The sequence below is a fragment of the Rhodococcus aetherivorans genome (assembly GCF_011058165.1).
GTDB lineage: Bacteria > Actinomycetota > Actinomycetes > Mycobacteriales > Mycobacteriaceae > Rhodococcus > Rhodococcus aetherivorans.
In genome coordinates this window covers 1-53,725 of record NZ_JAALEG010000034.1, presented here as the reverse complement: position 1 = coordinate 53,725, position 53,725 = coordinate 1, and the positions used below count along the sequence as shown (strand labels likewise).

The 53,725-nt window shown below is 70.2% G+C and carries 56 protein-coding genes and 2 pseudogenes; 39 read left to right on the top strand and 19 right to left on the bottom strand.

The window, feature by feature from the left end; genetic code table 11:
* Positions 1 to 126 (bottom strand): annotated as a pseudogene (locus tag G6039_RS30620) (3-hydroxybutyrate dehydrogenase); the annotation flags it as partial.
* Positions 127 to 186: 60 nt separating this feature from the next.
* Positions 187 to 1,287 (bottom strand): NAD(P)-binding domain-containing protein, encoded by a 1,101-nt coding sequence (locus tag G6039_RS15265; protein ID WP_029541881.1) that lies wholly within the window; start codon positions 1,285 to 1,287, stop codon positions 187 to 189.
* A gap of 229 nt (positions 1,288 to 1,516) precedes the next feature.
* On the opposite strand from G6039_RS15265, the gene G6039_RS15260 reads away from it, so the two are divergent.
* The 5 genes from G6039_RS15260 (at position 1,517) to G6039_RS15240 (ending at position 5,426) form a co-directional block, all read left to right on the top strand.
* A complete protein-coding gene (locus G6039_RS15260; RefSeq protein WP_029541883.1) occupies positions 1,517 to 2,404 on the top strand; it encodes an SPFH domain-containing protein in 888 nt (295 codons plus the stop codon).
* Positions 2,405 to 2,419: 15 nt separating this feature from the next.
* Complete coding sequence (locus G6039_RS15255; RefSeq protein ID WP_006941096.1) at positions 2,420 to 2,620, top strand: type II toxin-antitoxin system antitoxin; 201 nt, start codon at positions 2,420 to 2,422, stop codon at positions 2,618 to 2,620.
* A 70-nt stretch (positions 2,621 to 2,690) separates the two neighbouring features.
* Positions 2,691 to 3,422: an enoyl-CoA hydratase gene (locus G6039_RS15250; RefSeq protein WP_029541887.1), complete on the top strand. Its 732-nt coding sequence runs from the start codon at positions 2,691 to 2,693 to the stop codon at positions 3,420 to 3,422.
* A gap of 29 nt (positions 3,423 to 3,451) precedes the next feature.
* Positions 3,452 to 4,567, top strand: coding sequence for an MBL fold metallo-hydrolase (locus G6039_RS15245; RefSeq protein WP_006941094.1), 1,116 nt, complete (start codon positions 3,452 to 3,454; stop codon positions 4,565 to 4,567).
* A gap of 94 nt (positions 4,568 to 4,661) precedes the next feature.
* Positions 4,662 to 5,426 carry a ZIP family metal transporter gene (locus G6039_RS15240; protein ID WP_006941093.1) on the top strand — a complete coding sequence of 255 codons (765 nt, stop codon included), beginning with the start codon at positions 4,662 to 4,664 and terminating at the stop codon, positions 5,424 to 5,426.
* Between the two features lie 6 nt (positions 5,427 to 5,432).
* Here the strand turns inward: G6039_RS15240 and G6039_RS15235 are convergent, their stop codons facing one another.
* Both G6039_RS15235 and G6039_RS15230 read right to left on the bottom strand, forming a co-directional pair.
* Positions 5,433 to 5,777: a hypothetical protein gene (locus G6039_RS15235; protein WP_006941091.1), complete on the bottom strand. Its 345-nt coding sequence runs from the start codon at positions 5,775 to 5,777 to the stop codon at positions 5,433 to 5,435.
* An 88-nt stretch (positions 5,778 to 5,865) separates the two neighbouring features.
* Positions 5,866 to 6,753 carry a LysR family transcriptional regulator gene (locus G6039_RS15230; protein WP_043797769.1) on the bottom strand — a complete coding sequence of 296 codons (888 nt, stop codon included), beginning with the start codon at positions 6,751 to 6,753 and terminating at the stop codon, positions 5,866 to 5,868.
* 100 nt (positions 6,754 to 6,853) lie between these two features.
* Here G6039_RS15230 and G6039_RS15225 point away from each other — a divergent pair, with 100 nt between their 5' ends.
* The 6 genes from G6039_RS15225 (at position 6,854) to G6039_RS15200 (ending at position 11,716) form a co-directional block, all read left to right on the top strand.
* Positions 6,854 to 7,219 (top strand): YybH family protein, encoded by a 366-nt coding sequence (locus G6039_RS15225; RefSeq protein WP_006941088.1) that lies wholly within the window; start codon positions 6,854 to 6,856, stop codon positions 7,217 to 7,219.
* A gap of 63 nt (positions 7,220 to 7,282) precedes the next feature.
* Positions 7,283 to 9,760: an HAD-IC family P-type ATPase gene (locus G6039_RS15220; RefSeq protein WP_043797766.1), complete on the top strand. Its 2,478-nt coding sequence runs from the start codon at positions 7,283 to 7,285 to the stop codon at positions 9,758 to 9,760.
* Between the two features lie 123 nt (positions 9,761 to 9,883).
* Positions 9,884 to 10,168 carry an antitoxin gene (locus G6039_RS15215; protein ID WP_029541908.1) on the top strand — a complete coding sequence of 95 codons (285 nt, stop codon included), beginning with the start codon at positions 9,884 to 9,886 and terminating at the stop codon, positions 10,166 to 10,168.
* A gap of 106 nt (positions 10,169 to 10,274) precedes the next feature.
* A complete protein-coding gene (locus G6039_RS15210; protein WP_006941082.1) occupies positions 10,275 to 10,520 on the top strand; it encodes an antitoxin in 246 nt (81 codons plus the stop codon).
* Positions 10,521 to 10,615: 95 nt separating this feature from the next.
* The gene (locus tag G6039_RS15205; protein WP_202917671.1) at positions 10,616 to 10,795 is read left to right on the top strand and encodes an antitoxin; all 180 of its coding nucleotides are present in this window, start codon (positions 10,616 to 10,618) and stop codon (positions 10,793 to 10,795) included.
* Between the two features lie 252 nt (positions 10,796 to 11,047).
* Positions 11,048 to 11,716 (top strand): ScbR family autoregulator-binding transcription factor, encoded by a 669-nt coding sequence (locus G6039_RS15200; RefSeq protein ID WP_006941080.1) that lies wholly within the window; start codon positions 11,048 to 11,050, stop codon positions 11,714 to 11,716.
* Here G6039_RS15200 and G6039_RS15195 read toward each other — a convergent pair.
* The 8 genes from G6039_RS15195 to G6039_RS15160 form a co-directional block, all read right to left on the bottom strand.
* Positions 11,709 to 12,371: a TetR/AcrR family transcriptional regulator gene (locus G6039_RS15195; RefSeq protein WP_043797764.1), complete on the bottom strand. Its 663-nt coding sequence runs from the start codon at positions 12,369 to 12,371 to the stop codon at positions 11,709 to 11,711. The genes G6039_RS15200 and G6039_RS15195 overlap by 8 nt on opposite strands.
* Positions 12,372 to 12,481: 110 nt before the next feature.
* Positions 12,482 to 13,234: an enoyl-CoA hydratase/isomerase family protein gene (locus G6039_RS15190; RefSeq protein ID WP_043797763.1), complete on the bottom strand. Its 753-nt coding sequence runs from the start codon at positions 13,232 to 13,234 to the stop codon at positions 12,482 to 12,484.
* Between the two features lie 2 nt (positions 13,235 to 13,236).
* On the bottom strand, positions 13,237 to 13,899 hold the full coding sequence (locus G6039_RS15185) for a TetR/AcrR family transcriptional regulator (RefSeq protein ID WP_006941076.1): 663 nt from the start codon (positions 13,897 to 13,899) through the stop codon (positions 13,237 to 13,239).
* Between the two features lie 31 nt (positions 13,900 to 13,930).
* Positions 13,931 to 15,079 (bottom strand): acyl-CoA dehydrogenase family protein, encoded by a 1,149-nt coding sequence (locus tag G6039_RS15180; RefSeq protein WP_006941064.1) that lies wholly within the window; start codon positions 15,077 to 15,079, stop codon positions 13,931 to 13,933.
* A gap of 13 nt (positions 15,080 to 15,092) precedes the next feature.
* The gene (locus tag G6039_RS15175; protein WP_043797761.1) at positions 15,093 to 16,283 is read right to left on the bottom strand and encodes an acyl-CoA dehydrogenase family protein; all 1,191 of its coding nucleotides are present in this window, start codon (positions 16,281 to 16,283) and stop codon (positions 15,093 to 15,095) included.
* Positions 16,280 to 17,950, bottom strand: a complete 1,671-nt coding sequence (locus G6039_RS15170) for a class I adenylate-forming enzyme family protein (RefSeq protein WP_043797759.1) — start codon at positions 17,948 to 17,950, stop codon at positions 16,280 to 16,282. The genes G6039_RS15175 and G6039_RS15170 overlap by 4 nt, the downstream gene beginning before the upstream one ends.
* Before the next feature lie 29 nt (positions 17,951 to 17,979).
* A complete protein-coding gene (locus G6039_RS15165; protein ID WP_006941061.1) occupies positions 17,980 to 18,711 on the bottom strand; it encodes an SDR family NAD(P)-dependent oxidoreductase in 732 nt (243 codons plus the stop codon).
* Positions 18,712 to 18,747: 36 nt separating this feature from the next.
* Entirely contained in the window at positions 18,748 to 19,542 is a 795-nt protein-coding gene (locus tag G6039_RS15160) for an enoyl-CoA hydratase-related protein (RefSeq protein ID WP_006941059.1), read from the bottom strand.
* 147 nt (positions 19,543 to 19,689) lie between these two features.
* Between G6039_RS15160 and G6039_RS15155 the strand changes: the two genes are divergently transcribed.
* Both G6039_RS15155 and G6039_RS15150 read left to right on the top strand, forming a co-directional pair.
* The gene (locus G6039_RS15155) at positions 19,690 to 20,868 is read left to right on the top strand and encodes a thiolase family protein (protein ID WP_043797757.1); all 1,179 of its coding nucleotides are present in this window, start codon (positions 19,690 to 19,692) and stop codon (positions 20,866 to 20,868) included.
* Between the two features lie 99 nt (positions 20,869 to 20,967).
* Positions 20,968 to 21,816 carry a 3-hydroxyacyl-CoA dehydrogenase family protein gene (locus G6039_RS15150; protein ID WP_029541920.1) on the top strand — a complete coding sequence of 283 codons (849 nt, stop codon included), beginning with the start codon at positions 20,968 to 20,970 and terminating at the stop codon, positions 21,814 to 21,816.
* 76 nt (positions 21,817 to 21,892) lie between these two features.
* On the opposite strand, the gene G6039_RS15145 is transcribed toward G6039_RS15150, so the two are convergent.
* Positions 21,893 to 23,257: an MFS transporter gene (locus G6039_RS15145; RefSeq protein WP_029541921.1), complete on the bottom strand. Its 1,365-nt coding sequence runs from the start codon at positions 23,255 to 23,257 to the stop codon at positions 21,893 to 21,895.
* A 339-nt stretch (positions 23,258 to 23,596) separates the two neighbouring features.
* Positions 23,597 to 24,748, bottom strand: coding sequence for an acyl-CoA dehydrogenase family protein (locus tag G6039_RS15140; protein WP_043797755.1), 1,152 nt, complete (start codon positions 24,746 to 24,748; stop codon positions 23,597 to 23,599).
* 232 nt (positions 24,749 to 24,980) lie between these two features.
* Between G6039_RS15140 and G6039_RS15135 the strand changes: the two genes are divergently transcribed.
* The 14 genes from G6039_RS15135 to G6039_RS15070 all read left to right on the top strand — a co-directional run bounded on the left by G6039_RS15135 (position 24,981) and on the right by G6039_RS15070 (position 40,558).
* On the top strand, positions 24,981 to 26,618 hold the full coding sequence (locus G6039_RS15135) for a Na+/H+ antiporter (protein ID WP_029541922.1): 1,638 nt from the start codon (positions 24,981 to 24,983) through the stop codon (positions 26,616 to 26,618).
* A gap of 68 nt (positions 26,619 to 26,686) precedes the next feature.
* Positions 26,687 to 29,014 (top strand): carbon starvation CstA family protein, encoded by a 2,328-nt coding sequence (locus tag G6039_RS15130; RefSeq protein ID WP_006946367.1) that lies wholly within the window; start codon positions 26,687 to 26,689, stop codon positions 29,012 to 29,014.
* Entirely contained in the window at positions 29,007 to 29,210 is a 204-nt protein-coding gene (locus G6039_RS15125) for a YbdD/YjiX family protein (RefSeq protein ID WP_044476511.1), read from the top strand. Before G6039_RS15130 ends, G6039_RS15125 begins: the two co-directional genes overlap by 8 nt.
* A gap of 97 nt (positions 29,211 to 29,307) precedes the next feature.
* On the top strand, positions 29,308 to 29,700 hold the full coding sequence (locus G6039_RS15120) for an MmcQ/YjbR family DNA-binding protein (RefSeq protein WP_006946363.1): 393 nt from the start codon (positions 29,308 to 29,310) through the stop codon (positions 29,698 to 29,700).
* Positions 29,697 to 30,914, top strand: coding sequence for a sensor histidine kinase (locus tag G6039_RS15115; protein ID WP_006946362.1), 1,218 nt, complete (start codon positions 29,697 to 29,699; stop codon positions 30,912 to 30,914). Before G6039_RS15120 ends, G6039_RS15115 begins: the two co-directional genes overlap by 4 nt.
* Positions 30,915 to 31,002: 88 nt before the next feature.
* The gene (locus G6039_RS15110) at positions 31,003 to 31,791 is read left to right on the top strand and encodes a LytR/AlgR family response regulator transcription factor (RefSeq protein WP_006946359.1); all 789 of its coding nucleotides are present in this window, start codon (positions 31,003 to 31,005) and stop codon (positions 31,789 to 31,791) included.
* A 134-nt stretch (positions 31,792 to 31,925) separates the two neighbouring features.
* Positions 31,926 to 32,231, top strand: a complete 306-nt coding sequence (locus G6039_RS15105) for a hypothetical protein (RefSeq protein WP_202917667.1) — start codon at positions 31,926 to 31,928, stop codon at positions 32,229 to 32,231.
* A 7-nt stretch (positions 32,232 to 32,238) separates the two neighbouring features.
* Positions 32,239 to 34,050 (top strand): sodium/solute symporter, encoded by a 1,812-nt coding sequence (locus G6039_RS15100; protein ID WP_029541923.1) that lies wholly within the window; start codon positions 32,239 to 32,241, stop codon positions 34,048 to 34,050.
* A gap of 160 nt (positions 34,051 to 34,210) precedes the next feature.
* A complete protein-coding gene (locus G6039_RS15095; protein ID WP_006930250.1) occupies positions 34,211 to 34,573 on the top strand; it encodes a DUF485 domain-containing protein in 363 nt (120 codons plus the stop codon).
* On the top strand, positions 34,570 to 36,204 hold the full coding sequence (locus G6039_RS15090) for a solute symporter family protein (protein WP_006930252.1): 1,635 nt from the start codon (positions 34,570 to 34,572) through the stop codon (positions 36,202 to 36,204). The genes G6039_RS15095 and G6039_RS15090 overlap by 4 nt, the downstream gene beginning before the upstream one ends.
* Before the next feature lie 71 nt (positions 36,205 to 36,275).
* Positions 36,276 to 36,707, top strand: a complete 432-nt coding sequence (locus G6039_RS15085; RefSeq protein ID WP_006930253.1) for a type II toxin-antitoxin system Rv0910 family toxin — start codon at positions 36,276 to 36,278, stop codon at positions 36,705 to 36,707.
* A 290-nt stretch (positions 36,708 to 36,997) separates the two neighbouring features.
* Positions 36,998 to 39,259 (top strand): ATP-dependent DNA ligase, encoded by a 2,262-nt coding sequence (locus tag G6039_RS15080; protein WP_043797749.1) that lies wholly within the window; start codon positions 36,998 to 37,000, stop codon positions 39,257 to 39,259.
* A 134-nt stretch (positions 39,260 to 39,393) separates the two neighbouring features.
* Positions 39,394 to 40,161: a methanethiol S-methyltransferase gene (gene mddA / locus G6039_RS15075; protein WP_006930258.1), complete on the top strand. Its 768-nt coding sequence runs from the start codon at positions 39,394 to 39,396 to the stop codon at positions 40,159 to 40,161.
* 67 nt (positions 40,162 to 40,228) lie between these two features.
* Complete coding sequence (locus tag G6039_RS15070; protein ID WP_029541928.1) at positions 40,229 to 40,558, top strand: YnfA family protein; 330 nt, start codon at positions 40,229 to 40,231, stop codon at positions 40,556 to 40,558.
* 12 nt (positions 40,559 to 40,570) lie between these two features.
* Here G6039_RS15070 and G6039_RS15065 read toward each other — a convergent pair whose 3' ends face one another.
* The 3 genes from G6039_RS15065 to G6039_RS15055 all read right to left on the bottom strand — a co-directional run bounded on the left by G6039_RS15065 (position 40,571) and on the right by G6039_RS15055 (position 43,238).
* A complete protein-coding gene (locus G6039_RS15065; protein WP_043797747.1) occupies positions 40,571 to 41,029 on the bottom strand; it encodes a hypothetical protein in 459 nt (152 codons plus the stop codon).
* 149 nt (positions 41,030 to 41,178) lie between these two features.
* A complete protein-coding gene (locus tag G6039_RS15060) occupies positions 41,179 to 41,925 on the bottom strand; it encodes an amidohydrolase family protein (RefSeq protein WP_037201466.1) in 747 nt (248 codons plus the stop codon).
* A gap of 17 nt (positions 41,926 to 41,942) precedes the next feature.
* A complete protein-coding gene (locus G6039_RS15055) occupies positions 41,943 to 43,238 on the bottom strand; it encodes a lactate 2-monooxygenase (protein ID WP_006930265.1) in 1,296 nt (431 codons plus the stop codon).
* 199 nt (positions 43,239 to 43,437) lie between these two features.
* Between G6039_RS15055 and G6039_RS15050 the strand changes: the two genes are divergently transcribed.
* The 4 genes from G6039_RS15050 to G6039_RS15035 all read left to right on the top strand — a co-directional run bounded on the left by G6039_RS15050 (position 43,438) and on the right by G6039_RS15035 (position 44,932).
* Complete coding sequence (locus G6039_RS15050; RefSeq protein WP_006930266.1) at positions 43,438 to 43,752, top strand: rhodanese-like domain-containing protein; 315 nt, start codon at positions 43,438 to 43,440, stop codon at positions 43,750 to 43,752.
* On the top strand, positions 43,749 to 44,108 hold the full coding sequence (locus G6039_RS15045) for a rhodanese-like domain-containing protein (RefSeq protein ID WP_006930269.1): 360 nt from the start codon (positions 43,749 to 43,751) through the stop codon (positions 44,106 to 44,108). The genes G6039_RS15050 and G6039_RS15045 overlap by 4 nt, the downstream gene beginning before the upstream one ends.
* A gap of 115 nt (positions 44,109 to 44,223) precedes the next feature.
* Positions 44,224 to 44,508, top strand: coding sequence for a metal-sensitive transcriptional regulator (locus G6039_RS15040; RefSeq protein WP_037201469.1), 285 nt, complete (start codon positions 44,224 to 44,226; stop codon positions 44,506 to 44,508).
* Between the two features lie 25 nt (positions 44,509 to 44,533).
* Entirely contained in the window at positions 44,534 to 44,932 is a 399-nt protein-coding gene (locus tag G6039_RS15035) for a DUF302 domain-containing protein (RefSeq protein WP_006930271.1), read from the top strand.
* 87 nt (positions 44,933 to 45,019) lie between these two features.
* Here the strand turns inward: G6039_RS15035 and rpe are convergent, their stop codons facing one another.
* Positions 45,020 to 45,751 carry a ribulose-phosphate 3-epimerase gene (rpe, locus tag G6039_RS15030; protein ID WP_006930272.1) on the bottom strand — a complete coding sequence of 244 codons (732 nt, stop codon included), beginning with the start codon at positions 45,749 to 45,751 and terminating at the stop codon, positions 45,020 to 45,022.
* A gap of 98 nt (positions 45,752 to 45,849) precedes the next feature.
* Here rpe and G6039_RS15025 point away from each other — a divergent pair, with 98 nt between their 5' ends.
* From G6039_RS15025 to G6039_RS14990, 8 genes are all read left to right on the top strand, one after another.
* The gene (locus G6039_RS15025) at positions 45,850 to 46,593 is read left to right on the top strand and encodes a Clp protease N-terminal domain-containing protein (RefSeq protein WP_080688464.1); all 744 of its coding nucleotides are present in this window, start codon (positions 45,850 to 45,852) and stop codon (positions 46,591 to 46,593) included.
* Between the two features lie 423 nt (positions 46,594 to 47,016).
* Positions 47,017 to 47,472 (top strand): hypothetical protein, encoded by a 456-nt coding sequence (locus G6039_RS30615; protein WP_231385869.1) that lies wholly within the window; start codon positions 47,017 to 47,019, stop codon positions 47,470 to 47,472.
* Positions 47,473 to 47,488: 16 nt separating this feature from the next.
* Positions 47,489 to 47,995 (top strand): PNPOx family protein, encoded by a 507-nt coding sequence (locus tag G6039_RS15015; RefSeq protein WP_043797736.1) that lies wholly within the window; start codon positions 47,489 to 47,491, stop codon positions 47,993 to 47,995.
* 277 nt (positions 47,996 to 48,272) lie between these two features.
* Positions 48,273 to 49,367, top strand: a complete 1,095-nt coding sequence (locus G6039_RS15010; protein ID WP_043797733.1) for a tyrosine-type recombinase/integrase — start codon at positions 48,273 to 48,275, stop codon at positions 49,365 to 49,367.
* 586 nt (positions 49,368 to 49,953) lie between these two features.
* Positions 49,954 to 50,145, top strand: a complete 192-nt coding sequence (locus tag G6039_RS31420; RefSeq protein WP_080688463.1) for a helix-turn-helix domain-containing protein — start codon at positions 49,954 to 49,956, stop codon at positions 50,143 to 50,145.
* Positions 50,146 to 50,166: 21 nt separating this feature from the next.
* Positions 50,167 to 51,162, top strand: a complete 996-nt coding sequence (locus G6039_RS15000) for a bifunctional DNA primase/polymerase (RefSeq protein WP_080688462.1) — start codon at positions 50,167 to 50,169, stop codon at positions 51,160 to 51,162.
* Positions 51,159 to 52,607: a hypothetical protein gene (locus G6039_RS14995; RefSeq protein ID WP_206531063.1), complete on the top strand. Its 1,449-nt coding sequence runs from the start codon at positions 51,159 to 51,161 to the stop codon at positions 52,605 to 52,607. The genes G6039_RS15000 and G6039_RS14995 overlap by 4 nt, the downstream gene beginning before the upstream one ends.
* Positions 52,608 to 53,055: 448 nt before the next feature.
* Entirely contained in the window at positions 53,056 to 53,499 is a 444-nt protein-coding gene (locus G6039_RS14990; RefSeq protein WP_043797731.1) for a hypothetical protein, read from the top strand.
* 89 nt (positions 53,500 to 53,588) lie between these two features.
* On the opposite strand, the pseudogene G6039_RS14985 reads toward G6039_RS14990, so the two are convergent.
* Positions 53,589 to 53,725, bottom strand: a pseudogene (locus G6039_RS14985) (aldehyde dehydrogenase family protein); the annotation flags it as partial.

Genomic DNA, 53,725 nt, shown 5'->3' with positions numbered 1-53,725 from the left:
CTCCCCGGGTTCGACGAGCCGCTTGATCGCCGGCTCGGTGAGCAGCACGTCGGCGAGCACTCGCTCCTCGTCGATGCCGTGCAGCCGGGCCTGGTCGCTGATCTGCTTCTCCACCAACGGCGTTCGCCGGCGCGGTGAGCACCAGTCCGGCGGACACCATCGCCAGGACGGCGCCGATGCGGCGGATCACGGCCCCGGCGCGGTGGCCGCGAGATGGTCGACGAGTTCGCGGGCGGCGGCGCGACCGGCGCGGTTCGCGCCGATGGTCGACGCCGACGGCCCGTACCCGACGAGGTGGACCCGCGGGTCCGCGGAGACCTGCGTCGCCAGCTTCCCCGTCATGGTGATGCCGCCGCCGGGATTGCGCAGGCCGAGGGGCGCGAGATGGTCGAGGGAACTGCGGAAACCGGTGCACCACAGGATGACATCGACATCGAGCGTGGTGCCGTCGGGCCACCGGACGCCGGTCTCGGTGATCTCGTCGAACATCGGGAGGCGGTCGAGTGCGCCGCGTTCGCGGGCCGCACGGATAGCGGGCGTGACCGGCAGTCCGGTCACCGACACCACCGACCCGGGCGGCAGGCCCCGCCGTACCCGGTCCTCGACCAGCGCGACGGCGGCCCGGCCGAGTTCCGGGGTGAAATCCTCGTCGCGCCAGGCGGGTTCGCGGCGGGTCACCCAGGTGGTTTCGGTGACGCGGGAGATCTCGTCGAGCAGCTGCACCGCCGAGATGCCGCCGCCGACGACGAGGACGTGGCGGCCGGTGAACTCGTCGGCGCTGCGGTAGTCCCGGGTGTGCAGCTGGCGTCCGCGGAAGCGGGTGGCGCCCGGGTACCAGGGCACGAAGGGGTGTTCCCACGTGCCGGTGGCGTTGACCAGTCCGCGGGCGGAATACACGCCGCGGTCGGTCTCCACGCGCAGTCGCTCGCCGCGGGCGCACACCACGCCGACCTGGACGGGGCGGTGCACCGGCAGGTGGAAGCGGGCCTCGTAGGCGCGGTAGTACTCGGGAACCGCGGCGGCCGCCGGCACCTGCCCGGCGGTGGTGTCGACCGCTTCGGAGAACGGCCACCCCGGCAGGTCGTGTACTCCGTTGACGGTGCTCAGCGTCAACGACGGCCACCGCTCCTGCCAGGCGCCGCCGGGGCCGAACGACCGGTCCAGCACGACGAACCCGGACTCCGGTTCGACGCCGAACCGCTGCAGGAAGTAGGCGGTGGACAGCCCGGCCTGGCCCGCGCCGATCACCACGACGTCGACGGGGGTCGCCGGTGCGTCCGTCGTCATCACCGCCCTCCCTTCCGTGGGTCCGCACCCATGATGCACCGGCGTCCCCGTCGCCGCCGTGCCGTCGGCACGATCGGGGCCGTGCCGTCGGCACGATCGGGGCCGTGCCGTCGGCACGATCGGGGCCGGCGCGACCACCGGCGGAGGGACTCACGGGCTTTTCCGCACGACCAAAAATGTGATATCACTTTAATATCGCATTGCAATGACCGGGAAGGGAGTCACCGCCATGTCCGCCACGCCCTCCGTAACCATCGAGCGGCCCGGACGATCCGCGAGCGGCTGGTCCGTCCTCGCGATCGCGCTCGCCGTGGACGTCGTGGCAGCGGCGCTCGCCGTGTTCGGCGCGGTGAACCACAACGTCGCGCTCGTCGTGGCCGGCGCGGTGCTGTTCGTCCCCGCCACCGTGGCGCTCGCCGGCCTGGTCCTCGTCGAACCCAACGAGGCCCGCGTGCTGCAGTTGCTCGGCAGCTCGTACTCGGGCACCCTCCGGCAGGACGGGCTGCGCTGGATGAATCCGCTCAACACCCGGCGCAAGATCTCCACCCGCATCCGCAACCACGAGACCGGGATCGCCAAGGTCAACGACGCCGACGGCAACCCCATCGAGATCTCCGCCGTCATCGTGTGGCAGGTCGAGGACACCGCCCGGGCCGTGTTCGACGTCGACGACTTCGAGGAGTTCGTCGCCGTGCAGACCGAGGCGGCCGTCCGCCACATCGCCGGCAGCTACCCGTACGACGCGGGCCCGGAGACGTTGTCGCTGCGGCAGAACGCCGACGAGATCACCTCGAGGCTCTCCGCGGAAGTCGACGAGCGGGTCGGATCCGCCGGCGTGCGCGTTGTCGAATCCCGGATCAACCGGCTCGCGTACGCGCCCGAGATCGCGCAGGCCATGCTGCGTCGCCAGCAGGCGGGTGCCGTCATCGCCGCGCGCGAGCAGATCGTCAGGGGTGCGGTCGGCATGGTCGGAACCGCCCTCGAACAGCTCGAGAAGGAGCACACCATCGAGCTCGACGAGGAGCGCAGGGCCGCGATGGTGAGCAATCTGCTGGTGGTCCTGTGTGGTGACCAGAGCGCGCAACCGGTGCTCAACACCGGATCGCTCTACGCCTGAGGGCTCGTCGACGCCATGGCGGAACGCAAGAAGCTCCTGCTTCGGCTCGACCCGGCGGTCCACGACGCGCTCGCGCGGTGGGCCGCCGACGAGTTGCGCAGCACCAACGCGCAGATCGAGTTCCTGCTCCGGCGCGCGCTGAGCGAGGCGGGACGCATGCCGTGCGACGCCGGGCGCATCCGCAAGCCCGGCCGGCCGCGCGCGGACGAGGGCTGACGCGGAGCGACGTCGCGCCCGTGCGCGGCGGGTGCGATGATGCGTGCCGGCGACGAAAGGTGAAGCACACATGATGGGGATCAGCCGCGACGGCGACGTGGTCACGCTCGAACTGCGGCGCGAGGAGCGCCGCAACGCGCTCAACACCGAGCTGTGCGTCCAGGTCCGGGAGGGGCTCGAGGAGGCACTCGACGGGGGTGCGCGTGCGGTCGTGATCACCGGCCGGGGCTCGAGCTTCTGCGCCGGCGCCGACCTGTCGGGGGACGTCTACGCGGAGGGATTCCTCGACAGCCTGGGCGAGATGCTGCGTGCCATCCAGGAGGCGCCCGTGCCGGTGATCGCCGCGATCAACGGCCCCGCCATCGGCGCGGGCACCCAGCTTGCTCTCGCCGCGGACCTGCGGGTCGTCGCGCCGGGTGCTCGCTTTGCGATTCCCGCGGCGCGCCTTGGTATCTCGGTGGACCGGTGGACGGTACGACGGCTGGCCTCCCTGCTCGGCGGCGGCCCGTCGCGGGCCGTGCTGCTCGCCGCCGAGCCGGTCGACGCCCACGAGGCCGTGGACCGCGGCCTGGCCAACCGGATCGGCGACCTCGTCGCCGCGCAGTCCTGGGCACACGAGATCGCCAAGCTCGCACCGCTGTCGCTGCACGCGATGAAGCTGTTCCTCAACGACGACGGCACCCGCGACGAGCCGTCGCCCGAACAGACGGCCGCGCTGGCCGCGGCGTGGCTCAGCGAGGACGTCCAGGAGGCCCGGCTCGCCCGCGCGGAACGCCGGGAGCCGGTCTTCCGCGGCCGCTGAGCGCGCCCGCGCCCCTCTACAGTGGTGGGGTGAGCGTCAAGCAGACCGCCTCGTCCGCCCTCGCCGGCGCCGGCTTGCTGTGGGTGGCGCGCGCCGCCCGCGGCGTCCCCGGCTCGATCGGCGCGACTCCGGCGGACATCCGCCCGTACGCCGCCGGCTCACCCCGGTATCGGAACGGCCGGTTCCACAACTCGGAGCCGAGCAGCACGGTGCTGCCCGAGGCCGGCGGCAGCCTCGTCAAGGACATGCTCACCCGACGGTCTTCCGGCACGCCGCGCGACGCGGTGCCGCTCGCGCCGCAGCTCGCGCCGGTGCAGGCCGCGGAACTGGCGGTCACCTGGTACGGGCACTCGAGCGTCCTCCTCGAGATCGACGGCCACCGGATCCTCGCCGACCCGGTGTGGAGCGAGCGGGTCTCGCCGTCGCCGGCCGTGGGTCCGGCCCGGTTGCACCCGTCGCCGGTCGAACTGGCGGAACTGCCGCCGATCGACGCCGTCGTGATTTCCCACGACCACTACGACCACCTGGACCGCGAGACCGTGGAGGCGCTCGCGGCCACGCAGCGCGAGGCCCGGTTCCTGGTGCCGCTCGGCGTGGGCGCGCACCTGCGCCGGTGGCGGATCCCGGCCGACCGGATCGTCGAGCTGGACTGGGACCAGCACACCGAGGTGGGCGCGCTCACCGTCACGTGCACCGAGGCGCGGCACTTCTCCGGACGCGGCCTGATCCGCAACATCACACTGTGGTCGTCGTGGGTGATCGCGGGGCCGACGCGAACCGCGTTCTTCGGCGGCGACAGCGGCTACACGCCCCGCTTCGCCGGCATCGGGGACCGCTACGGCCCGTTCGATCTGACGTTGCTGCCGGTGGGGGCGTACGACCCGCGGTGGCCCGACGTGCACATGAACCCGGAGGAGGCGGTGCGCACCCACCTCGATCTCGGGGGCGGCGACCACCCCGGCCTGCTCGTCCCCGTGCACTGGGGCACCTTCAACCTGGCCTTCCACGCGTGGTCGGAGCCGATCGCGCGGCTCCTGCCCGCCGCTCGGGAGGAGGGGGTGCCCACGGCCGTGCCGATGCCGGGGCAGCGGGTCGACGCACTGCGGCCGGGCTCGCAGGATCCGTGGTGGGTTCCGCTCGGCTGACCCCGGGCCGGTAGGGGGTTTCCGGGCCGCCGCAGCGGGTATTCCGCCGTCCGTCGGGGAGCGTCGGAGGGAGGGCGGGGCCATCGTCGAATCGTTGCTCTTCGGGATCATCGCCTCGAGCGCGCTGGTGCTCGGTGCCCTGGTGGGCGGATGGGTGGAGATCCCCAAACGCGTTCTCGCGGCGATGCTGGCGTTCGCCGCCGGCGCGCTCATCACCGCCCTGTCGTTCGAGTTGTTCGAGGATTCGTACGAGAAGGGCGGCATCTGGCGCGCGGCGATCGGACTCGTCGTCGGCGCGCTCGTGTTCACCGTGCTCAGCGCGTGGCTGGACCGGGTGGCCGAGGGCCGGCGGGAGAAGGACCACGGCAGCGAGAAACTCGACGTCGACGCGGCCGCCGAGGAAACCGCGCCGTCGTCGTCCTCGGTGAGCGGGGCGGCCGGGCTGGCGCTGCTGGCGGCGGTCACGCTCGACGGGGTGCCCGAGAACGTGGCGCTCGGTGTGTCCCTGGGGGAGGGCACCGGCGGCCTCGCCCTGCTGGTCGCGATCTTCGTGTCCAACTTCCCGGAGTCGCTCGTCGGCAGCGCCTCCATGCGCGCTCAGGGCCGGTCCCGGGGGTACATCCTCGGGATGTGGGTCGCGTGCGCCACGCTGCTGACCGTCGCCGTCGTCGTCGGGGCCGGGCCGCTCGCGGTGACCCCGCCGGAGACGATCTCCCTGCCGTTGGCGTTCGCGGCGGGCGCGGTGCTGGCGTCGCTGGCCGACACGCTCATGCCGGAGGCCTACGAGAAGGGCGGTCCCACGGTCGCGCTGAGCACCGCCGCGGGATTCGTGCTGTCGTTCGTCCTCGCGACGCTGTGAGCGGTGTCAGCGCGTCGTAGCGGCACGCTTGCGTTCGACGAGCGCCCGCGTGACGAGGAAGGCGATCGCCACACTCGCGACGGTACGCACCAGGCGGTTGACGTCCACCGCCGGCTGCCACGACAGCTTGCCGCCGCTGATGACGTACGCGCCCACCGGGCGAGCCCCGACGCCGAAGCCGCCGCCCTCGCCGTTCTCCCCGTCGGGCGAGTACCCCCCGCCTCCGCCGGCACCGCCGGAGACCACGGCCGCGGTGATGACCGTCAGGCCGTCCTTCTCGACCGGCTCCGAGTACACGCGCTTGACCGTGACCGTGTCGCGTGCCTTGGCCATCAGGTCCTCGAGATTCATGTCCGCCCCCTGTCGTCGTGGATTCGACTCCGGCCGGTTCGCCGGCCCGTGCCCATTCTCGGCCGCGGGCCGCCGCCGGGGAAGTGTCCTAGGTCCCTGCGACGGCGAAGGCGCGACGGCTGTGCCGGACGAGTTCGCGCAGGGCCGGAGCGTCCGTATCGGACCAGATCAGCGACAGCACCGCGGGCCCGGTGGCGTCGTCCAGGGTGAGCCCGCACAACCGGCCCTCGAAGTGCGCGGTCATCGAGCGGCTGAGGATCGCCACGCCCAGCCCGCGGAGGGCGAGGTCGGCGACGGTGTCCGGGGAACTGGCCTGCAGGGCGATGTCGGGGCGCAGGCCGGCGGCGGCACACGCCCGGTCGAACACGGTCCGGATCCCGGTGCCCTCGGGCATGGACACGACGGGGTGCGCGCACACGTCCGCGAGCGTGAGGCGGGCGCGTCCGGTCAGCGGGTGACCGGGCGGCACGGCCGCGACGATCGGTTCGCTGACGAGGGTGAGCGCCTCGAGGCCCGGGGGCGGGCTGCCGGCGGAGCCGACGAGGGCGAGGTCCACGGTGGCGCAGCGGACCCGCTCGACGAGCCGGTCGGAGGCGTCCTCGACGAGGGTGATCTCGACCCCCGGGTGCGCGCGGTGGAACGCGGCGAGCGCGTCGAACAGCCCGGTGACGGTGCAGGCGGTGACCATGCCGACCACCAGCCGTCCGCGGATCAGTGCCGTCACCTCCTCGACCGCCTGCCGGGCGGCCGCGGCGGACGCCAGCGCGGCCCGGGCGTGCGGCAGGGCCGCCTCCCCGGCCGTGGTCAGGGTGGCGGTGCGGGTGGAGCGGTCGAACAGGGCGGCGCCGAGGTCGTGCTCGAGCCGGCGGACCTGGGCGCTGATCCCGGACTGGCTGATGTGGACGCGGTGGGCGGCCCGGGTGAAGTTCGCCTCCTCGGCCACCGCGACGAAGTACTCGAGCTGCCGCAGTTCCATAACCCCGGATTCTAGTTCCGATCAGAACAATCTGTTGGACTTCTGACTCTGCGGGTCGGAGGCTGGAGGTGTCCCGCTTCCGTTCCTGGAGAGGATGACCGTGTCCGACGCAGAGAAGGCTTGGCAGCCAGAGGATCTCACCCGCCTGTTCGTCGAGCGCTCCAACGCCGGCGACGCGGCGGGTGTCGCCGCACTGTACGAGGAGGACGCCGTGATGGCCTACCCGCCGGGCGGTCGCACGGTGGGCCGCGAGGCCATCCGCCGCTTGTGGGAGCAGGTGCTGGAACACGCGCCCCACTTCGAACCCGAGCCGCCGCTGCCGACACTGATCAGCGGCGACCTCGCGCTGACCGCCACCCCGCCGAAGGACGGCGCCGGCGCCCGGGCCCAGGTGGCCCGCCGCCAGCCTGACGGCAGCTGGCTGCGCGTGCTCGACCAGCCCGAGTTCGTCCGCCCGGACAGCTGAGCCCGGCGCGAGGCGCGTCACGGCACGGCGGCGGAGCGCAGCGGGTGGCTTAGCCTGATTCCCATGGCAGCAGAGGAGCCCACCGCCGTCGCCGACCAGGCGGCCGCGCCCCCGACCGACGCGCGGCACATCGAGCTGGGCCTGACCACCGAGCAGGTCGCCGAACGCGTGGCCCGGGGCGCCACCAACGACGTGCCGGACCGGGCGTCGCGGTCGGTCGGCGAGATCGTCCGCGCCAACGTCTTCACCCGCATCAACGCGATCCTGGCCGTCCTGCTGGCCATCGTCCTGGCCACCGGCTCGATCATCGACGGCATGTTCGGCCTGCTGATCATCCTCAACAGCGCCGTCGGAATCGTGCAGGAGATCCGCGCCAAGTGGACCCTCGACAGGCTCGCGATCGTCAGCCAGGCCAAGCCTCTCGTGCGCCGGGACGGGGCGGTGGCCGAGCTCCCGCCGCGCGAGGTGGTGCTCGACGACATCATCGAACTCGGCCCCGGCGACCAGGCGGTGGTGGACGGGTTCGTCGTCGAGGCCGAGGGGCTCGAACTCGACGAGTCGCTGCTCACCGGCGAGGCCGATCCTGTGCACAAGGAGCTCGGCGCACACGTCCTCTCGGGCAGCTTCGTCGCGGCGGGCAGCGGCGCCTACCGGGCCACGAAGGTCGGCCGTGACGCGTACGCAGCCCGGCTCGCCGAGGAAGCCAGCAAGTTCACGCTCGTGCACTCGGAACTGCGCGCCGGCATCGACAAGATCCTGAAATTCATCACCTACCTGATGATCCCGGCGGGCCTGCTCATCATCTACAACCAGCTGTTCTCGAGCGGCGAGGCGCTCGGCCCGGCACTCAGCGGCATGGTCGCCGCGCTCGTTCCGATGGTCCCCGAGGGCCTGGTGCTGATGACGTCGATCGCGTTCGCGGTGGGCGTGATCCGTCTCGGTCGCCGGCAGTGCCTCGTGCAGGAACTGCCGGCCATCGAGGGCCTCGCCCGCGTCGACGTGGTCTGCGCCGACAAGACCGGCACGCTCACCGAGAACGGCATGCGCCTGGCGGACGTCGTGTGCGTCGACGGCAGCGACGAGACGGCCGCCCGTGCCGCGCTCGCGGCGATGGCCGCGGACGACCCGCGTCCCAACGCCAGCGTCCTCGCCGTCCGCGAGGCGATGCCGGACGACCCCGGCTGGGGAGAGGCCACCGCCGTCGCCCCGTTCTCGTCGGCGAAGAAGTGGAGCGGCCAGTCGTACGGCGACCACGGCGACTGGGTGCTCGGCGCACCGGACGTGCTGCTCGATCCCGGCTCGGAGGCGGCCCGGCGCGCCGAGGCGCTCGGGGCGCAGGGGCTGCGGGTGCTGCTGCTCGGCCGGTGCGACCGTCCCGTCGACGACCCGCACGCCCCCGGCACGGTCACCGCGCAGGCCCTCGTCGTGCTCGAGCAGCGGGTCCGGCCCGACGCCAAGCCGACCCTCGAGTACTTCGCGAGCCAGCAGGTCGAGGTCAAGGTCATCTCCGGCGACAACGCCGTGTCGGTCGGCGCGGTCGCGACGTCGCTCGGCCTGCCGCACGCCGATCACCCCGTCGATGCCCGCACCCTGCCGGAGGACCGCGACCGGCTCGCCGACACCCTCGACTCGGCCACCACCTTCGGTCGCGTGCGGCCCGACCAGAAACGGGCGATGGTCGGAGCCCTCCAGTCGCGCGGGCACACCGTCGCCATGACCGGCGACGGGGTCAACGACGTGCTGGCGCTCAAGGACGCCGACATCGGGGTCGCGATGGGCTCCGGCAGCCCGGCTACCCGTGCGGTCGCGCAGATCGTGTTGCTGGACAACAAGTTCGCCACCCTGCCCTACGTCGTCGCCGAGGGCCGGCGGGTGATCGGCAACATCGAGCGGGTCTCGAACCTGTTCCTCACCAAGACCGTGTACTCCGTACTGCTGGCGTTCCTCGTGGGGCTCTCGGGCGCGTTGTCCCAGGTGTTCGGCTACGAGCCGATGCCGTATCCGTTCCTGCCGCGGCACGTGACGATCGCGGCGTGGTTCACCATCGGAGTCCCCGCGTTCATCCTGTCGCTCGCCCCCAACAACGAGCGGGCCCGCTCCGGCTTCGTGTCGCGGGTGATGCGCCTGGCGATCCCGTCGGGGGTGATCATCGGGATCAGCACGTACGTCTGCTACATCCTGGTGTACGCCGGGCCCGAGCAGACCGAGGCGCAGAAGATGCAGGCCGGCACCGCGGCGCTGATCACCTTGATCATGATCGCGCTGTGGGTGCTCGCCGTGGTGGCGCGGCCGTACGTGATGTGGAAACTGGTGCTGCTGGCCGGTTCGGTGCTCGGGTACCTGGTCCTGTTCGCCTTCCCCATCGCCCGCGAGTTCTTCGCCCTCGACATCTCCAACGTCGGCGCAATGGTCACGGCGTTCACGTGCGGGGCGATCGGCGTGGTCCTCGTGGAGGTCTCGTGGTGGGTGACCGGGCGAGTCCACGGTGAGCACCGCCGGCTGTTCGCCGCCAGTGAGGACCTGTTGCCGGGCGTGCACTGACGGGGACGAGGCCACTGCGCCGGCCCGGCCGGGGACGGGGACACTGCGCCGCCGCGGCAGGTTTGGGAACCGGCCCGCGGTGGCACGCTGAGGCATCGATCCCTCGAACGGAAGGAGCGGCAGATGGGTTTGAAGGATTCGATCAAGGGCCTGGTCGACAAGGGCAGGGCGTACGCGGAGAAGAACCCCGACAAGGCCGGCGGGTTCGTCGACAAGGCAGGCGACGCCGCCGATGCCCGGACGGGCGGCAAGTACGCCCAGCACGTGGACAAGGTGCAGGACGCCGCGAAGAAGCACCTCGGTACCGCGGACCATCCCGTTCCCGGTGCGACTCCGGGTCCCGCGGGACGGCCCGGCCCGGAGTCCGATCCCGGCCCGCAGGCGCAGCCGGGCCCGCGCAGCCCGTAGCAGTGGAGGTCTTCGGCGGGAGGTCCCGACAGGGATCTCCCGCTCTGCGTCCACCGGTGGCACGCTGGTGACGATCCGACCATTGCACAGAGAAGGGATGGACCCGATGCGATTCATGGATTCGCTCAAGGGCCTGGTCGACAAGGGCAAGGACTATGCCCGGAAGAACCCGGACACGGTGAACAACGCCATCGACAAGGCCGGCGATCTCGCCCGGACGAAGGGGCCCCGAAAGTACTCCCGGCACGTCGGCAAGGCGCAGGAAGCGGTGAAGAAGACCCTCGGCACCGAAGGTCGCGGACCGGGTCCGGCTGCCGGACCCGGCCCGGCTCCCGGACCCGACCCCCGATAGCGCGGCGTCGGACCCGGCCCCACGTCCGGTCGCGACCTGCTGTGGCAGGCTTGGCCCGCTCGATCATTCGGACGAAAGGACGCGACGTGGGTTTCATGGATTCGGTCAAGGGGCTGGTCGACAAGGGCAAGGAGTTCGCGGCGCAGAACCCCGACAAGGTCGACGAGGCGATCGAGAAGGCCGGTGATCTCGCGGACCGCAAGACCGGCGGAAAGTACGCCGAGCAGGTCGACAAGGCGCAGGACGCGGCGAAGAAGGCCCTCGGCGCCGGATAGGCCGGCGCCGCCGATCGGCCCGTGCTGCCGAGGGGGAGCGGGGCGGGCACGCCGGTGCCGTCCACCCTTCGTTGAACGGTCGATCGGTCTTGTTAAGGTGGCTGGTGCCTTCCGCCGGGATCGACGCAGATCCCGGCGGGCCGCCCAGGGGGAGTCGGCGGTGTGTCGGTCGGGGGTTGTCGAGGGGATGTACGTCGGATGCCTCGGGCCGAGGTGTCTCGTCGGAATCCGCCTCGCGAGAAAGGTGAGTGAGTGGCCAAGCAAGCCCGCGCCGCAGTGACCCGGCAGCAGATCGTGCGCGCCGCCGCCGCGATGTTCGACGAACGAGGGTTCCACGGCGCCAGCTTCGCCGACATTCTCCGCGACACGGGACTGTCCAAGGGGGCGGTGTACTTCCATTTCGCGTCGAAGATCGACCTCGCCGGCGCCATCGTCGCCGAGCAGCACCGCCGCTCGATCGCGCTCGTCGATGCGATCGCCGGCACCGAGGCGTCGACCCTCGAACAGATCGTGATGCTGTGCCACGGCATCGGCCGGCAGATGATCGAGGACCCCGTTGTGCGCGCCGGGATCCGGCTCACCCTCGAACTCGGCAGTCTCGACAAGCCCGCCGGGCCGTACCTGGACTGGATCACGGCCTGCGAGGCGTTCGGCCGTCGTGCCGTCGAGGAAGGCGACCTGGATGCCCACCTCGATCCGTCGATGCTGGCGCACTTCGTGATCTCCGCGTTCACGGGCGTGCAGCTCCTGTCCGACGTCCTCGCCGGGCGCGTCGACCTCGAGGAGCGGATCGACCAGATGTGGACGCTGCTGCTGCCCGGCATCATGCCGACCTCCCGCCACGACGCGATCGAGACGGTGCGCGGGGCGCGCTGGTCGCTACCTCTCGGCGGCGACCTGCTTCCCGTGTCGGCTACGTGAGCAACTGCGCGTAGTCGTCGCGGCGCTCGGCCGGGAGGAGCGTGTTCAGCACGAAGCGGGTCTGGAGCCGGATGTACTCGTCGAGCGTGTAGATGGCCCCGAAGTGCCAGTGCTTGAGCGCCCAGCCGTGCGCCAGCAGCATGATGTCGAAGACCATCAGGTCGACGTCGACCGGGTTCATCACGCCCGCCTCGATCCCCGCGTCGAGCGCGGCGCGCAGCGGCGCCGAGGACTCCACCTCGAGTTCCTTGATCCGGGCGCGTCCGGCGTCGTCGAGGGTGCGGCTCTCCCGGTAGGTGAGCACCGTGGCGTGGAGGTTCTCGTCCACGATCTCGATGTAGCGGCGCATCCCGGCGGCGAGCCGCTCGACGGGGTCGTCGCCGACGGCGTCCATGGCCGGTTCGAGCTGGTCGCGGAAGGCGTCGAGGATCGCGAGGATGGTCGCGAGGAGGACGTCCTCCTTGCCACCGAAGTACTTGTAGATCAGCCCCACGCTCACCCCGGCCTCGTCGGCCAGCGCCTGCATGGACATCTGGTGGAACCCGGTCCGCTGCATGACCGTCACCGCGGCGTCGAGCACCTGTTTGCGGCGGGAGCTGGTGCGCACGGCTCGCACGGCCTCGTCCACGGGTAGCGTGTCGTGGTCGGTGGTCATGGTGGTGCTCCTCGTCGCCGCTGGGTCGGATCCACAGTACCGAGTGATCCGGGCGGGTTGTCCGGCGCAGCCCCGGGCGGCGGACATCCCGCGACGGCCCGCACGCCGGGCTACCGGGCGCGCGCGACGAATCCTTCCAGCAAGCGGACGGTGTCCGGCGTCTCGATCAGCCGGCTGATCTCGTCGAGCTCTCGGGCGAACCCCTCATCGCCCCGAGCTGCGACGATGCAGCGTTTGGCGGCCGCGTAGGCGGCCGGCGGCAGCTGCGCGAGTCGATCGGCCAAGGCTCGGGCCTCGGTCTCGACGTCGGCGTCGGTGGCCCACTGCACGATTCCGAGCCGTTCGGCCGCACGGCCGGTGACCAGTTCGGCGCCGAGAACGAGCCGGTGCGCCACTGACGGACCGGCCAGCCGGGTGAGCCGTTGCGTGCCCCCCGCACCGGGGAGGAGCCCGATTCCCACCTCGGGAAGCCCGAGCTTCACCGAGGCGCCCGCGACGCGGAAGTCGCACGCGAGTGCCAGCTCGAGGCCGCCTCCCGTGGCGGCACCGGCGAGGGCGGCCACCGAGGGCTTCGGCAGCGCCTCGATGCGGGCGAACACGTCCTGGAGCCGTGCGGTGAAGCGGTGCAGGCGTGCACCCCGATCGGGCTGCGTGCTCCAGGACTCCATCATCGCGATGTCCGCGCCTCCGCAGAAGATCCGCCGGGCACTGCGGATCAGGACGGCCCGTACGGCGGGGTCCTCGCCCAGCGTCGTGACCGCCTCGGCCAGGGCCTCCGCCTGCGCCTCGTCGAAGGCGTTGGCGGGGGGACGGTCGAGGGTGATGATCCCGACGCGGTCTTCGCGTGTGGTGACGACGCTCACGGTTACTCCAGCAGGTGTCGGTAGCGGGTTCGGTGTTCTTGTGGCAGAACGGTGTTGAGCACGAACCGGGTCTGCAGCCGGATGTAGTCGTCGAGGCTGTAGAGCCGGCCGAAATGCCAGTGCTTGAGCGCCCAGCCGTGGGCGAGCAGCACCAGGTCGAAGACCATCAGATCGACGTCGACCGGGTTCATGATGCCGGCGTCGATGCCCTCGGTCAGCACCGCACGCAGCGGGGCGGAGGTGGCGATCTCGAGCCGCTTGAGCATCTCCCGCCCGGCCGGGTCGAGCGTGCGGCTCTCGCGGTAGGTCAGGGCCACGGCGTCGAGGTTCTCGTCGACGATCTCGACGAACCGGCCGATCCCCGCGGCCAGGCGCTCCACGGGGTCCGTGCCGGCCGCCGCCATCGCGGGCTCGAGCTGATCCCGGAACGCGTCCAGGATGGCGGTGATGGTGGCGAGGAGGATCTCCTCCTTGTTGCCGAAGTACTTGTAGAGCAGGCCCACGCTGACGTTCGCCTCGTCGGCCAGCGCCTGCATGGACATCTGATGGAACCCTGTGCGCTGCATCACCTTCGCGGCAGCGATCAGGATCTGCCTGCGCCGGGAGTTCGCACGGACCGCGCGCACGGCCTCGTCGATCGGCAGCTCGCTCGGATCGGCCGACATGGGCGTCCTCCTCGTCGCTCGGGACGGCCGCTCAGATCCCGAGATCCTTGGCGACGATCGTCTTCATGATCTCGGTGGTGCCACCGTAGATGGTCTGGATGCGGGCGTCGACGAACGCGCGTGCCACCGCGTACTCGCGCATGTACCCGTAGCCGCCGTGCAACTGCAGGCACCGGTCCGCGACCCGCACCTGCAGTTCGGTGGCCCACCACTTCAGCCGCGCCGCGCGGGCGGCGGTGAGCTCGCCGGCAACGTGCTCGGCGATGCAGTCGTCGAGGAACGTGCGGGCCAGATCCAGCTCGGTGGCCAGTTCGGCCAGCACGAACTGGGTGTTCTGGAAGCTCGAGACCGGCTTGCCGAAGGCCTTGCGCTCCCTGACGTAGGTGAGGGTCTCGGCGAACACGCCCTCCGCCGCGGCGACCGCGCCGATCGCGAGCGACAACCGTTCCTGCGGCAGGTTGTGCACGAGCTGGTAGAAGCCCTGTCCCTCCTCGCCGAGCCGGTTCGCGACCGGGACCCGCATGTCCGTGAAGGCCAGCTCGCTGGTGTCCTGCGCGTGCAGGCCGATCTTCTCCAGATTGCGCCCGCGGGAGAAGCCGGCGGTGTCGGCCTCGACGACGAGCAGGGTCAGGCCCTTGTGCGGGTCGTCGGAGGTGCGGGTGGCGACGACGAACAGGTCGCCGTTCTGCCCGTTGGAGATGAACGTCTTGGCGCCGTTGACCACGTAGTGGTCGCCGTCGCGCACCGCCGAGGTGCGGATGCCGGTCAGGTCGCTGCCGGTGCCGGGTTCGGTCATCGCGATGCCGAGGACGGTCTCGCCGGTGACGGCGCCGGGCAGCCAGCGCGCCTTCTGCTCGTCGGTGGTCATGTCGGTCAGGTACGGCAGCACGACGTCGTTCTGCAGCGAGAACGCGATCCCGGCGGCCGCGTTGCCCGCCCGGTTGACCTCCTCGATCAGGATGGCGTTGTAGCGGAAGTCGTCGACGCCGGGACCGCCGTACTCCTCCGGGACCGGGAAGCCGAGCAGGCCCAGCTTGCCGGCCTCGGTGAACAGGGACCGGTCGAGGCAGCTCGCCCGTTCCCAGTCCTCGTGCACCGGGGTGATCTTGTCCCGGACGAAGTCACGGACGACCTCGCGGAACTGCAGGTGCTCGGAGTCGTGGATCAATCGTGCGTTCATGGTGGGATTCCTGTCAGCGGAAGGCGTTTTCGCCGGTGAAGGCCTGGCCGAGCACCAGCTGGTGCATCTCGGGGGTGCCCTCGTAGGTGAGCACGGACTCGAGGTTGACCATGTGCCGGATGACGGGGTACTCGAGGGAGATGCCGTTGCCGCCGAGAATGGTTCGCGCGGTGCGGCAGATCTCGATGGCCTCGCGGGTGTTGTTGAGCTTGCCGAAGCTCACCTGCTCGGGCCGCAGCCCGACGCTGTCCTTGAGCCGGCCGAGGTGCAGCGACAGCAACTGGCCCTTGTGCAGTTCGACGGCCATGTCGGCGAGCTTGGCCTGGGTGAGCTGGAATCCGCCGATGGGGCGGCCGAACTGGGTGCGCTGCATCGAGTAGTCGCGGGCGGCCTCCCACGCCGAGCGCGCGGCGCCCATCGCGCCCCAGATGATGCCGTACCGCGCCTCGGACAGGCTCTGCAGCGGCGCCTTGACGCCCTTGGCCTCGGGCAGCAGCGCGTCGGCGGGCAGGCGCACGTTGTCCAGGACGAGTTCGCCGGTGACCGAGGCGCGCAGCGACAGCTTGTGCTTGATGGTGTGGGCGCTGAAACCGGGTGTGTCGGTGGGCACGACGAAGCCACGGACGCCCTCGTCGGTGTTCGCCCAGACCACGGCGACGTCGGCGATGGAGCCGTTGGTGATCCACATCTTGCGACCGTCGAGAACCCAGTCGGATCCGTCCCGGCGGGCGCGGGTCTTCATCGCCCCCGGGTCGGAGCCGACGTCGGGTTCGGTCAGGCCGAAGCAGCCGATGATCTCGCCCGCCGCCATGCCCGGCAGCCAGCGCTGCTTCTGCTCCTCGGAACCGTTGTTCCAGATCGAGAACATCGCGAGCGAGCCCTGCACCGAGACCAGGGAGCGGATGCCGGAGTCGGCGGCTTCCAACTCGAGGCAGGCGAGGCCGTAGTGCACGGCGGACGAGCCACCGCACCCGTAGCCCTCGAGGTGCATACCGAGGAGGCCGAGCTTGCCGAATTCGCGGGCGAGGTCGCGCACGCCGGGCAGGTCGCCGGCCTCGAACCACTCCGCGATGTGCGGAGTGACGTGCTCGGCGCAGAACTTGCGAACGGTGTCGCGGACGGCGAGCTCGTCGTCGGAGTAGAGCGAGTCGATGGCGAGCGGGTCGAGGGCGTCGAACTTGGGGAGGGTGGTGGCGGTGCTCATCGGGTCATCCTCGAGTCGGAGGGAGCGGAGAAGAGGCCGGCGGCGAACTCGGCCGCGGCGGCTTCGGTGGCCTTGTAATGCAGCTTCTTGCCGGTGGGGGAGACGGGCAGGGTCTCGACGAACCGGTAGGCGCGCGGCCGCTTGAACGACGAGAGCATCGGGTGGGAGCGGCAGTGGGCGTCGAGGTGATCGACCGTCAGCGAGGGATCCTCGGCGACGATGTAGGCGACGACGATGCGTCCCCACTTCTCGTCCGGGACGCCGACGACGAGCGAGTCCTGCACCTGCGCATGGGCGTTGAGTGCCTCTTCCACCTGCACCGGGTGGACGTTCTCGCCGCCGGAGATGAGCATGTCGTCCTTGCGTCCGACGATGGTGACGAACTCGTCGGCGTCCCAGGTGGCGAGGTCGCCGATGTGCAGCCAACCCTGGTGGAACTTGGCCCTCTCCTGGTCGGGGGTGTCGAAGTAGGCGTTGGCGCACTTGGGGGAGCGGACGATGACCTCACCGACGTCGTGGCCGTCGTGGGCGACGACGTCGTCGGGGTCGGCGAGCCGGTCGGGGTAGACGTGGACGACGCGGACCTCGTCGTCGGTGCAGGCGCGGCCGGCGCTGCCGGCGCGGTCGGGCAGGTCGGCCGGCCGCAGGAAGGTGTTCCAGAAGGCCTCGGTGGTGCCGTAGCCGTTGAAGATCCGGGGGTTGAGCACCTTCTGGTAGCGCAGCGCCGCCTCCTTCTCGAGCGGCGCGCCCATCGTGACGATGCCGCGCAGGCTGGACAGGTCGCGCGGGCGCGCCTCCTGGGCGGCGGCGAGCATGGCGAGATTGGTCGGTGCGCCGATGAGGAAGGTCAGTCCGTACGCGGCGACGAGGTCGAGGACCCGGTCGGCGTCGAACGACCGCAGCGGCACCACTTCACCGCCGACGTAGAACGTCGGGTTGGGCCCGCCCGCGTGCAGGCCGCCGCGGTGGAACCACGGGGTCATGTTGAGCGTCTTGTCGTCGGGGCCGAGCGGGAAGTGCATGATCACGTCGTGGGCGCTGAAGATCTCGATCATGCTGTTGAGCGGCACGCCCTTCGGCATGCCCGTCGTGCCGGAGGTGTAGAGACGGGTGGTCTCGTCCCACACCGTGCGATGCAGCGGCGGTAGCGCGATGCGGTCGGCGGCCAGGTACCGGTACCGCATCACCGTGACGCCGTCGACTTCGACGGTGTCGCCGTCGCCGACGGCCACGATCACCCTCGGGGTGTGCGCTGCGAGCCGCAACGCCTCCTGCACCATATCGGTGAGTTCGGTGTCGTAGACGAATACCGCAGGGGTGCACTTGTCGAGGACGAACGCCGTCTCGCCGGCCGCCAGGCGGAAGTTCACCGGCGAGCCGACCGCCCCGACGGCCTGCGTGGCGAGGTAGAGCTCGGCGAATTCGACGCCGTTGAACAGCTGGTAGGCGACGACGTCCCCGGTCTGCACCCCCGCGTCCGCCAGGCCCGTCGCGATCCGGTCGACGCGCTCCCCGAGCTGCGCGTAGGTCCACTGCCGCCCGGTGCCGGGGTCGCTCAGGGCGACCTGGTGTGCGTAACGCTTGGTGTTGCGCCGGAATCCGTTGAGGTACGTGAAGTCGTTCTCGAAGTACTCCCGGTAGGCCCGGGCGTTGTACGACGCGGTCATGGTGTCCGTCCTCCCTCGCGTGTCCGCGGTCAGCCGGCCATCGTGAGGCCGCCGCTGACGCTGATCACCTGACCGGTGACGAACGACGCGGCCTCCGACGCGAAGAACAGCACGGGGGCGGCGACTTCGTCGGGCCGGGCGAGCCGGCGGAACGGGATGGCCTTGATCAGTGCGGCCTTGAGCTTCTCGTCCTGCGCCTGGAACAGCGGGGTGTCGGTGGGGCCGGGGCACACGCAGTTGACGTTGATGCCGTGCCGCGCCATCTCGCGGGCGAGGGACTTGGTCAGCGCGATGACGCCGCCCTTCGCCCCGGCGTAGATCGACTCGCCGGAGCTGCCGACGCGGCCGGCGTCGGAGGCGAGGTTGATCACGCGGCCGCCGTTGCCGGCTTCGATGATGCCGGGCAGGAAGGCGCTGCACACGTGCACCGGGCCGAGGTAATTGATCGCCACGACCTTCTGCGCGAATTCGGGTGTGGCGTTGAGGAACTGATCGGTGCGGTCCCAGCCGGCGGCGTTGACGAGCACGTTCGGCACGCCGACCTCGGCGTGGGTGCGCTCGCGCAGCTCGTCGACCTGGGCCCGGTCGGCGATGTCCACCGGCAGGGCGGTGATCAGCTCGGGGTACTCCTTGGCGGTGGCCTCGGCGGCGGCGAGGTCGAGGTCGGCGGCGACCACGCGGTCGCCCTGTGCGGCGAAGGCCAGTGCGATGGCCTTGCCGATGCCGGAGCCGGCGCCGGTGACCAGTGCGATGTTGCTCATGAGGGGTCCTCTCGGGGAATCCGAAATGGGGAGGGATCAGGCCTTGACGAACTTGGCGAAGTCGGCGGGCCGCTTCTCGGCGAACGCGTTGGCGCCCTCGAGGCCCTCGTCGGACTTGCCGAACAGGTCGAGCGCCGACATCGCGAGGTTGCTCAGGCCGGCCTGGTGGTCGGTGTCCGCGTTGAACGACTGCTTGAGGAACTTGATGGCGGTGGGGCTCTTCTCGGCGATCTCGGCGGCGATCGCCTTGGCCTCGTCGAGCAGCTTGTCCTGCGGCACGACCCAGTTGACCAGGCCCCAGCGCTCGGCGGTGGCGGCGTCGTACTGGCGGCACAGGTACCAGATCTCGCGGGCGCGCTTCTCGCCGACCACGCGGGCGAGGAAGGCCGAGCCGAAACCGGCGTCGAACGATCCGACCTTCGGGCCGGCCTGGCCGAACTTGGCGTTCTCCGAGGCGATCGTGAGGTCGCACAGCACGTGCAGCACGTGTCCGCCGCCGACGGCGACTCCGTTGACCGCGGCGATGACCGGCTTCGGGATGTCGCGAATCAGCTTGTGCAGGTAGCCGATCTCGAACATGCCGCTCTCGGTGGGGCCGTAGTCGCCGGTCTCGGCGCGCTGCTTGACGTCGCCGCCGGTGCAGAACGCCTTCTCGCCGGCGCCGGTGAGGATGATCGCCGAGACCCGGCTGTCGGCCCACGCGGCGCGGAACGCCTTGATGAGCTCCTCGACGGTCTTGCCGCGGAACGCGTTGTAGCGGTGCGGGCGGTCGATCGTGATGATCGCCGCGGGGCCGTCGATCTCGTAGGTGATGTCCTCGAACACGGTCATGATGACTCCTCGTCAGCGCAGGTCGGGTCAGGAATTGAAGTTCTGTTCATGAGTGATGAATTGTGCTTCACTAACTATGAACGTACATTCACTACCGGAGGGTGTCAAGGGTCACACGGCCCCCGGTTTCGGAAGGGAGATCTACGGATGATCGACGTCTACGTCGTCGACGGAGTCCGCACACCGCAGGGCCGCTACGGCGGCGCGCTCGCCCCGGTGCGGCCCGACGACCTGGCCGCACTCGTCGTCGGCGAGGCCGTCGCGCGCAGCGGCGTCCCGGCCGACGCGATCGACGAGGTGATCCTCGGCGCCACCAACCAGGCCGGCGAGGACAACCGCAACGTCGCCCGCATGGCGGTGCTGCTCGCCGGCCTGCCGCAGACCGTCCCCGGGTACACCGTCAACCGCCTGTGCGCGAGCGGGCTCACCGCTGTCGCCTCCGGGGCCCAGGCCATCCGGTCCGGGGAGGCCGACATCGTCGTCGCCGGCGGGGTCGAGTCGATGACCCGGGCGCCGTGGGTGATGAGCAAGCCCGGCACACCCTGGGCCAAGCCCGGCGCCGTCTTCGACACCGCCATCGGCTGGCGGTTCACCAACCCGCGCTTCGACGACACGACCACCCTGTCGATGGGCGAGACGGCCGAGGAGGTCGCGGCCCTGCACGGCATCACCCGAGAGGCGAGCGACGCGTTCGCGGTCCGCAGCCACCGGCGCGCTCTCGCCGCCATCGACGCCGGCCGGTTCGAGAAGGAGATCGTCCCGGTGCCGGTGCGCGACGGCGTCGTCGACGTGGACGAGGGCCCGCGGCGCGGGACCGACGAGGAGAAACTCGCCCGCCTGAAGCCGGTGTTCCGGGCCGGCGGCATCGTCACCGCCGGCTCGTCGTCGTCGCTGTCCGACGGCGCGTCCGCGCTGGTGCTCGCCGGCGCCGACGCGGTGCGCCGGCACGGGCTGACGCCGCGCGCCCGGATCGTCGGCAGCGCCTCGGCGGCGCTCGCCCCGCACATCATGGGCCTCGGCCCGGTCCCCGCCACCCGCAAGCTGCTCGACCGCACCGGCTGGACCCTCGACGGCATCGGCGCGATCGAGCTCAACGAGGCCTTCGCCGCCCAGTCGCTCGGCGTCATCCGCGAACTCGGCCTGGACGAGGACCTCGTCAACGCGGACGGCGGCGCCATCGCGCTCGGTCACCCGCTCGGCTCGTCCGGGGCGCGCATCCTCGTCACCCTGCTCGGCCGCATGGAACGCGAGGGCGCGGCGCGGGGCCTGGCCACCCTGTGCGTCGGTGTCGGCCAGGGCGTGTCGCTGGCGGTGGAGGCGCTGTGAGCGACCACATCATCTCGACGATCCCGCCCGGGCGGTGCGGTACGGGGCCGTGGACAGGTAGAAACGCATGACCCGATTCCTGGAGAAGAGGACCAGCAGATGACAGGACTTCCCGACCGTGTTGCCGTGATCGGCGGAGGCCGCATGGGCGTCGGCATCGCCCATGCCTTCGCCGCGCTCGGCGCGACCGTGACCGTGTCCGAGACCGGCGACCTGGATGCCGCGCGAAAGCGGCTGACGGACAGCCTCTCCCGCGCGGCCGAGCGCGGCAAGCTCGTCGATCCGCTCGACGTGGTGGCCGGCCGGGTCGCGTTCGTCGCGTCGGTGGCCGAGCTGCCCGGCGACACCCGGCTGCTCGTCGAGGCGGTGCCCGAGGAGCCCGGCCTGAAGAGGCGCGTGCTCGCCGACGCCGAGCGCGTCGTGCCCGACGACGCGGTGATCGCCACCAACACCAGCTCGCTGTCGCCGACGGAGCTGGGCGCCGCCCTGAGGAACCCGTCCCGGTTCCTGGGCATGCACTTCTTCAACCCGGTGCCCGCGTCGGAGCTGGTGGAGATCGTGCGCGCCGAGACGACCTCCGACGCGCTGGTGCGCGACGTCGCGGGCTGGGTGGAGCTGCTCGGCAAGACGCCCGTGGTGGTGCGCGATTCGCCGGGCTTCGCCACCAGCCGCCTCGGCGTGCTGCTCGGCCTGGAGGCGATCCGGATGCTCGAGGAGGGCGTGGCCGACGCCGAGTCGATCGACCGGGCAATGGAATTGGGGTACAAGCATCCGATGGGCCCGCTGCGCTCGACGGATCTCGTGGGCCTGGACATCCGGCTGGCCGTCGCGGAGTACCTGCACGGCACCCTGGGGGAGCGGTTCGCGCCGCCGCAGTTGCTGCGCGACAAGGTGGCCCGCGGCGAGCTCGGCCGCAAGTCCGGCCGCGGCTTCTACGACTGGAGCTGAGCGGGCAAGGATCCGACGTCCACGCACGAACGGGGGCGGGTCCGTAACCACGGACCCGCCCCCGTTCCGGGTGCGGTCAGTCGACGGTCACCATGGCGGGCTCGGCCGCCCGGTGCGTCCCGCTCGGGCTTGTCGCGACGCTCTCGTGGCGGGTGGGCACCAGCACGGTGAGGCCCGCGCCGAGCAGCGCAATGCCCGCGAAGATGTAGAAGGCGATGTTGCTGCTCAGTCCGGCGCCGAGGATCAGCCCACCGACGAGCGGCCCGAAGATCCCGCCGAGACGGCCGAATCCGGCGCACCACGCGACGCCGGCGGCGCGTGCCGTGGTCGAGTAGTAGTTGGCGACGAAGCCGTAGATGAGGATCTGGGTGCCGATCCCGCCGATACCGGCCGCCGCGACCGCGCCGAGCAGCACCGCCAGCGGCAGGTCGAGGGTGAGCACGATGAGCGACAGCACCGCGAGCAGGAACGTGCCGACGATGACCCGCTGCGGGCCGGTGCGATCCGCCGTCCGGGAGGCGAGCACAACGCCGGCGATCGCGCCGCCGTTGAGCACCAACAGGAATGCCAGCGAGTTCTTCGCGTCGAATCCGGCGTTCTCCATGATCTTCGGCAACCAGGTGTTGAGCCCGTACGTGAGCATGATGCCGCCGAAGCTCATCAGGCCGAGCAGTGCGGTGCCGAGCGCGTACCGGCGGGTGGCCAGCGCGGCGAATCCGACCTTCTGGGCACCCGCCCGCTCGACGACGAGTTCTTCGGCTGTCGGAGAAGGGATGCCGGTACGTGCGGTGATCGCGTGGGCCTCGTCGATCCGGCCACGGGCGACGAGCCAGCGGGGCGACTCGGGAAGCCTCAGCAGCACGAGCGGCAGCAGGACCACGAGGGGCAGCGCTCCGATCCAGAACAGGCCGCGCCAGCCGATGGCGTCACGCAGCAGCAGGGCGAGCAGCGACGCCATGACACCGCCGAGGGGGACACCGCAGTAGACGATCGCGTTGTACATGTTCTTCTTGCTGGGCGGCGCGAACTCGGCGACCACCGCGCCGGTGGTGGCGATGAGTCCACCCACGCCGATGCCGGTGAGCAGTCGCATGGCGCCGAACATCGTCACGGAGTGGGTCATCGCCGCGGCAGCCATGCCCACCGAGAACCACGTGATGCTGATCAGTGTCAGCTTTCGGCGGCCGACCCGGTCGCCGAAGGCGCCGGCGAGCAGGGCGCCGATCAGGACCCCGACCAGGGCGTACGAGCCGAGCACCCCGGCCTGTTCGGCAGAGACGGCACCGAGCTGGGTCGGATCCTTCATGAGGATCGGGAGGATGGTTCCGTACACGACCAGGTCGTATCCGTCGAAGACGAGCGCTGCCGTCGCGAGGGCGACGATCCACGTCACCGAGCGTCGATGCTGCGTACTGGTCCAGTCGGCCGAGACAGGGGGCATGAGAACTCCGTGTGTGTCAGGGGGCGAGTTTTCGCCGGGGCGGGTCGGCCCCGTCGGAGCGACAACGATGAGTGAACAAAAATTCGTAGTGCATGAATGCTCATTCATTGTGTTCGACCAGAACGGTAGTGTGGCGCGCGTCACTCTGTCAAGGGTGCGCGTCGAGGCCCTGCCCGGGGTTCCCGGCCGGGGCCTCTACGGCCGATCACGCACAACGCTCGACTGGGAGACCCCAGCCGAGCGTTGTGCGTGATCTACTACCGCCTGACTACCCGCCGGTGTGGCGACGACCCCCCCTCCGGCTCCGCCGGCGATCCCGGGCCCGCCGTCCTGGACGGTCTACAGGAAGGCGCTGATGCCGGTCTCGGCGCGGCCGATGAGCAGCTTCTGGATCTGGCTGGTGCCCTCGTACAGGGTCATCACGCGGGCGTCGCGCATGTACTTGGCGACGGGGTACTCGTCGACGTAGCCGTACCCGCCGAAGAGCTGGATCGCGTTGTTGGCGGCTCGCACCGCAGCCTCGCTGCAGAAGTACTTCGCCTTGGATGCGGCGGTGCCGAACGGTTCTCCGCGCTCGATGAGGTCGGCTGCCCGCCAGGTCAGCAGGCGGCCGGCGTCGGCGTCGACGGACATGTCCGCGATCAGGTCCTGGATCAGCTGGTACGAGGCGATGGGCCGGTCGAACTGCTTGCGGTTCGTCGCGTAGTCGACGGCGGCCTCGAGGCAGCCCTGGATGATGCCGACGCAGCCGGCGCCGACCGAGACCCGGCCCTTGTCCAGCGAGTGCATGGCGATCGAGAAGCCTTGGCCCTCCTCGCCGAGCAGCGCGCTCGCGGGCACCTTCATGTCGGTGAAGTACAGCTCGGCGGTGGCCTGGCCGCGCAGGCCGAGCTTGCCGTGGATCTCCCGGGCTTCGAAGCCCGGGGTGTCGGTGGGAACGAGGAAGGCGGCCACGCCCTTCGGGCCGGGACCGCCGGTGCGGGCGAAGACCAGGCACAGGTTCGCCCAGGTCCCGTTGGTGATGAAGATCTTCGACCCGTTGATGATGTAGTGGTCGCCGTCGCGCACCGCGCGGGTCTTCAGGTGTCCGGGGTCGGAGCCGTTGTCGGGTTCGGTGAGACCGAAGCATGCGAGCGCCTCACCCGAAGCGATGCGTGGCAGCCACTCGTGCTTCTGCTCCTCGGTGCCGTGGGACAGAATCACCTTGCCCACCAAGCCCATCGAGACGGACACGATGCCGCGCACAGCGGAGTCGGCGCGGCCGAGTTCCTCCATGCCGAGGCAGTAGGTGATGTAGTCGCCGCCGAGGCCGCCGTACTCCTCGGGGATGGTCAGCCCGAAGAACCCGATCTCGGCGAGCTTGGGCACGATCGAGATGTCCACCGATTCGGCGCGGTCCCATGCGGCCCGGTGCGGGACCACCTCCTTGTCGAGGAACTCGCGTGCGAGTTGCCGGAAACTCTGCTGCTCCTCCGTCAACGCCAGATCCATGTCGACTCCTTGCTGGGGCACCACCGGGGCCTTCGGGGCGGGGTGCGTCGGATTTCGAAAAGCACACGAGCAAAATGAATGCTCATTCACTTGAGGTGAATATACGTTCGTTTCTCGGGGGGTGTCAAGGGTGCGGTGCAGGGCACGCGAGTATCGGTGCCCGGTGGGCTCGGACACCGGGCACTCGGATCGTGCGGCGGCGCCCACCGCCCGTCCGGGTCACAATCGACGGGTGAACGGGACCTGGATCCTCCTCGTCGTCATCGCGGCCGTCGCAGTCACCGGACTCGCGAACCGCGGAAACCTCCAGGCCCCGCTGGTCCTCGTCACCATCGGCTCGATCGCCTCGTTCCTGCCCGGCATGCCGCGGCTCGAGCTGCATCCGGACATCATCCTCGGGGTGGTGCTGCCGCCGCTGCTGTACTCGGCGGCGCTGCGCTTCTCCGTGGCGACCTTCCGCCGGCACCTCGCGCCGATCCTGCGGCTGGGTATCTTCACCGTCCTGGTCACGGCCTTCGCCGTCGCGTTCTCCGCCTCGGCGCTGGTGCCGGATCTGACCCTCGGCGCCGCACTCGTGCTCGGGGCCGTGGTCGCGCCGACCGACGCGGTCAGCGCCGTCGCCGTCGGACAGCGACTCGGACTGCCCAAACGCGTCATCGCGGTCCTCACCGGTGAGGGTCTGGTCAACGACGCGACCGCGCTGACCCTGTTCACCGTCGCGGTCTCCGCCGTCGCCGGCACCCGGGTGCTGGTGGACTCGCCCGTGGTGTTCTTCGGGTACGAGGTGGCCGGCGGCGTGGCGATCGGATTGCTGCTCGCCGTCGTGGTGCACCGGGTGCGCGGCCGCATGTACGACTCGCCGCTGGAAACGGTGCTGGGACTGGTGCTCCCGTTCACCGCCTACCTGGCCGCCGAGGAGATCGAGGCGTCCGGTGTGCTGGCCGTGGTCGCAGCCGGCCTGTACATGGGGCACCGGGCCACCGACGCGTCCGTGGCGACGCGCATCCAGGAACGGGCGGTGTGGGAGAGCCTCGACGTGCTGCTCGAGATGTTCGTCTTCGCCTACATGGGACTGCAGCTGAAGTTCGTGATCGACGAGGTCCGCGAGAGCGGTCTCGACGTGCACCGCGCGTTCCTCTACGCGTTCGCGGTGCTCGGTGTGGTGATCGCGGTGCGGCCGCTGTGGGTGCTGCTGCACTGGGCGCGTCGCCGCCTCACGCGGGAGGTCGGGCTCGACCGGCTGGGGCGCGACCAGTTCACCGGCCGTGAGTACCTGGTGATCTCGTGGGCCGGGATGCGCGGTGTGGTGACCCTCGCGGCCGCCGGGGGCGTGCCGCTCGTCCTGGCCTCCGGCGAGCCGTTCCCCGGTCGCGAGACGATCCAGGTGATCGCCTTCGTGGTCGCGGTCGGCACCCTGCTGATCCAGGGGGCGACGATGCCGGCCCTCATCCGGGTGCTGAACGTCGCCGATCCCTACGAACGGCTGTATGCCCAGGAGCAGATGGAACGTGCGCGGACCATCTCCGGCACTGCCGCCGAACAGCACCTCGCGCTGCTCGCGAAGAATCCGCCCGACGGCGTCGACGCCGAGGCGCTGCAACGCATCCTCGCCCGGGTGAACCGGTCCATGAAGGCCCGCCTCGAAGCGCAGCAGGCCGAGGAGGCCGGTGAGCACGAACCGGCCGTGCCCGACTCGGGCACCCTGTTCGAGAAGCTCCGGCGCTCCGTGCTGCGCGCCCAGCGGCAGGCCCTGATCGCGGCACGCGACAACGGCGACCTCGACGACGAGACGCTCCGCACGGTGCTCGAGGGACTCGACGTCGAGGAGGCGGCCGCGGAGGAACGGCTCAACCGGCGCACCCGGTACTGACCGGGCCCCGGACTGCCGACATCCGCGTTTTCCCGCCGGGGCGGGAGCAGACGATTCTAGGATTCCTTATGGCCGTCGAATCGGTTCCCGAGTCCCCGCCCCGGATCGAATACCTGCGCACGGATCCCGACCTCCCGCCGGTCGGCATCGTCGACCGTTCCCCGATGCCTTCGTCGGCCCGCGTCGTGTTCGTCGTGCTGGCGCTGCTCGGTGGTGTCGCCTGGACGATGATCGCGGTGGTCCGCGGGGAGAACGTCAACGCGGTCTGGTTCGTGATCGCCGCGGTGTGCACGTATCTGATCGCCTACCGCTTCTACGCCAGGCTGGTCGAGAGCAAGATCGTCCAACCGCGCGACGACCGGGCCACCACGGCGGAGATCCTCGAGAACGGAAAGGACTACATCCCGACGGACCGGCGGGTGCTGTTCGGACACCACTTCGCCGCGATCGCCGGCGCCGGTCCTCTCGTCGGTCCGGTGCTCGCCGCGCAGATGGGGTACCTGCCGGGCACCCTGTGGATCATCCTCGGCGTCGTGTTCGCCGGTGCGGTGCAGGATTTCCTGGTGCTGTCGATCTCGTCGCGGCGCCGCGGGCGCAGCCTCGGTCAGATGGCGCGGGAGGAACTGGGCGTCGTCGGCGGAATCGCCGCCATGGTCGCGGTCTTCGTCATCATGATCATCCTCATCGCGGTTCTCGCTCTGGTCGTGGTCAATGCGCTCGCCGAGAGCCCGTGGGGTCTGTTCTCCATCGCGATGACCATCCCCATCGCCCTCTTCATGGGGGTGTACCTGCGTTACCTGCGGCCGGGCCGGGTCTCGGAGGTCTCGCTCATCGGCGTCGCACTGCTCCTGCTGGCCATCGTCGCCGGCGGCTGGGTGGCCGAAACGGACTGGGGAGCCGAGTGGTTCACCCTGTCCAAGGTCACCATCACGTGGCTGATGATCGCGTACGGATTCGCCGCCTCGGTGCTACCGGTGTGGCTGCTGCTGGCGCCGCGAGACTACCTGTCCACGTTCATGAAGGTCGGGACGATCGCGCTGCTCGCCGTGGGTATTCTCATCGTCCGCCCGACCCTGCAGATGCCGGACGTCACCTCCTTCGCTCTCGAGGGCAACGGCCCGGCCTTCGCCGGATCGCTGTTCCCGTTCCTGTTCATCACCATCGCCTGCGGCGCACTGTCCGGCTTCCACGCGCTCATCTCCTCAGGCACGACCCCGAAGCTGCTCGAGAAGGAGAAGCAGACCCGGCTGATCGGGTACGGGGGCATGCTCACCGAATCCTTCGTGGCGATCATGGCGCTGATCACCGCCTGCGTGATCGATCAGCATCTGTACTTCGTGCTCAACGCCCCGGCCGGCGTGACCGGAGGCACTCCCGCCACTGCGGCGGACTACGTCAACGGCCTCGGACTGGGTGCCCCGGATATCACCCCGGAGGCCATCTCCCAGGCCGCCGCCGACGTCGGGGAGGACTCGATCATCTCGCGCACCGGCGGCGCCCCGACCCTCGCGTTCGGGATGTCCAGCGTGCTGAGCGACCTGTTCGGTGGCGACGCGCTGAAGTCGTTCTGGTACCACTTCGCGATCATGTTCGAGGCCCTGTTCATCCTCACGACCGTCGACGCCGGCACCCGCGTCGCCCGCTTCATGCTCTCGGATTCGCTCGGCAACTTCGGGGGACCGGCCCGCCGGTTCAAGGACCCGTCGTGGCGTCCGGGCGCGTGGCTGTGTTCGCTGCTGGTCGTGGCCGCGTGGGGTGCGATCCTGCTGATGGGCGTCACCGATCCACTCGGGGGTATCAACACCCTCTTCCCGCTGTTCGGCATCGCCAACCAGCTGCTCGCCGCGATCGCCCTGACGGTCGTGCTCACCGTGGTGATGAAGAAGGGCCTGTTCAAATGGGCATGGATCCCGGGCGTTCCGCTCGTGTGGGACCTGATCGTGACGATGACCGCCTCGTGGCAGAAGATCTTCTCGGGGGATCCCGCGATCGGGTACTGGACCCAGCACTTCGACTTCCAGGCCGCCAAGGACGCCGGGGAGACCAGTTTCCGGTCCGCGACGAGCCCCGCCGCGATCGACGCGGTGATCCGCAACACCTTCATCCAGGGCACACTGTCGATCGTGTTCGCGAGTCTCGTGCTGATCGTCGCCGTCGCGGGAGCCATCGTGTGCGTCAAGGCGTTCCGGGCCGGAGGGCTGCCCACCACCGAGGCTCCCGACGTTCCGTCGAAGATCTTCGCCCCGGCCGGGTTCGTACCCACGGCCGCCGAGAAACGAATACAGCACCAGTGGGACGTGCTCATCGCGTCCGGACGCGTGCGCGCCCCGGGCGCCGCGCACATCCGTCCCGCTCGCGGCCCCCGCTCGGAGCCGACCGGAGCGCACCATGAGTAGGGTGCTCGCCGCGCTCGCCGCGCGGGGACGAACGGTGCGCTGGTGGATCGGAGCGCTGATGGGCGACCACGACTACGCGCGTTACGTCGCCCACCTGGAACGGCTGCACCCCGGAGCCGAGATCCCCACCGAACGCGAGTACTGGCGCACCCGTTACGCCGCCGCGGACGCGAACCCGGGGGCACGTTGCTGCTGAGGCCTGTGCGGGCACCGGCCGGCGCCGCGCCGATCCGCGTGCACCCGGCCACCGTGTACCCCGCAACGGCGTCGCTGCGGTGGCCTAGCGTGAACCCATGATGAGTCCGCTCGACCGCCTGCGTGCCCTGTGCACCGCGCTTCCGGACGTCACCGAACGCGTCAGCCACGGCGAACCGGCCTGGTTCGTCCGCCGCTCCCCGCAGTTCGCCACCTTCGCCGACCACCACCACGACGACCGTGTCGCGTTCTGGGCGGCCGCACCCGCGGGCGCACAACAGGATTGGATCGAGCGGGACCCGGATCGCTTCTTCCGGCCGCCGTACGTCGGCACCCGTGGCTGGATCGGGGTCCGCCTCGACGGCCCCGGCGCCACCGGCGACGCCTTCTGGGACGACGTCGCGGACATCGTCGAGGACGCGTACCGCACCGTCGCGCCGAAGACCCTCGTGGCGCGGCTCGACGCCGAGCCGGGACCGGACCCGCGGTGAGCGCAACCCTCGCCGCACTCCTGGCCGTCGCGTTGCTCGTCGTCGCCGGCGTCACCGTGCTGTGGCTGCGCACCCGGCGCGGCCTGACCACACCGGCCGAACGTGCCGTGCACGCCACCCTGCACACCGCGTCGCTGGCCGCGCGGCCGCTGCGCCGGGGCCTCGACGCGACGTCCGCGCAGGAGGCCGCCCCGCACCTGCGCTCGCTCACCGGCACGTCGTCCGTCGCGCTCGTCGACGCGGACGGCACCCGCCTGGCGTGGAGCGGCCCCTTCGAAGGGCTGTCCGCCCAGTTGCTCACCGCCGCGAAGCGCGCGATCGCCGACGACCGGCGCGTCCTCGTCGGGCACGGCGACCTCCAGCGCGGTCCGGACGAGCAGGCCGCGCGCGCCGTGATCGTGCAGCCGCTCGTCATCGACAACGTCGGGGTCGTCGGTGCGCTCGGCGTCGTGACCACCACCGAACCCGGCCCGGCTCTGCTCGGCGTGCTCACCGAGGTCGCCCGCTACGCCTGCAGCCAGATCGAACTCGCCGAACTCGACGCCTCCCGCGCCCGCCTCGACCGCGCCGAGGTGCTGGCGCTGCGCGCTCAGATCAGCCCGCACTTCATCTACAACGCCCTGGGCACCGTCGCGTCGTTCGTGCGCACCGACCCCGAACGCGCCCGCGAACTGCTCCTCGAATTCGCCGACTTCACCCGGTACTCGTTCCGCGCGGCCGGGGAGTACACGCTGCTCGCCGACGAACTGCGCAACATCGACCGGTATCTCACGCTCGAGCGGGCCCGGTTCGGCAACGCCCTCGAGGTGCGGCTGCAGGTCGCGCCGGAGGTGCTCAACGTGGTGCTGCCGTTCCTCGCCCTGCAGCCCCTCGTCGAGAACGCCGTGCGGCACGGCATCGCGGGCAAGAGCACCCGCACCGGCACCATCAGCATCGTCGCCGCGGACGAGGGCACCGACTGCGTCATCAGCGTCGAGGACGACGGCGTCGGCATGGACCCCGAACTCCTGCGCTCCGGCGATCTCGACGCCGTCGCCGAGGGACAGGGGCGCACCAGCGCCAAGGAGGCGGCGCACGTGGGACTGGCCAACGTCGACGATCGCCTGCGCGCAGCGTTCGGCAACGACTACGGCCTCGTCGTCGAGACGGCGCCGGGGGCCGGAACGAAGGTCAGCATGCGGGTGCCGAAGTTCCGGCCCGGGATACGGGCATGACGCGACCCTTCCGCCACCCGGCCCCGCTCCGCGCGAGTGGACCGGTCCGCTCCGCGCGGACGGTCCGGCATGGCACGATGGACCGGCTGTGAACGACACCACCGACACCCTCACCGTGCTGGCCGTCGACGACGAACCGCCGGCCCTCGACGAGCTCGCGTACCTGCTGCGGCGACGCGAGGAGATCGGCCATGTCCACACCGCGGGCGAGGCGACCACCGCCCTGCGGCTGCTGCGCGACGGCGGGATCGACGCGGTGTTCCTCGACATCAACATGCCCGGCCTCGACGGCCTGGAGCTCGCCGGCATCCTGCGCAACTTCGCGAACCCGCCCGCCGTCGTGTTCGTGACCGCGCACGACGACCGTGCGGTGGCGGCCTTCGACCTCGGCGCGGTCGACTACCTGCTCAAACCGCTGCGCGAGGAGCGTCTCGCCGAGGCGGTGCGCCGCATCGCCGAGCGCCGCCGCACCCGCGAAACCGAATCCGCCGCCGCGGGCGCGGCCGCGGCGGACGAGGTGATCCCCGTCGAACTCGGCGGCGTGACCACACTGGTGCCGCGGTCGTCGGTGCAGTGGGTCGAGGCCGACGGCGACTACGCACGCCTGCACACCGGCACCGGCTCCCACCTGGTGCGCATCCCCATCTCCACCCTCGAGAGCCGCTGGGCCGACGCCGGGTTCCTGCGGGTGCACCGCTCCTACCTCGTGTCGCTGCCCCTGGTGACCGGCATTCGCAGCGTCGGCTCCGGCCTCGTCGTGTGCCTGCGGGCCGAGGAGGGCAAGCCGCCCGTCGAACTGCCGGTGAGCCGTCGCCACACCCGCGAGCTCAAGGACCGCCTGATCCGCGGACCGATGCAGACCTGGACGACCAGATGAGTCCGTCCGGCAACCCGCCGCCGCATGGTTCGGGCGGCCCGCCGCCGCGCAGTTCGGGCGGCCCGCCGCCGCGTGGTTCGGGCGGCTCGCCGCCGCGCGAACGGGTGGTGCTCGCCCAGCGCCGCGGCGCCCGCATGGTGCGCACCCGCGTGGAGGTCCAGGAACAGACCGAGGTCGGGGAGGCCATGGTGCGCGGCCTGGTCCGAGCCCAGCTCGGCCTCGCCGCGCGGCTCTCGCTCGTCGCGGTGTGCCTGCTGTGTGCCCTGCCGCTGCTGTTCCACTTCGTGCCGCGCCTGACGGACCTGACGGTGCTCGGCATCCGGTTGCCGTGGCTGCTGCTCGGATTCGTCGGATACCCGCTGCTGCTCGGCATCGGCGGGCTCTACGTGCGCCTGGCCGAACGCAACGAGCAGGACTTCACCGACCTGGTCGACGACTGAGCGGCTCATGGATACCGGTTCGATCCCCGTCGTCACCGTCATCGGGCTCGTCGCCGCAGCCGCCGCCACCGTCGCGATCGGCATCTACGGAGTCCGGCTGGCCCGCACCACCTCCGACTTCCTCATCGCCTCCCGCAGCGTCGGCCCCCGCTGGAACGCCGCCGCCATATCCGGTGAATACCTCTCCGCCGCCTCGTTTCTCGGAGTGGCCGGGCTGATCGCCAAGTACGGCGCCGACGCCCTGTGGTATCCGGTGGGCTTCACGGCGGGCTACCTGGGCCTGCTGCTGTTCGTCGCCGCGCCGCTGCGCCGGTCCGGCGCCTATACGGTGCCCGACTTCGCGGAGTTCCGGCTCGGCGCGCGATGGCTGCGCACCCTGGCGATGGTGATCGTCGCCGTCGTCTGCGTGCTCTACCTCGTCCCTCAGTTCCAGGGCGCCGGACTGACCCTGAACATCCTGCTCGGCGTCCCCGACTGGGTCGGCGTCGTCGCGGTCGGCTTGATCGTCGTCGGCAACGTCGTCGGTGGCGGCATGCGCTCGATCACCTTCGTCCAGGCGTTCCAGTACTGGCTCAAGCTCACCGCCGTCGCGGTGCCGGCCCTCGTGCTCGCCGTCCACTTCCTCGACGACGACCGCGCCGTCGGGCAGCCGGCGCCGCCGACGGTCACCGAGCGCACCACCGTCGACGTCACCACCGACGTCGTCGTCCAGGTCGGCGAGCCTCTCGAGGTCGCCGCCACCGGACGGGTCGACGGACGGACCGTGGACGGCACCGTGCTGCTCGCGCCCGGCGAGCACGAGGTGGCCGCCGGCACGGCGCTGGTGCTCGAGCCCGGCGCAGCCGTGCCGGTGGTGGCCGGGGCACCCGCCACCAACGACGACTGGGCCGCGCCCGGCGGCGGGATCGGCGGCGCGCACCCGATGTTCCAGGTGTATTCGCTGATCCTCGCCACCTTCCTCGGCACCATGGGGCTGCCGCACGTGCTGGTGCGCTTCTACACCAACCCCGACGGGCGTGCGGCCCGCATGACGTCGCTCGCGGTGATCGCCCTGCTCGGCGTGTTCTATCTGTTCCCGACGCTGCTCGGGGTGTTCGCGCGCCTGTACGTGCCGCAACTGCTCATCACCGGCCGCTCCGACGCGGCCGTGCTGCTGCTGCCGGGGTCGGTCCTGTCCGGCTGGGGCGGCCAGCTGCTCGCCGCGCTCGTCGCCGCCGGCGCGATCGCGGCGTTCCTGTCCACGTCCTCGGGGTTGCTGGTCAGCGTCGCCGGCGTGCTGTCCACCGACGTGCTGCGGGGGCGGGTGCGGGACTTCCGGATCGCGGCCGTCCTCGCCGGCCTGGTGCCGCTCGGCCTGTCGCTGGCGGTGACGTCGCTGGACCTGTCGCGGGCGGTGGGTCTGGTGTTCGCGGTGGCCGCCTCCACGCTGTGTCCGCTGCTGATGCTCGGCATCTGGTGGCGCGGGCTCACCGCGGCCGGGGCGGCCGCCGGCATGGTGGTCGGCGCGGTGGTGGCCGGCGGCGCGGCCCTGGTGGTCGTGCTGGTGCGCATCGACCCCGGGACGGGCGGAGGGTGGCTCGCCGCCGTCATCGGCTACCCGGCCGCCGTGAGCGTGCCACTCGCGTTCGTCACCATGGTCGTCGTCAGCCTCGCCACCCGATCCCGCGTCCCGGCGGACATCGGTCGCGTCTTCTCCCGCATGCACGTGCCCGAGCGGCTGGGGATGGGCCGGGACCGGGAGCTCGGGGCGTTCGAGGACACCGGCGACCCCGCTGACCCGCGCGGACCCGGAAAGTCGCCCCGGCCGCGAGGCCACTGAGCCGCCACTCGTCGCGCCCGGGGGACCGTTCGCCGCACCGGTCGACAGCTCGGCGTGTGACCGGTGCCACCATCTTCTCGTGTGACTCTCGTCTCATTACGGTCTACTGGTAGTACGTCTCACAGGGGCGATCCCTGAAGCCACGACCAAGGAGTCGGCAGTGACCACAGCTCACCTCGGCAAGGGCGGGGCGCTCGAGCGCCGCACGCCCGATGCGCAGGACTTCGTCGACATGCAGGCGAGTCCGGAGTTCCAGGACTTGCGCCGCCGGCTCCGGCGGTTCGTCTTCCCGATGACGGGACTCTTCCTCACCTGGTACTTCGTGTACGTCCTGCTGGCCACCTACGCCGCCGACTTCATGGCGACCAAGGTGCTCGGCAACATCAACCTCGGCCTGATCCTCGGACTCGCGCAGTTCGTATCGACCTTCGTCATCACCGCGCTCTACGTGCGGTTCGCCAACCGTGACCTGGATCCGCGGTCCGCCGCGATCCGTGAAGAGCTGGAAGGACCGGCCCAGTGACAGTTCTGGCCCAGGGTGCCACCGACGTCGGCAACCCCCTGTTCAACATCGCGATTTTCGTCGCATTCGTCGTCGTGACGATGAGCCTGGTCATCCGGGCCAGCCGCTCCACCAAGAAGGCCTCGGACTTCTACACCGGCGGCGGGCAGTTCTCCGGCCCGCAGAACGGCTTCGCGATCGCCGGCGACTACCTGTCGGCCGCGTCGTTCCTCGGCATCGCCGGCGCCATCGCCGTCTACGGCTACGACGGATTCCTGTACTCCATCGGCTTCCTCGTCGCCTGGCTCGTCGCCCTGCTGCTCGTCGCCGAACTGCTGCGCAACACCGGCCGCTTCACCATGGCCGATGTCCTGAGCTTCCGGCTCAAGCAGCGTCCGGTGCGTATGGCCGCCGCGCTGTCCACCCTCGCGGTGTCGCTGTTCTACCTGCTCGCCCAGATGGCCGGTGCGGGTGGCCTCGTCGCGCTGCTGCTCAACATCGACGGCAAGCTCGGCCAGGGCATCGTCGTCGCCGTGGTCGGCGTCCTGATGATCGTGTACGTGCTCATCGGCGGCATGAAGGGCACCACCTACGTGCAGATGGTCAAGGCCGTGCTGCTCGTCGCCGGTGCCGGCATCATGTTCGTGCTCGTGCTGCTCGCGGTCCGCGGCAACTTCTCGCAGCTGCTGGCCGACGCGCAGGCCATGGTGAACAGCTCCACCAACGAGGCCGTCGCCGGCCGCGACGTGCTCGCCCCCGGCGCCAAGTACGGCATCAGCGACATGACCCGGCTCGACTTCGTCTCGCTCGGCATCGCCCTGGTGCTCGGCACCGCCGGCCTGCCGCACGTGCTGATGCGCTTCTACACCGTGCCCACCGCCAAGGAGGCCCGGCGCTCGGTGACCTGGGCCATCGCCCTGATCGGCGGGTTCTACCTGTTCACCCTGGTGCTCGGCTACGGTGCCGCCAAGATGGTCGGACCGGACGTCATCCTCGGCGCCCCCGGCAAGGAGAACTCGGCCGCGCCGCTGCTCGCCTTCGAACTCGGCGGCACCATCTTCCTCGGCATCATCTCCGCCGTCGCGTTCGCCACGATCCTCGCGGTCGTCGCCGGCCTCGCGATCACCGCGTCCGCGTCCTTCGCCCACGACATCTACGCCAGCGTGATCAAGCGCGGCAACGCCTCCGAGGAGGATCAGGTGCGGGTCTCCCGCATCACCGTCGTAGTGATCGGCGTGGTCTCGATCGTGCTGGGCATCCTCGCGATGGGCCAGAACATCGCCTTCCTGGTGGCCCTGGCCTTCGCAGTCGCCGCGTCCGCCAACCTGCCGACGCTGCTGTACTCGCTGTTCTGGAAGAAGTTCAACACCACCGGCGCCCTGTTCAGCATCTACGGCGGCCTGGTCAGCTGCCTGCTGCTCATCGCCTTCTCCCCGGCGGTGTCCGGCAAGCCGTCCTCGATGTTCCCGAACGCGGACTTCGCCCTCTTCCCGCTCGCCAACCCCGGCATCGTGTCGATCCCGCTGGCCTTCGTCCTCGGCATCGTCGGTACCTACATCGGCCGGCGCAAGCTGGAGGACCCGGCCAAGCAGGCCGAGATGGAGGTCCGCTCCCTCACCGGTGTCGGTGTCGAAAAGGCTGTCGCCCACTAGGCAACACCCACGAAGCGCGGACGCAGGGTCGATCACCCTGCGTCCGCGCTTCGGCGTCTACGCTGCGGGGCATGGCCAAACTCGAGGTATCGACCGACCTTCCGCTCGAACCGCACGTGACCTGGGTGCGGGCGTCGGACCTGCACGGATTCGACGAATGGCTGACCATCCACGACGGGTGGCGCAGCGACCTGCCGAGCGAACTCGTCGTCGGCACCACCGCCGAGTCCGTCGTCTCGGTCAAGGGCATGCGCAACCGGGTCGCGTGGACCGTCCGGGAGATCGACTCGCCGCACCACCTCGTGCTCCACGGTTCCGGCAAGGGCGGCACCCGGTTCAAGCTGCGGATGACCGTCCGGGCCGCCGGGATCGGCTCCGTGCTCAGCCTGAACATCGACCTCGGCGGGGCACCGCTGTTCGGGCCGATCGGCTCCGGCGTCGCGCGGGCCCTGCACGGCGACATCGAGGCCTCGCTGCGCCGGTTCGCCGAACTCTACAGCTGAGCCGCAGCGCCGAAGGCGCTCATGGGTCCCAGCACCGAAGGTGCCCATGAGCGCAGCACCGAAGGCGCTCATGGGTCCCAGCGCCGAAGGTGCCCATGAGCGCAGCACCGAAGGTGCCCATGAGCGCAGCGCCGAAGGCGCTCATGGGTCCCAGCGCCGAAGGCGCTCATGTGTCCCAGCGCCGAAGGTGCTCGTGAGCGCAGCACCGAAAGCGCCCTCCGCGCGGGCGACACGCCGGGGACCGGCGCGAGAAGTGCGCGCCCGCGGGCCGCGCTCGGCAGAATGAGGCGATGACGACCCGCACATTCGAAGGCCGTCGTCTGAACCTGACGAACCTCGACAAGGTGCTGTACCCGAGCACGGGCACGACGAAGGCCGACGTGGTCGACTACTACGTCGCCGTCGCCCCGGTGCTGCTACCTCACGTCGCGGGCCGGCCCGGCACCCGCAAACGCTGGCCCGAGGGTGTCGGCGGCGGGTCGTTCTTCGAGAAGAACCTCGCCTCCCACGCGCCGAAGTGGCTCACCCGCAAGACTGTTCACCACAAGCAGCGGTCGGTGACGTATCCGGTCTTCGACTCCGTGGCGTCGCTGGCCTGGCTGGGGCAGCAGGCGGCACTCGAGCTGCACGTGCCGCAGTGGCGGTTCTCGGGTTCCGTCCCGGGTCCCGCGACGCGGATCGTGTTCGACCTCGACCCGGGGGAGGGGGTCACGCTGGCGCAATGCGCCGAGGTTGCCCGCCTGGTGCGCGACATGGTCGGCGGGCTGGGCTGGCCGGCCTACCCGGTCACCAGCGGCAGCAAGGGGATACACCTGTATGTGCCGCTCGACCGCGAGCTTGCACCGGGCGGGGCGTCGACCGTGGCGAAGCAGGTGGCGATCAACCTCGAGACGCTGCATCCCGACCTGGTCACCGCCACCATGGCGAAGGCCGTGCGCGGTGGCCGGGTGTTCCTCGACTGGAGCCAGAACAACCAGGCCAAGACGACCATCGCGCCGTATTCCCTGCGCGGTCGGGAGCAGCCGTGGGTCGCCGCGCCCCGCACCTGGGACGAACTCGACGACCCCGGGTTGCACCAATTGCGGTTCGACGAGGTGCTCGCGCGCCTCGAGGCCGGACCCGACCCGCTCGCCGCGCTCGACCCGCCGCTGCCCGAGTCCGACGCCCTGACCGAGTACCGGCACAAGCGCGACCCGTCCCGCACCCCCGAACCCGTCCCCGCCACCGTGGGATCCGGACCGGGCAATTCCTTCGTCATCCAGGAGCACCACGCCCGCCGCCTGCACTACGACCTGAGGCTCGAGCGCGACGGGGTGCTCGCGTCGTGGGCGGTGCCGAAGAATCTGCCGGACGATCCCGGCCGCAACAACCTCGCGGTGCGCACCGAGGACCATCCGCTCGAGTACCTCACCTTCCACGGCGTGATCCCCAAGGGGGAGTACGGCGCCGGCGGCATGACGATCTGGGACACCGGCACCTACGACACCGAGAAATGGCGCGACGACGAGGTGATCGTGCGCCTGCACGGCGCGCGGGTGCAGGGCCGGTACGCGCTGATCCGCACGGCCGGCAACCAGTGGCTCGCGCACCGCATGAAGGACCAGAGCGCGCCGTCGGGCCCGCCGACGAGCTTCCCGCGCGACCTCGAGCCCATGCTCGCGACACCGGGTGAGGTGACCGGTCTCGACGCCGACGAATGGGCGTTCGAGGGCAAGTGGGACGGCTACCGCGCCGTCGCCGAGATCGAGAACGGGCAGCTGCGGCTGCATTCGCGTTCCGGCCGCGACATCACCGGCGACTACCCCGCTCTCGCCGATCTCACCCGCATCCTCGACGGGCACGAGGTGGTCCTCGACGGCGAGGTGGTCGCGTGCGACACCCTCGGTGTCACAAGCTTCCGGCAGCTGCGGACCGGGGGCACCCCGCAGTACTTCGTGTTCGACGTCCTCTTCCTCGACGGGGTGACCCTGTACCGCAAGCCGTATTCCGACCGGCGGCGCGTGCTCGACGCGCTCGCCGCCGCGGCCGACGGGCTGGTTGTTCCGGAACTGTTGCACGGCAACGGATCCGAAGCGCTGGAGGAGAGCACCCGGCGGGGCTGGGAAGGGGTGGTGGCCAAGCGGCGGAACTCGGTGTACATGCCGGGCCGGCGCAGCCCCGACTGGGTGAAGTCGAAGAACTGGCTCACCCAGGACGTCGTCATCGGGGGCTGGCGCCTCGGCAAGGGGGCCCGCGCCGGCACCTTCGGCTCGCTGCTGGTCGGCGTGCAGGGCGAGGCCGGGCTGGAGTACGTCGGCCGCGTCGGCACCGGCTTCGACGAACCCCAGCTCGCCGAACTGTCGGCCGCCATGGCGGGTCTGCGGCGCCGCACCACCCCCTTCGCCGGCGACGTCCCGCGCGAGGACGCGCGGGACGCGGTGTGGGTGAGCCCGAAGCTGGTGGGGGAGGTGCGGTTCCGGGAGTGGACCGACGCCGGCAAGCTCTGGCATCCGAGCTGGCGCGGGTTGCGCGACGACATCGACCCGCAGGACGTGGCCCGCGGCAGCGGATGATCGTCCGCCCCGGGTGCCGAAAACCTCACCCCGGGGTGCCTGTCGTCCTCCGGCGCGTCGGCGCACCGTGGTCACACGGCACATCCGCCGACTGTGGCACGGGCCGGCGCGCCCGGAGGAGGGAAGGTTCGACGATGTTGCAGACGACCGACAGGGGCCGCCTCGGCCGCACCCTGATGACCGCGTACGGCGCGGCCGCCTACGCCGTGTTCTTCGCGGTGTTCCTGTACTCGATCGGGTGGGTCGAAGGTCTCGTGGTGCCCCGCACCATCGACGAGGGGCCGCAGACGCCGATCGTCGTCGCCGTGATGGTGAACCTGGCCCTGTTGTCCGTGTTCGCCGTTCAGCATTCGGTCATGGCCCGGCCCTGGTTCAAGGACCGATGGACCCGCATCGTCCCACAGCCGATCGAACGCTCCACGTTCGTCCTGTTCGCCACCGCCGCCCTGGCGCTGGTGATGTGGCAGTGGCATCCACTGCCACAGGAGATCTGGGACGTGGACGCGACACCGGTGCGCGTGGTGCTCTATGCGGTGTCCTTCGCAGGATGGGGCCTCGTGCTCGCATCGACGTTCGCGATCGACCACTTCGACCTGTTCGGCCTGCGGCAGGTGCTGCGGAACTTCGCCGGAAAACCCCCGGCCGAAGTCGTATTCCGCACCCCGATGCTGTACCGCGTGGTGCGTCACCCGTTGTATCTCGGCTTCCTGATCGCGTTCTGGGTGGCGCCGACGATGAGCGTGGGCCACCTGCTGTTCGCCGCGGTCACCACCGGATACATCCTCGTCGCGCTGCGGTTCGAGGAACACGATCTGACCGACACGTTCGGCGACCGGTACCGCGACTACAGTGCCCGCGTGCCCCGGCTGGTGCCCCGCCCGCGCGCGGCGAGCCGAACCTGACCATGTTCCGGCCGGCTCCGGTGCGGGCACCCGCACCGGAGCCGTGCAGCGCCGTAGGGTACTTCGCGTGAGCATCGCGAAGTCCCTCGTCCTGTTCGTCGTCGCGGCCCTGTTCGAGATCGGCGGTGCCTGGCTCGTGTGGCAGGGAATCCGGGAACAGCGCGGCTGGATCTGGGTGGGCGCCGGTGTGATTGCGCTCGGCGGGTACGGAATGGTGGCAACGCTGCAGCCGGATGCGAATTTCGGTCGCATCCTCGCTGCCTACGGCGGAGTGTTCGTCGCCGGATCGCTCGTGTGGGCGATGATCGTCGACGGCTTCCGCCCCGACCGGTGGGATGTGGCCGGCGCCCTGGTGTGCCTGCTCGGCGTGGCGCTGATCATGTACAGCCCGCGCTGAACTCCGGCACCGTCAGCCGACGGTCACCGTCCCCGCGGCCGGTGTCGAATTGCAGATCGGGCCGCTGCTCAGGTTCACCGAACCGAATACGGTGGTGAGCACGGTGCCCGGGCCGGTGTTCACCACCTTCGCCAGGTTCGGATACGTCCCCTCGAGGTCGACGATCCCCGCCTGGCCGGTGCTCTGATTGAGCCATGCGACCGACACCTGCCCCGCAGCGGGCATGGGGCCCATTCCCGGTGCGGTGGAGAACAGTACGTGACCGGGTGCGATCGCGGGGTTCGCCTCCGGGCCGGCCTGCGCGGTGACCGCCGTGATCGAGGCCAGGCTGCCCTGGTTGAGGCACCCGAAGGTCAGTGCCGTGCCGAGGGATTGGGGCGGTGCGGCGCCGGCGCTGCCGGCGAACAGGACGGCGGCCGCGATCGGTGCGGCGGTGGCGAGGATTGCTCGGGTGGTTCGGGCGGCGCTCATGCTGATGCTCCTGTGATCGGAATGTCACGTCCGGGTGCCGACCGCCGCGCCCCGCCGGCGGCGCGCCCCGCGCACCGAATGACGCCCCCGAGTCTAGATCGCGAACGGCGGAGCATACGACGTTTCGGAGATCTTGCTTGCCGGGGATGTCAACGCACGCGGTAGAACTGCGCGGCATTGTCGTGCAGCGCCCGCGCGGCGAGGTCCGGACCCAGTGCATCGGTGACCACTGCGACGTCCGTGTCGGTGAACGGCCGCGGCGCCCGGGTGGACGGCAGGTCGGTGCCGAACATCAGGGCGTGCGGGTTCCGGTCGGCGACGGCGCGCAGAACGGCGGCGACGTCGAAGTCGGCGCGGCCGAACCCGGTCGCCTTGACCCGGACCCCGCGGTCGACCAGGTCCAGCAGGTGCGGCAGTCCGGCCGCGGACAGGCCCAGGTGGTCGATGCTCACCGCGGGCAGGGCGGCGACGGTCCCGGTGAGCGCGGGCAGTTCGCGGGCGTCGACGTACAACTCGGTGTGCCAGCCGGCGACGTCGTGGACCCGCCGCGCGAGCGAGTCGAGGTGGGCGGCGGATTCCGAACCGCCGCGGCGCAGGTTGAACCGGATCCCGCGCACGCCGGCCTCGTCGAGCCGGGCGATCTCGGTGTCGGTCACGGTCGCCGGCAGTTGGGTGACGCCCACGAAGCGGGGGCCGAGGAGGGCCAGCGCGTCCAGCAGGTAGCCCTGATCGAAGCCGTGGAAGGAGCCGGACACGACGGCGCCACCCGTGACGCCGAGCCCGCGGACCCGCTCGAGATAGTCGGCGACCGTGAAGGCCGGCGGCACGTATCCCTCGTTCGGGGTCACGGGGAAGCGGGGGTCGACGATATGGAAGTGGGCGTCGAAGATCGGCATCACGCGTCGCCCGTCGGTCACGTGCGCGTGAGCGCGTCCGCGGTGATCTCCTTCACCGACGTCAGCCCGCTGAGCCCGAGCGTCAGATCGAACTCGGCGATGATGTTCGCGACGGCGTCGCGGGCCCCCTCGCGGCCGCCCACCGCCAGCCCGTACAGGTGCGGGCGGCCGACGGTGACCGCGTCGGCGCCGAGGGCGAGCGCCTTGAACACGTCCGATCCGGTGCGGATTCCGCTGTCGAGCAGCACCGGTACCCGGCCGTCGACGGCGGGTGCGATGCCGACCAGGGCGTCGAGCGAGGCGATCGCGCCGTCCACCTGGCGGCCACCGTGGTTGGAGACGATGATGCCGTCGGCCCCGGCGTCGAGGGCGCGCCGGGCGTCGTCCGGATGGAGGATGCCCTTGAGCAGCACGGGAAGATCGGTGCGCTCGCGCAGCGACTCGATCTCCGTCCACGTCAGGGAGGGCCGGGAGTAGATGTCGAGGAAGGTCTCGACGGCGGCCCGGGGCTCGGGGGAGCGGAGGTTGTCGAGGAGGCGGCCGGGGTAGCGCCGGCTCATCGAGAGCAGTGTCCTGATCGCGCCGAGGGTCACCTCCACCTCGGGTCGTGCGCCGGCGGCGGCCGCGATGCGCTCGCGGACGATGCGCACGAACGTCGGGTCCGAGGTGTACTGGGCGATGCCCTCGCCGCGAGCGAACGGCAAGGATCCGAGGTTGAGGTCCTGGGGCCGCCAGCCCAGCAGGGTGGTGTCCAGGGTGACGACCACGGCGTCCGCGCCGATCGTCTTCGCGCGGGCGAGCAGGCTGTCGACGAGGTCGTCGTCGCTGCTCCAGTACAACTGGAACCAGCGCGGGGAGTCTCCCATCGCCGCGGCGCTCTCCTCCATCGGAGCGCAGCCCTGGTTGGAGAAGATGTAGGGCACGCCGAGTTCGGCCGCCGCGCCGGCGATCGCGACGTCGGCGTCGGGGTGCGCGAGCTCGGCGGCGCCGACCGGCGCCAGCAGGACCGGGGCGGGCAGGGTGCGGCCGAACAGCTCGACGCTCAGGTCCCGGCGGGAGACGTCGCGCAGCACGCGGGGGACGATCTTCCAGCGGTCGAAGGCCTCGCGGTTGGCGCGCATCGTCGCGCCCTCGCCGGCGCCCCCGGCGATGTAGGCCCAGCCGCGCCGGCTCGTCTTCCGTCGCGCCAGGCGTTCCAGGCCGGCGAAGTCGGTCGGCACCGCGGGGGTGCGCCCGAGCACTCCTGCCCGGTAGATGACGTTCTGGCGGGCACGGCCCGCGCCGGGCTGCGGCGCCACGGGTCCGTCGCTCATCGGCGATTCCTCACTGGTGCGTCGGGCGGGATCGTCTCGGACGCTACACGGAAGCGCCCACGCGCCGGGCCGAAGCGCCGGTCGTCCGGCGGAGACGGTGGACAGATCCCGATATACCCCCTAGGGTATGAAGTACCCCATGGGGTATGAGCCTCGAACGACGGCACGATGCCCACCGGTGTGGGCCGAGGAGTGGACAATGAGGGAAATCGACATCGCTGCATTCGCCGACGAGTGGAAGTCCGGCGCGACCGTCGTGGACGTGCGCGAGGACTACGAATACGAGCAGGCGCACGTACCCGGTGCCCAGTGGATCCCGCTCGGCGAACTCGCTTCCCGTCTCGCCGAGATCCCGGGGACCGACCTCGTCTACGTCATCTGCGCCTCCGGCAATCGCAGCCTGCGCGGCGCGGACATCGTGTCCGCGTCGGGGCGGTCCGCGGTCTCGGTCGCCGGCGGCACCAAGGGCTGGCTGCGCGCCGGTCACCCGGCCGAACAGGGCGGAACCCGATGAGCCTGCTCGAGAAGATCAAGGCGCGCTTCGCCAAGCCCTACGAGTCCGTCGGCGTCGGCCGGGCGCGCGAGTTGCTGGACGGCGGGGCGGTCCTCGTCGACGTGCGCTCCGCCGCCGAGTACCGGTCCGGGCACGCGCCCGTCGCGCAGCACTGCGAACTCTCCCAGGTTCCGACGAAGGCGGCGCGGATCGTGCGCAACCGGCCGGTGGTGTTCGTGTGCCACTCGGGCATGCGCTCCGCGAGCGCCGCGCGGATGTTCGCCCCGGCGGCGCAGGCGCCCGTCGCCTCGCTGCGCGGCGGCATGATCGCCTGGGAGCGGGCCGGCGAGCGGGTGGTCAAGGGCGGTCGCCGCTGAAGGAATCGCCGGGTCGACCGGCCCGAGGTCCGGGAATCGGCGCCGAGCCGGAATGTGGGCACGGGAATACCCCACCGGGTATGATGGGTTCATCTTCAGTATGAAGGGGCCGACCATGACAGTTAACACCGTGAATGCCGCAGAATCCACCACCCAGGTGCTCAACCGGCTGCGCCGCGCACAGGGCCAGCTCGCCGGCGTGATCTCCATGATCGAGAACGGGCGCGAATGCCGCGAGGTGGTCACCCAGCTCGCCGCGGTCTCGCGCGCCCTCGACCGGGCCGGATTCAAGATCGTCGCCACCCGGTTGCGGCAGTGTGTCCTCGACGAGCAGGACGACACCTGCGTCGACAAGCTGACCGAGGAGGAACTCGAGAAGCTCTTCCTCGCGCTCGCCTGACAACAGCGAACCACGAAGGAGCAGCATGACACTCGCTCTCGCCACCACGCTGCGCGCCCCGCTCGGCGACACCGTCGAGCGCACCCGCGAGGCGCTGAAGGACCAGGGCTTCGGGGTGCTCACCGAGATCGACATGCAGGCCACCCTGAAGACCAAGATCGACGTCGACATGGAGCCGTACGTCATCCTCGGGGCGTGCAACCCGCCGCTCGCACACCAGGCCGTCTCGGTCAATCGGCAGATCGGGCTGCTGTTGCCGTGCAACGTCGTCGTCCGGCGCGATCCGGAGGACGCCGGCCTGGTGCACGTCGAGGCCATGAACCCGCAACTGATGGTGCAGGTGGCCGAGGATCCCGGGCTGCAGCCCGTCGCCGACGAGGCCGCCCGGCGGTTGCAGGCAGCGATCGACGCGCTGGGGAGCTGAGCCGTCACTCGAGAACGGGCGCCGAGATGTCTCTCGGCGCCCGTTCCCGTGTTCGTCCTGTCGCCCGTTCGTCCTGTCTCCCGCTCGTCACGGTCTCCCGTACGCCGCCCGGGCCTTCTCGCGCAGCAGGCGCACGGCGCGGGCCGGGTCGTCCGTGCCGTAGACGGCCGTGCCGGCCACGAAGCAGTCGGCGCCGGCCGCCGCGGCAGCCCCGATGGTGTCGAGGTTCACCCCGCCGTCGACCTCGATGAGCACGTCGAGTTCCCCCGCGTCGACCAGGCGTCGCGCCGCGCGCACCTTGTCGAGCATCTCGGGGATGAACCGTTGGCCGTTGAATCCCGGAGGCACGCTCATCACCAGGAGCGTGTCGAAGTGCGAGAGCGTGCCGATGTGCGGCTCGAGCGGGATCTGCGGCGCGAGCGCGAGACCGGCGCGGGCGCCGGCGTCGCGCAGGCGGCCGGCGAGAGCGACCGGGTCGCGGACGGCCTCGACGTGCACGGAGACGTTGTGCGCGCCCGCCTCCGCGTAGTCGACCGCCCACCGGTCGGGATCCTCGATCATCAGGTGGCAGTCGAGCGGCAGCGGGGTGTGCCGGGCGAGGGACCGCACGACCGGCACCCCGAAGGTGATGTTGGGGACGAAGTGTCCGTCCATCACGTCGACGTGCAGCCAGTCCGCGCCCCGATCGGATCCACCGGCCACGGCCCGCGCCTCGTCGGCCAGGCGCGCCAGGTCGCCCGAGGCCAGGCTGGGCGCGATCATCGGCTCGCGCCGCGGGCGGCGATCGGCCCGGTGACCAGCGCGGACGTCGGGGTCCATGCGACGACAGTACCCGCCTCGCGGTGCCGGCGAGGCGCACCGGATCGATCGTCAACCGGGCATTGACGACCATGAGCGCGTCAACCTATGGTTGACGAATGACGAACCCGGTACCCATGAGCAATCCCGTCCGGCTCGACGACCTCATCGATGCCATCAAGAAGGTGCATACCGACGCCCTGGAACAACTGACCGACGCGGTCCTCGCCGCCGAGCATCTCGGGGAGGTCGCCGACCATCTGATCGGCCACTTCGTCGACCAGGCCCGCCGCTCCGGCGCGTCCTGGACGGACATCGGGCGCAGCATGGGCGTCTCCAAGCAGGCGGCACAGAAGCGCTTCGTGCCCAAGGGTTCTGCCGATCTCGATCCCGAACAAGGATTCAGCCGATTCACCGAACGCGCCCGTAACGTCGTCATGGCATCACAGAACGAGGCCCGGGCGGCCGGCAACGCCGAGATCACCGGCGAGCATCTCGTCCTCGGTCTGCTGAGCGAGCCCGACGCCCTCGCGGTCCGCGCGCTCGTCGCGCAGGACGTCTCGCCGGACGCGGTCCGTCGCGCCGTGGTGGAGAAGCTCCCGCCGGCGGCCGGGGACGTGCCCGACCTGATCCCCTACGACGCGCGTGCGCGCAAGGCCCTGGAGCTGACGTTCCGGCAGGCACTTCGTCTCGGGCACAACTACATCGGCACCGAGCACATCCTCCTCGCCCTCCTCGAATACGAGGACGGAAACGGCGTCCTCACCGGTCTCGGCGTGGACAAGACGGCCGCCGAAGCGCACGTCGCCGCGGCCGTGGCCGCGGAGCAGGCCGCACACGCGGAGCGCGGAGACGCGGAATGAGCAGGCAGCGATCCGCTGTCCAGCCGACCCGTCGCTGAGAGGGCCTCATCCCGCAGGGCGAAACCGCCTCCCCGGTCCGCTCCTCGATCTACCGTTGAGTCGAGGCAGCCGAGAGGGGGAACGATGACCTACCCGCTCGTCGAGAAGTCCCGGGAACGTTCGGAAGCCGGGCGGCATTTCGTGATCGAGGACTACACGAAGACGCCGTCGCTCTGTCGTCGCGGTGTCTGGGTGGGGCGTCGGGTCGATTTTTCCGAAACCGTGCTGATGTCCTTCGAGCACGGCCAGGACGACCTGTCCGTCGGCTGGATCGTGAACGGCGCGGCGATATCGCCGGCAGGCTACTATGCGCCGTGCCAAGGAGCGCCGACGATCCGATACCGGTGTCCCGGAGACGGTAGGAACCTGCACACCATTTCGCTGATGAGCACGCCCGGCAGCGATCAGGACTGTGTGGACCTGCAGGTCGTGTTCACGCGTCCGCCGCAGTGGAATCCGCTCGAGTACGGTCCCTCGAAGAAGGTGTGCCTCCAGGGCCGGATCGTCGAATGGCCGTGGTTCCTTCTGCAGCAGGAACAGCAATGCTGGGAGCGGTTCCGGAACGTATTCGAGAAGTACGTGGTGGTACCCCGTCCGGTTCCCGCACCGCCCGGCCCGGTGGAACGGTGGATCGCGAGCCTTCGGGGCGACGAGGCCGCGACGGTACGGGCTGAACTGGACACTGTCGAGCAGTTGGATCACGCCCGGGACGGCGATTTTCTCGCAGAGATCCGTGCCGACCTCGCGGCGAGGTTCCTCCGGTGGGCGAACTCCGAGGACGGGCCGGGTGCCGTGGACCGCTCGCCGCCACGCAGCGATCCGGGTCGAGATTCCTCCTGAGCGAGAGGGCGGACCCGTGACCGAAAAGGCAACGCTCCGGCGACTGGCGGAGTGGGTGTTCGGCGGCGTCGTGCTCGTCGTCGACACGGTCTTCACGGTGATCCGTGTCGTCGTGTGGCGCTCGCGCTGGAAGCCGGCATTGACTGCCCTGCGCCGGTACAACAAGGTCGTCCTCAACCCGGTGATCTTGAAGAGGGGAGGGAAGACGGTCACAGCGGTGCATCACGTGGGTCGCACATCCGGAAGGCCATACGTGACCCCGGTGTGGGCGGAACGATCCGGACAGTCGTTTTTCATCCATCTGCCCTACGGCACCGACGTCGACTGGTGCCGCAACGTTCTGGCGGGCGGGGGCTGCGTCCTCGAGCGCGAGGGCGTGCGCTACGACGCCGTCGCTCCCGTGATCGTGCCGGCGGCGGAGGCGGAACCGCATCTGTCGTCGGCATCGAGGAGGATGCACCGACTGTTCGGCGTCGAGTCGTATCTACGGCTGGACATCGCCCCTGGCGTGCAGGCGGACTGATCGAGCGGCTGGAGCAGGGGCATCGCGCTGGTTCGCCCGCTCCCCGCGAGCGGCGGTCCGTAGAGAGCGGCTGCGGGTGAGCTCGACCAGCGGTCTCTTGTGCCCCCGGCAGGATTCGAAGTTGCGATACCGCCCTACGCCTCAGTGCCGGTCTACCTGCGCGTTCGGTGCGAATCACCAGGAACGATACCCACCGAGCAAGTGCGGCTGAGTATACGCATATTCGCTCCCGTACTGTGCTGTGAGGCACGAATGAGGCACAGAACAGGGGCATGGAGTGGCGGGTCAGAGGCGATCGTTCGGGAAGCTAAGAAGGCTCCCGAGTGGGCGGCATCAGGCAAGTTACGTCGCCCCGAACGGTAAGCGGTACACGGGACCGGTGACCTACTCCGCGAAGATCGATGCCGAGGCATGGCTCGCCGGTGTACGCCGACAGATCGAGCTGGACATTTGGACGCCTCCCGAGCAGGCGACCGACGCGCCTTTGACATTCGGTGCCTACGCCGAGAAATGGCTCGCTCAGCGCCGCCTCAAGCCCCGTACGCGAGGCCTGTACGCCGACCAGCTCCGCCTCCACATCGTGCCGACGTTCGGAGAGCTCCCCCTGCGACAAATCACCCCGGCTGCAGTGCGCTCCTGGTACGCCGGTCTGGGATCCGAGCACCCGACCCGCAACGCGAAGCTCTACGCGCTCCTGCGGACGATTCTCGGTACCGCGGTGGAGGATGAGTTGATCGCCTCCAACCCCGCCCGGATCCGGGGAGCGGGCACGACGAAGCGCACCCGGGACATCGTGCTCCTCACACCTGCCGAGTTGGTCGCCCTAGCCGACAAGATGCCGCCTCACCTCGCCGCCTCGGTGCTGATCGCCGGTTGGTGCGGTACCCGGTGGGGCGAGACGTTCGAGCTCCGCCGAAAGGACCTGGACGCCGAGTGCTCCGTGCTGCGTATCCGCCGTGCCGTGACGTACCGATCCGGTGTGTTCCGTGTCGATACGCCGAAGACGGACGCCGGTCTCCGGGATGTGGCCGTGCCGCCTCACATCCGTCCGCGACTGATCGAGCACCTGGCCGAGCACGTGGGGAAGGGGAGGGAGTCTCTGCTCTTCGCGTCATCTACCGGCGAGCACCTCCCTGATTACACGTACCGCTACCTCTTCGGACGCGCTGCAGAGGCGATCGGGAAGCCCGAGCTCCGCGTGCACGATCTCCGCCACGTCGGAGCGGTGCTTGCTGCCCAGGCCGGTGCGACGACCGCCGAGCTGATGAACCGGCTCGGACACACCACGGCGTCGATGGCAATGAAGTATCAACACACTGCCGCTGGTCGGGATGCCCTCCTCGCAGAGAAGCTCTCGAAGCTGGCCGAGTAGGGGCCGGCCTCGTCCCTCGGCAGGCCCCGGTGCTCCCGGAGCAGGTGGGGTACGACTGCGAAGCGGGGGACCTGGGGTACTTTCAGTACCCCATCTGTTCATGCAGGTCAGAGCGATATCGGGGTGGGGGACCAGAGGTACCCCAGGTCCCCTGCCGTGGTCGAGTACCCCACCCCACGGGCGCGTACCTGCATACGTGAACGTAGGCCAGTGATGGGACCCCACAACTCTCACACAGTGCGTCGCGAATTGAAAGTCTCCGGGATCCGGAACAGCTGCCCTAGTGTGACTTTCGTCTCTTAACATCTTCGTGCTTGCTCGCGGACTTGCGCCGAAACGACGAGATTGAAACCCGCTGCCAGGGCGGATTACATATCCCCTCAAGTGTGATACGAAAGTAGCTCTGACCTGCATCTATGTTCGCCCGCTGATTCTCTTGTCTGCTGGATGTCGCTCGTCTACCGTAGTTCTCGTCGGGATCGGTGGCTCCTTCAAATCCCGTATAACACAACGATTCACGTCGCCTGCCAGCCCCGAGGCAGCTCATGTCTGCGACGACAGCACATCCCAGAAGGGTCTACTTGTCATGCCTGCAACAACTTCCGTCGCCAAGGCCTGGTGCTCCGTTACCGAAGCTGCCGACTATCTCGGTGTGCACCACACCTTCATCCGCCGTCTCGTTGCCGAGGGGCGCGTCGAAGCGATGAGGGTCGGCGGTCGCATGATCCGGATCCGGATCGCCTCGCTCGAATCCGCCGGAACGCGGATGGGTGCTTGAGGTGGCAACGAGAAACCCCCGGTGCGCGAACACCGGGGGCGGAATGTCCCGAACCCCACTCCACGTAAGGAACCGAACGGTGTCCAGTCTACCGCACACTACCGAGCCGAGCAGCTCGCTGCTACACGACAGTGTCGAGATGCGGCTTCAGGTAAACGAATTGAACGACCCCGTGGACGTCCTCCTCGACCGGTGGGGCGGTGCGCGGTGAGTCTACAGAGCTGGTACCCCACCGGGGGGTACGGCACCGCGTATCTCGACATCGCTCGCCCACTACTCGATTGGGGCCTTGAGTGTTTCCCTGGCATCGGGAAACGGCCCGCCGTACACGAGGGACTGTTCGAGCACGGGCACAACAGCGCCACCTCGGACCTGGGCGTGCACCTCGAAGCCGCGAAGCGAATGGAACGGCTTCACAACGTCTTGATCCGCCCGCCCGCCGGAATGATGGTCCTGGACGTCGACCTGCGCGACGACGGGCACGTGCACCTCGGTGCCCTGTGCGAAAAGCACGGACAGCTACCGGAAACCCTGCTCGGACAGTCCGGCACCGGAGGTCCACACATCTGGCTCCGCGCCACCGGCGAGTTCAAGGCGGACCTCTGTCCCGGCGTGAACATCAAGACGCACAAGGGATACGTGGTGGGCCCGGGCAGCGTGCACCCGGATACCGGGCAGCCGTACCGATGGGCGGGAATCCACCCCGTCGCACACGCCCCGCGCTGGGTCCTCGACCTGAGCCGCAAACCCGCCCGCAAGCCAAAGGGCTTCTGGTCCACGGCAGCGAGCAGGAACGGCCGCGGCGACGGCTCAGCGCTCGTCAGGACGGTGCAGAACGCGCCGAAAGGGGAGCGCGACAGTCTCCTGCTCTGGGCCGCCTGCAGAGCGATCGAGCAGGGCCTGTTCGACACACTGCGCCCTCAACTCGAAGACGCCGCAGCCCAGGCAGGCCAGACACCGTACGAAATCGCGCGAGCCATGCGCTCCGCCCTCAAGCTGAACGGAATTACCCGATGACCGACTCCACCCACAGGGCTGCAGCCTCCGAGCCCACGCTCTCCGTCGTCCCGGATCCCGAGGAACGGACCAACCCCTTCGACCAGGACCCCGGCGAGCCGGACCAGGTGCCCGGCCTCGATCTTGAAGCATTTTGGACCAGCACCCCCCAGCTCGAGCATGTCCGCGAATTCGCCCGAGCACGACGGGCAGGCCCGCTCGCCACCCTCGGTGTCGTGCTCGCCCGGTGCTGCGTGGCCCTCGAACCGCACTACGCCCTCCCACCCATCGTCGGGGGAAGAGTGAGCACCAACCTGTTCGTTGCTCTGGTCGGCCCCTCCGGTGGCGGCAAGGGTGCCGCAGAAGGTGCAGCCCGGGACGCGGTGCGACTCGAATACGGCGGATCGAAAGACGGACTCGGAGAGGTGGAGATCGAGACCTTCCCCACCGGCTCCGGTGAGGGGCTCGCGCGCACCTACCGCTCTGCCAAGCTCGAGCCCGACGAGCCGAACGACCGCTCACGCGCTCTGTTCTCGGTGCCGGAGGTGGACAAGATGACAGCCCTCACCGGTCGCAGCGGGTCCACGCTCCTCTCAGAAATCCGCTCGCTGTGGATGGGCGAGCGCATCGGATTCAACAACGCACACGCTTCTACCAAGTCCGTTGTGGCACCGCACAGTTACCGAGCAGCAATGACTGTCGGGGTGCAGCCCGCCAAGGCAGGACCCCTGATCAACGACAGCGACGGCGGCACGACACAGAGGTTCGTGTGGCTCCCGACCGACGACCCCGGTGCTCCCGACGCGAAGCCTGAAACGCCGGAGCCGATCACGGTTCGGATCGATCCGGGCTGGGGCCTCGGTAAGGCTTCCGCGCCGAAGGAAGGGCAGACGCTGAACTGGGCAGCTGCCGCGGCCAAGGCCGGGAGGGCCGAGGCGGTGAATCTGTCGGTGCCCACCGTCGCAGTCGAAGAGATCGAGCTGCACCGGCTCCGGACGCTGCGCGGAGACCCGGACGTGAACCCCCTCGACGGGCACGCCAAGCTCTGCCAGCTCAAGGTGGCTGCCGCACTGATGGTTCTACACGGTCGGATGGAAATAACCGAGCAGGACTGGGACAACGCGGGAACGCTGATGCGGGTCTCGAACTACACCCGCTCCGAGGTCGAACGCGTCCTGCTCGAACAGGCCCGACGCGTCAATCGTGCTCGCGCACACGCCGACAGCGAGCGAGCAAGCATCCTCGAAGACGTGCGGGCAGAGAAGGAGATCCGGCGAGTCCGGGAAGGCGTACAGCGCTACCTGCTCAAGAAGGGGCACGGATCGACCCGTGAGCTTACGAAGTCGCTCAAGTCCGAGCTTCGGCCGCACCTTGAGTTGGTGCTGGACGAGATGGTGACGGAAGGCTTTCTCACCCGAACGATGGACGGGCAACGGAGCCTTTACGCGCTCGCCGCAGCAGCGTGAGGTGGGGGACCTGGGGGACCTCGCGTACCCCGCCTGAAAACAGCCTTTGAGCTGCGGTAATTGGTGGGGTACCGAAAGGTCCCCCGGTACCCCACCTCCGCAAGGTCCCCCAGGACACGAACACGCTCGCGCGTGAGCCCCAGCTACACCGACACAGCTACCCCGACGACCCCGGGCACCGATGCTCTGCGGTACCTGGGGGCTCCCTTGCCAACTCACCCCGAAAAAGGCTGCCGATGTACACCTCCCGCAACCGTCCGAGCTACCCCTGCCTCACCTCCGAGTGCACCCGCACGACTCGCTCCGGGCGCAGGCTCTGTGTTGACCACCGACCCATGCCCTCCATGTACCGGGAGGGGAACACGATCTTCATAGGGCAGGAGCCGCTCAACCCCGAGCAGGCTCTGGCCGTCGCGCATCGGATCGCCGAGCTGCTGGCCGGTGAGCAGTGAGCACCGATCGACAGATCCGCAACAACCCGCCCCGCCCTCCGGTGGACGTACTCGCGCCCGGCCTGGTGCTGGTCTCTGGGCCCGCCCTGGCTGCCGTGGAGTACGCGATCCGGGTGGCCCAGGACGCCCGGCGCCGCAACGGTCTACGGCCGAGCCGGGACTTGGAGCTGCTGGCCGCCTCCGTGTCCGCAGCGGGACAGACGGACATCGGTGCAGCTCAGAGCGACGAGACTGAGAACGTCGCAGAGGTCTGCCCCGAGGACGGGGACTGGATCACCTCCGACCAGGCCGCCGGACTGCTGGGCTGCACACCGCGGCAGGCCCGGCGCCTGGCCCCTCTCCTAGGTGGCCGGCTCACCGGGGGCCGCTGGCTGATCGACCGCCTGGCCGTCGAAGAACACCGCGCCGGACGCCGCCTCTCCGAAGGAACTGCCGCATGACTCCTACCCCGCCCGATCGCCTGGCGATCGAGGACTACCTCGCTTCCCTCACCGATGCCGAGCTCGCCGACCTGGTGTGCGAGGCCCTGACCGAACGGACCGAACGCGGCCATCTCCACGGCCTTGTCGAGGTCGGCGTCCTCGGCGACGATCATCGCGTCCTTGCCGCCGCACTCGGCGACGAGCGGGGTGAGGGTCTCGGCGCACACGGCCATGACCTTGCGGG

Excerpts from the sequence above, each read along its gene's own strand:
- G6039_RS15265 (WP_029541881.1), bottom strand. The coding sequence starts at position 1,287 with ATGACGACGGACGCACCGGCGACCCCCGTCGACGTCGTGGTGATCGGC.
- G6039_RS15260 (WP_029541883.1), top strand. The coding sequence starts at position 1,517 with ATGTCCGCCACGCCCTCCGTAACCATCGAGCGGCCCGGACGATCCGCG.
- G6039_RS15255 (WP_006941096.1), top strand. The coding sequence starts at position 2,420 with ATGGCGGAACGCAAGAAGCTCCTGCTTCGGCTCGACCCGGCGGTCCAC.
- G6039_RS15250 (WP_029541887.1), top strand. The coding sequence starts at position 2,691 with ATGATGGGGATCAGCCGCGACGGCGACGTGGTCACGCTCGAACTGCGG.
- G6039_RS15235 (WP_006941091.1), bottom strand. The coding sequence starts at position 5,777 with ATGAATCTCGAGGACCTGATGGCCAAGGCACGCGACACGGTCACGGTC.
- G6039_RS15230 (WP_043797769.1), bottom strand. The coding sequence starts at position 6,753 with ATGGAACTGCGGCAGCTCGAGTACTTCGTCGCGGTGGCCGAGGAGGCG.
- G6039_RS15220 (WP_043797766.1), top strand. The coding sequence starts at position 7,283 with ATGGCAGCAGAGGAGCCCACCGCCGTCGCCGACCAGGCGGCCGCGCCC.
- G6039_RS15215 (WP_029541908.1), top strand. The coding sequence starts at position 9,884 with ATGGGTTTGAAGGATTCGATCAAGGGCCTGGTCGACAAGGGCAGGGCG.
- G6039_RS15210 (WP_006941082.1), top strand. The coding sequence starts at position 10,275 with ATGCGATTCATGGATTCGCTCAAGGGCCTGGTCGACAAGGGCAAGGAC.
- G6039_RS15205 (WP_202917671.1), top strand. The coding sequence starts at position 10,616 with ATGGATTCGGTCAAGGGGCTGGTCGACAAGGGCAAGGAGTTCGCGGCG.
- G6039_RS15195 (WP_043797764.1), bottom strand. The coding sequence starts at position 12,371 with ATGACCACCGACCACGACACGCTACCCGTGGACGAGGCCGTGCGAGCC.
- G6039_RS15185 (WP_006941076.1), bottom strand. The coding sequence starts at position 13,899 with ATGTCGGCCGATCCGAGCGAGCTGCCGATCGACGAGGCCGTGCGCGCG.
- G6039_RS15180 (WP_006941064.1), bottom strand. The coding sequence starts at position 15,079 with ATGAACGCACGATTGATCCACGACTCCGAGCACCTGCAGTTCCGCGAG.
- G6039_RS15175 (WP_043797761.1), bottom strand. The coding sequence starts at position 16,283 with ATGAGCACCGCCACCACCCTCCCCAAGTTCGACGCCCTCGACCCGCTC.
- G6039_RS15170 (WP_043797759.1), bottom strand. The coding sequence starts at position 17,950 with ATGACCGCGTCGTACAACGCCCGGGCCTACCGGGAGTACTTCGAGAAC.
- G6039_RS15165 (WP_006941061.1), bottom strand. The coding sequence starts at position 18,711 with ATGAGCAACATCGCACTGGTCACCGGCGCCGGCTCCGGCATCGGCAAG.
- G6039_RS15160 (WP_006941059.1), bottom strand. The coding sequence starts at position 19,542 with ATGACCGTGTTCGAGGACATCACCTACGAGATCGACGGCCCCGCGGCG.
- G6039_RS15155 (WP_043797757.1), top strand. The coding sequence starts at position 19,690 with ATGATCGACGTCTACGTCGTCGACGGAGTCCGCACACCGCAGGGCCGC.
- G6039_RS15150 (WP_029541920.1), top strand. The coding sequence starts at position 20,968 with ATGACAGGACTTCCCGACCGTGTTGCCGTGATCGGCGGAGGCCGCATG.
- G6039_RS15145 (WP_029541921.1), bottom strand. The coding sequence starts at position 23,257 with ATGCCCCCTGTCTCGGCCGACTGGACCAGTACGCAGCATCGACGCTCG.
- G6039_RS15140 (WP_043797755.1), bottom strand. The coding sequence starts at position 24,748 with ATGGATCTGGCGTTGACGGAGGAGCAGCAGAGTTTCCGGCAACTCGCA.
- G6039_RS15130 (WP_006946367.1), top strand. The coding sequence starts at position 26,687 with ATGGCCGTCGAATCGGTTCCCGAGTCCCCGCCCCGGATCGAATACCTG.
- G6039_RS15125 (WP_044476511.1), top strand. The coding sequence starts at position 29,007 with ATGAGTAGGGTGCTCGCCGCGCTCGCCGCGCGGGGACGAACGGTGCGC.
- G6039_RS15120 (WP_006946363.1), top strand. The coding sequence starts at position 29,308 with ATGATGAGTCCGCTCGACCGCCTGCGTGCCCTGTGCACCGCGCTTCCG.
- G6039_RS15105 (WP_202917667.1), top strand. The coding sequence starts at position 31,926 with ATGGTGCGCACCCGCGTGGAGGTCCAGGAACAGACCGAGGTCGGGGAG.
- G6039_RS15100 (WP_029541923.1), top strand. The coding sequence starts at position 32,239 with ATGGATACCGGTTCGATCCCCGTCGTCACCGTCATCGGGCTCGTCGCC.
- G6039_RS15085 (WP_006930253.1), top strand. The coding sequence starts at position 36,276 with ATGGCCAAACTCGAGGTATCGACCGACCTTCCGCTCGAACCGCACGTG.
- G6039_RS15080 (WP_043797749.1), top strand. The coding sequence starts at position 36,998 with ATGACGACCCGCACATTCGAAGGCCGTCGTCTGAACCTGACGAACCTC.
- mddA (WP_006930258.1), top strand. The coding sequence starts at position 39,394 with ATGTTGCAGACGACCGACAGGGGCCGCCTCGGCCGCACCCTGATGACC.
- G6039_RS15065 (WP_043797747.1), bottom strand. The coding sequence starts at position 41,029 with ATGAGCGCCGCCCGAACCACCCGAGCAATCCTCGCCACCGCCGCACCG.
- G6039_RS15060 (WP_037201466.1), bottom strand. The coding sequence starts at position 41,925 with ATGCCGATCTTCGACGCCCACTTCCATATCGTCGACCCCCGCTTCCCC.
- G6039_RS15055 (WP_006930265.1), bottom strand. The coding sequence starts at position 43,238 with ATGAGCGACGGACCCGTGGCGCCGCAGCCCGGCGCGGGCCGTGCCCGC.
- G6039_RS15050 (WP_006930266.1), top strand. The coding sequence starts at position 43,438 with ATGAGGGAAATCGACATCGCTGCATTCGCCGACGAGTGGAAGTCCGGC.
- G6039_RS15045 (WP_006930269.1), top strand. The coding sequence starts at position 43,749 with ATGAGCCTGCTCGAGAAGATCAAGGCGCGCTTCGCCAAGCCCTACGAG.
- G6039_RS15040 (WP_037201469.1), top strand. The coding sequence starts at position 44,224 with ATGACAGTTAACACCGTGAATGCCGCAGAATCCACCACCCAGGTGCTC.
- G6039_RS15035 (WP_006930271.1), top strand. The coding sequence starts at position 44,534 with ATGACACTCGCTCTCGCCACCACGCTGCGCGCCCCGCTCGGCGACACC.
- rpe (WP_006930272.1), bottom strand. The coding sequence starts at position 45,751 with ATGGACCCCGACGTCCGCGCTGGTCACCGGGCCGATCGCCGCCCGCGG.
- G6039_RS15025 (WP_080688464.1), top strand. The coding sequence starts at position 45,850 with ATGACGAACCCGGTACCCATGAGCAATCCCGTCCGGCTCGACGACCTC.
- G6039_RS30615 (WP_231385869.1), top strand. The coding sequence starts at position 47,017 with ATGAGCACGCCCGGCAGCGATCAGGACTGTGTGGACCTGCAGGTCGTG.
- G6039_RS31420 (WP_080688463.1), top strand. The coding sequence starts at position 49,954 with ATGCCTGCAACAACTTCCGTCGCCAAGGCCTGGTGCTCCGTTACCGAA.
- G6039_RS14995 (WP_206531063.1), top strand. The coding sequence starts at position 51,159 with ATGACCGACTCCACCCACAGGGCTGCAGCCTCCGAGCCCACGCTCTCC.